The following is a 57,084-nucleotide window of genomic DNA, read 5'->3' on the forward strand; positions in this document are numbered from 1 at the left end:
CGGGCTACCAGCCGACGGCCACCTCCAGCCACTGCGGGTCGGAGTGGGAGATGAAGGAGGACTGGCCCGCGACGTCGTCGTAGGGGAAGCCGTAGGCGAGGTTGTTGATGTCGTTGTCGTGCCAGAACTTGGCGTAGTAGTTGGCGGGGGCGGCGAGGTAGTACTGGGTGGGGTCGGACTGCTGGGCCGCGGGCAGGGTGGCCACGTGGCGGTTGAGGGCGGCGCACTCGTCCGGGTTGCTCGCCAGGACGCCGGCGCAGCCGAAGATGTCGGAGGTCGGTGCGTTGACGCCGACCGAGTTGGCGTAGGCGGTGAAGTAGCCGGCGTTGACGCCGCCGGTCTGGAAGCTGGGGTCGCTGCCGGGGGCGATGATCCGGTACGGGGCCTGGGTCTGTGCCAGCACCTTGAACTCGGCCGGTACCGCGTTGATGAACCGCTGGAAGGTGACCGAACGGTCCTCGGCGAAGGTCTGCTGGTTCTCGCCGACCTGGACGTCGTAGCCGTCCTTGGCGTGCAGGCGCATCGCGAGCTTCAGGCCGAAGGCGTCCACCCGGGTGGTGTTGCCGTTGAAGACGTTGGCGCCCACTGTGAACTCGATGAAGTCGTAGTACAGGCTGGTCGGCGAGCCGAGGTAGAAGTACATCCGGCCGGCGGAGTTGGCCGGCATGTCGAGGTAGGGCTGGTCGGCGATGGAGTGGGTCTGGCCGTTGAAGCTCCAGTACACCTGGCTGTCGGGGTACTTGCCGTTGGTGCGGTTGAGGATCTTCACCTCGACGACGTTCTGGGCCGCCGGGATGGTGCTGGGTTGAGGGTCTGGGTGCCGCCGGTGCCGGTGGTGGTGGAGTAGATCGAGGTCCAGGTGGTGCCGTCGTTGGAGGTCTGGATCTGGAAGGCGGTGGCGCTGGGGGTCGCTGAAGGCGCTGGACCAGCGGGTTCCGGTGTTGCCGTCGAAGGCGGCGGAGGCGGGGAAGGTGGCGTTCTCGGTGGAGGACGCGGTGGCCGGCTGGTTCAGCGCCGCGTTGAGGGTCTGGGTGCCGCCGGTGCCGGTGGTGGTGGAGTAGATCGAGGTCCAGGTGGTGCCGTCGTTGGAGGTCTGGATCTGGAAGGCGGTCTGGGGGTCGCTGAAGGCGCTGGACCAGCGGGTTCCGGTGTTGCCGTCGAAGGCGGCGGAGGCGGGGAAGGTGGCGTTCTCGGTGGAGGACGCGGTGGCGGGCTTCCCCTGGGAGAGCAGCGTGCCTGCTGCCCGTGCGGGTGACTGGGACACGGTCAGGACGAGAGCGGCGAGTACGGCGACCATCAGAGCGATGAGAAGGTACGGCCTGCGCCTGGCATGGAGGTGGACAGGGATGCTGGTGGACATGGTCTCTCCTTGAACCGGGTGGTGGTCCTGTGGAGCCTGGGCCTCCCTGAGAGCGCTCTCTGAAGGGGGTGGTCGATGTCTACAGCCGTTGTTGTACGGGTGTCAATGTCCTTGTGCGCAAACGCTGTTGCGGAACCACGAAGCCCCTGGGACCCGGCACGGCCGGGTCCCAGGGGCTTCGGATGATCGGATCAGGCCCGGGCTGCGGTGATGGCGGCGCCGAGCGCCTCCTTGATGCGGGGGCCGAGGCGGGAGAAGCCCAGCTCCTTCATCGCGGCGCGGAGGAGCTCGTCCTCGGTACGGGCGGTGCCGTCGCCGTCGATCCAGCGCACGACCGAGACGAGCTCGTCGGCGGAGTAGGCAGTGACCGGACGGCCCGGGGTGAACGAGGGCTTGCGGGGCCGCTTCACAGCGGGCTCGACTGCGTCGGGCTCGGGAGTCGCGGCGGGCTCGACTGCTTCGGGCTCGGCTGCGACGGCCGTGGGCTCAGCCTCGGCTACGGGCTCGACCTCGGGCGCGGTCTCGGTCTCGGGCGCGGGTGCCTCCACGGCGGCGCCCTCGGCGGCGGGCGTCTCGGCCTCGGCGGCCACGGCCTCGGGAGCCTCCGCCTCGGCGGCGGGCGCCTCGGCAGGCTCGGCCACCTCGGCTTCGACCGGAGCGTCCTCGGCCTCGACTGCGGCGGCCACAGGCTCAGCCTCGACCTCGGCCACCGGCTCGGCCTCAGCTTCGACCACCGGCTCAGCCTCGACCTCGACCTCGACCTCAGTCTCCGCCTCGACGACGGCCTCGACCTCGGCGACCTCGACCTCAGCTTCGACCGCTTCGACCTCGGCGACCTCAGTCGTGTCCTCCGTCTCGACCTCTGTTGCGTCGTCCGTCGCCCGCGGGGCGGGCAGCAGGTCGGTGGCGGTCGCGGTGGTGGTCACCGTCGTGGTCACGACCTCGGCGTCCGCCGCTTCCGCTTCCGCCGCCTCGGCCTCAGCCGTCTCCGTGGCCGCAGGCCCGAAGTGCCGGTCGCAGGCGGCGGTGACCGCGTCGGCGTCGGCCTGCTGCTCCGTCAGTTCGGCGAGCAGCTCACCGTGGCCCCGCTCCTCGATGCTGTCGCGGAGCGCCCGCAGCGTGGGCAGCCGGTAGAGGGTGCCCTCGTCGGCGGCCAGCCGGTCGACCAGCTCGGCCAGTTCGGCGAAGGGGAGTGCGGCCAGGTCCGAGGAGTCCGGCAGCAGCTGGCCGAGCACGGCGAGGCCGGTACGGACGGTGTCCACCGACGGGGCGCTGTCCAGCACCGCGGCGTCCTCCGGCAGCGCCGGCAGGGTGTCCGGGGCGAGCGCCGCCCAGTCCGCGCGCTCCGCCGACGCGGCGTTGATCGCGGAGTGCAGGGTGGCCTTGCGGGTGCGCTTGGAGACGGCGAGCCTGCGGGCGGCCTTGGCCAGCGCGCGGCGGTCGCCCCAGGACAGCTTCACGCCCTGCGCCTTGCGGTCGGCGCCGCTCGCCGTCGCGGCGGAGAGCCGGTCCAGGTCGGCGGACCGGTACGCGGCGGGGGTCAGCGTGGCGAGCGTCTCGCGCACCCGGAGCAGCAGGGCGACGGCCTCGGCCACCGCCGCCACGGTGTCCAGCCCGCTCAGCGGGGTGGAGGAGTCGAGCAGTTCGGCGGCCTCGCGGACGGTCGCCAGGTCGCGTCCGCGCAGCTCGGCGAGGATGGTCGAGGCGGCGCGGGCGTCCTCGGGGGTGGCCACCGTACCGACCGCCGCGTACCAGGCGTGGGTCTCGGCGGTCAGGGTGAATCCGCCCTGGGCGGAGTACTTGAGCAGGTCGTCGCGGACGCCTGAGAGGACGTCCGACTGCTGCTCATCGTTCGGAGTGGCCGCGGGGGCCGTTGGTGTCTCGTCGGTGTTAGTCAGGTCGATCGTCGTCATGGTGAGGTCCGCTTCGTGGCAGGGAGGACTGCGGCGTCGGGGCAGAATCATGCGCAGCGGTGGTCCCGTGCTGCGTGAACGCACACGATACGGGTGCGCTTGCGAGCGGCGCACGCACCCTGCCAATCCCCGGCGGAACATGCCGCAGGGTTCGTCCATTCGCCAGCCCGCGGCTGCTGCCGGGCAGCACCGGACCGCTGCAGCTCATCACACTATTGCCCCAGAGGAGTTGGATGCACCTCAGGGTGTGCTGTGTCCCGCGCCAGGGCGCGTTGACGTGGTCGCTCGGATTTTCACGCCCCCGGCGCCTGGTGCAGTCGTCGGAGCTCCGTCTTGAGGATCTTGCCCGCTGCGGACAGCGGCAGTGCGGCGGTGAAGTGGATCTCGCGGACCCGTTGGTAGGGGGCGACCGCGGCGGCGACGTGCGCCATCAGCTCGTCGGCGAGTTCGGGGGAGGGGGCGTAGCCGGTCCGCAGCATCACATGGGCGACCGGGATCTCCCCGGCCGCCGGGTCGGGGGCGCCGACCACCGCTGCCACCGCGACAGCGGGGTGCCGGTGCAGCAGGTCCTCCAGCGGGGCCGGATAGACGTTGTAACCCTTGTGGATCAGCATGTCCTTTGCTCGGCCCACCAGGTACAGCCAGCCGTCCCGGTCGCTGCGGCCCAGGTCGCCGGTGCGCAGCCAGCCGTCGACGAACTGCTCGGCCGTCAGCTCGGGATGGTTGTGGTAGCCGTCGGCGATCTGCGGGCCGCGCGCCCAGACCTCGCCGACCTCGCCGGTGGGCAGCACCGCGCGGGTGACCGGGTCCCTGATCTCGATCACGGTGTCAAACACCGGTACCCCGACGCTGCCGATCGGAGCTGCGGCCGGCTGCTCCGGCGGGTGGCCGGTGAGCCCCATGGTGGCCTCGGTGAGCCCGTAGCCCTCGCTGATCTCGGCCTGCGGCAGCAGCCCGCGCAGCCGGGCCATGGTCTCCGAGTCCAGCGGGGCCGCGCCGGAGCTGACCTGGCGGACCGACGACAGGTCGGCCTTGTGGACGCCGGGGGCCGCGAGCAGCGCGTGGAACAGCGCGGGCGACCCGGCCAGGTGGGTGACCTGCCACCGCTCGGCCTCGGCGAGGTAGCGGGCCGGGTCGAAGCGGCCGGAGACCACCACGGTCGTCGCGTTGGCGGTGCACAGCAGTTGGGTGATCAGGCCCATCGCGTGGAACATCGGGGCGACCGACAGCAGCACGCTCCGGCCGATCGGTACGGTGCCGGGGCCGACCGCCTCGGCCACCTGCTCCAGGTACATCCCGCCGCTTCGGTCCAGGCGCGGCAGCGAGGCCCCGCGCCAGCAGCCCATCTGCAGGGCGTTGGCGACCGCGTGCCGGTGCAGGATCCGCACGGCCTTGGAGCGGCCTGTGGTGCCGCCGGTGAAGGAGAGATGGGCCAGGTCGTCGGGGCCGACCGGGGTCGCCGGGGCCGGCTGGGCGGTGAGCAGTTCGGCCAGTGGGATGTTGCCCTGCACGGTGCCCGGCGGACGGCCGGGGGCCGCGTGGCTGGCCGGGACCTCGACGGCGAACCGCAGGGCGCTGCCCGGAGCGCCGGCGCCGGCCAGGCCGCGGGCCTCGGCCAGGACGTGGGCGACGGCCGGGTGGGTGATCACCGCGACGGCGGAGACCTCGGCGAGCTGTTCGGCCAGCGGTGCGGCGGGCAGCAGCGGGCTGAGCGGGCTGACGACCGCTCCCGCGAGCAGCACCCCGAAGTAACAGAGGGTGAAGCGGAGCGAGTTGGGCTGGTGCACGGCCACCGTGTCGCCAGGGCTCACCCCGTGCTCCCGCAGCCCCTGGGCCAGGCGCAGCGCCTGGTCGTACAGCTCGGCGAAGGTCAGTGACTCCTCACCGTCCCGCAGCGCAACCCGGTCCGGGTGGCGCGGTGCGGTCCCGGCGAGGATGTCGCCGACGGTGCAGTGCGGATAGTCCAGGCTCTGCGGCATTCCCGGTGGCAGCAGCATCGTGGGCCGGCCCCTTTCCCGCGGTTCGCTGGTGGTCCAGCTGGTGGGGACGCCCGGTGCGGTGGCGTCCCGTCCGTGCAGTCTGGCAAGCGCACGACGGTCCGGGAAGGGAACGGACAGCTACGGCACAGCCTTCGGCCCGACCCGCCTCACCGGCGGCCCTCCCAGAGCTCGCGCTCGCGTGGCCTGGGGTCGTACCGCAGCTCGGGTTCCAGGTCGAAGTGCATGGTGGCGCGGCGGTCGCGGTCGTACACCGGCCAGCCGGGGTCGCCGGTGGCGGCGAAGGCGACCCAGGCGGCGTGCATGGTGTCGGCCAGCCGCTGCGGGGGATCGGTGCCGAGCAGCTCGGCCATGGACTTGTCCTGGAGGTTGTCGAAGACGAAGCCCAGCTCGCTGACGTGGCAGGCGCCGAGGCGGCCGTCGAAGGTGGGCGGCTGCCAGCCGAACTCGTAGAGGTGGACGGTGCCGCGGCCCTCCCCCCAGCGGCTCTCGGCCAGGCGGATGGCGGGGATGCGGAAGAACCAGTCGGTGGCGACGGCTGCCAGCAGTTCTCCGGGCGAGGCGTCGGGCCGCCGCTCGCGGTAGACGGCGAGGGCCCGGTCCGGGTCGTCCAGGCCGTACCCGGCGGCGGTCCTCCTGGCCAGCTCCTCGGGCACCAGGTCCAGCAGGCCGGAGGGAGTCAGGTAGAGGCGGAACTCGTCGCTGTTGGAGCCGATCAGCAGGTCGACCCCGGCGGCGGCCCCGTCGGTTCCGCCGGCCGCCAGCGCCTCCAGCGGCGGCGCGGGGAGCAGGTCCCCGTCCACGACGGGTTCCAGGGGCATCAGATTGAGTGCCGCCTCCCCCCACCGCTCCGGTTCGGGATCGGCCGAGATCTCTCCGCGCAGACCGCGTTGGACCGGGAGCAGCCGGTCCAACGGCACGGCGGCGAAGGCCTCGCGGGTGGCCGGGATGCCCAGCCGCCGGGCGAGGTGACGGCCGACCAGCTCGGCCGTGCCGGGGGAGAGGGTGTGCTGCGCGGCGCCGCTCTGCAGGATCGCCCGCCGGAACAGGCCCTGCGCCCTGGGTACGGCCAGCAGCGTGCCGATGCTCATCGCCCCGGCCGACTGGCCGAAGAGGGTGACCTGCCCGGGGTCCCCGCCGAAGTCGGCGATGTTGTCCCGGACCCACTCCAGCGCGGCGATCTGGTCCAGCAGGCCCAGGTTGGCCGGGGCCGGGTCGTCCGCACCGAGGTAGAGGAAACCCTCCACCCCCAGGCGGTAGTTGACGGTGACGCAGACCACGCCGTCGCGGGCGAAGCGGGAGCCGTCGTAGCCGGGGACGGAGCCCGAGCCGTTGGTGAACCCGCCGCCGTGCAGCCAGACCATGACCGGGCGCCCGCCGGGCTCCCGGTCGGCCGGAGCCCAGATGTTGAGGTTGAGGCAGTCCTCGCCGGGGATGTCGACCTCGGGGAGCAGGCTGTCCAGCGGCGCCGGGTACGGCGGCTTGGGTGCGGTCGGCCCGTAGCCGGTGGCGTCGCGCTCGCCCTGCCACGGCGCCGGCGGCTGCGGTGGCCGGAAGCGGTTGGCCCCGAACGGCGGTGCCGCGTACGGGATGCCCTTGAAGGCGACGCCGCCGCCCTCCGCCGGAACGCCGCGGACCGCTCCCCGCGCAGTCCGTACGACGGTCCGCTCACCATGCTGCGTCAAGGCGATCTCCGTTGCTGTCGAACCGGCATGATGGGTGGTCAGTCGCCGGCCACCCCGACCGTAGGGCCGTCCCGACGGGGTCCGCAACCCGCGCACCCGCGCACCCGCGGTGCCGTTCGGACGGCCGGAGGCCGCGAAACGCCGAGGGCCCCACCCGCTTCGCGCGGATGGGGCCCCGACCGTCGGACGTGTCGTCCGGTCAGTTCAGCCGGGTCACGGCTTGAACTGGACCTCCTGCGGGTCGTGGTCGCTGGTCTGGTTGGCGAACTCGGAGTTCACGTGGACCACCTGGTAGACGGGCTTGGAGACGCCCGAGGTCACCAGGATGTGGTCGAGGACCTCGGAGATGCCCTCGTAGTCGTAGGTGTACTGCTCGTTCACCGGCAGCGTGCTGATCAGGTCGGTGAGGATCGACTTGCCGGTGCCGTCGCCGGTGCCGGTGCGCAGCTGGGTCAGCGACGGGCTGAACTGGTAGTCGTTCAGGTCACCCAGGACGACGACGTCGGACTTCTTGTCGATGGCCAGGATCTGCTGGACGAAGTCGTGCAGGATCTGGGCCTGGGCGGTGCGCTGCAGCGCCGAGGTCTGCTGCGGGTACTGGTAGCGGCCGTCCGCGTTCTGGTCGCCGAGCTTGGCGTCGAAGTGGTTGGCGATGACGAAGACCGGCTTGCCCTTGAAGGAGAACTCGCCGACCAGCGGCTTGCGGCTGGAGGTCCAGGCGTAGCTGGAGGGGTCCACCCGGCCGGGGGAGAGGGTCAGCGCGGGCTCGCCGTGCAGCTTGTAGACCTGGGTGCCGGTGGTGGAGCGGTTCACCGAGGCGGCGCCGGTGTCGACGAAGCTCACCCGGTCGGCGTTGAAGAGGTAGACCACCCGGATGTTGCCGCCGGGCTGGCCGCCGTCCTGGTCGTTGACCGGGTCGATGCTGCGGTAGCTGTACTGCGGGCCGCCGGCGGCCACGATCGCGGTGGTGAGCTTGGCGATGGTCTGGTCGGCCGCGACGGTGCCGTCGTCGGTGGCGCCGGTGTTGTCCTGGATCTCCTCCAGGGCGATGATGTCGGGCTTGGCCAGGTTGGTGACCACGCCCTGGGCCAGCGCCGCGAACTTGCTGTCGGCGTTCTGCGGGGCCAGGTTCTCCACGTTGTAGGTGGCGATGGAGAGGTCCTTGGCGGAGCCCGCCTTGGCCGCGACCGGGGCGATGCCGCCCGACTTCACGGTGCCCAGGCTGGTGGCCGCGATCAGGTAGCCGCCGTAGGTGGAGTAGTCGATGGTGCCGATGGTCGCGCCGGTGAAGGTGTCACCCACGCTGACCTCGGGGTTGGTGCCGTTGTCGGCCACCACCTCGAGCCGGCCGGACGGGGTGGCGTTCTCCGCCGTCAGCTCGGTGCCGCCGCGGTAGGTGACCTTCTCGGTGGGCTTGGTGGTGACGTACTGCTCGCCGTAGGAGTCGGACGGGCCGACCACCCGGGCGTCGTCGACCTCGACCCGCATGCCCTCGATGGACTCGTAGTAGTCCAGCGCGGAGCGGGTGGGGGTGATCGGGGTGGACTCGATGTTGCCGCCGCCGAGGTCGGGGGCGTAGGTGCTGGGCACCGTGTCCGGGCCGAGCACGATGGCGGCGGGCAGCGCGTTGCCGGTGCTCAGGGTGATCACGGTGGGAGCGCTCAGCTCGGTCACCGAGAGGTTCGAGGTGTTGGCGGTGGTGGTGCCGCTGGCCAGCGTGTAGTAGTCGGAGACCTTGGCGGAGACCAGCACCGAGTCGCCCACCGCGACGGTGGGGGCGGAGCCGGTGTAGACGAACACGCCCTCGCTGGTGGCGGGGTTGCTGTCGGGGTTGGGGTCCTGGATCCAGAAGCCCTTGGTGCTGCCCGAGGCGCGCACGCCGGTGACGATGCCGGGGACGTTGCTGACGGTCTGTCCGTTCAGCGGCGAGATCCAGGTGGTGCCCTGGATGTCGTGGATCCGGACGGTGCCCGCCGTGGCCGTCGGGGAGGCGCTCGCCGACGCGGACGCGGAGGCGGAGGCCGACGCGGAGGCCGAGGCGGACGGACTGGCGCTCGCCGAACCGGAGTTGACCGGGCTCGGCGTTCCGGCACTGAAGTCGGTGCCGTTCTGGTCGGTGTCGGTGCTGTTCGCGTCGCGGGAGACCGAGGTGGTGTTGCTGGCGGCCGGGGCGTCCGCGGTGCCCTCGTGGACCACGGCGGTGCCGTAGCCGACCAGGTCGTGGACGGTCGTGTCGGCGGCGCAGTCGGCCGCGGTCTTGCAGGTCAGTGCGGTCTGGGAGTTGACCAGTGCCACGGTGCCGTTGGTGCCGCTCATGTTGATCGCGCCGGTCGCGTCCGGGGTCGGCAGGGCCTGGGTGCCCGCGGTGCCGGCGGCCTCCTGGACCAGGTACGAGCCGCCGGGGGCGATGCTGCCGGTCAGCGCGGTGACCTGCCAGGTCGTCGTCGCGCCGGGCGCGGCCGAGATGTACTGGACCGACCAGGTGCTCAGGTCCACGGCGGTGCTGCCGTTGTTGTGCAGTTCGATGAAGTCGTTCGTGAGTGTGGCACCGGAGTTGCCACCGCCACCGTAGACCTCGTTGACGACCACGTCGCCGGAGACGGTGGCGCTGGCGCTGGTGGGAACCAGAGCGAGGGCACAGACGGAGGCTGCGGCAGCGGTTGCAGCCAGCAGCGCGCGGGATCTGGACACGGTCCTCCTAGACCTGGGGCCGAGCATGCACGTGGAGCAGTGCCGGGGGAGTACTGACCCGAATTCAGGTCACATCATGGGCCGTTCCGGTTAACCCCGCATGACACTTCGGAATACTGCTGCCACAAAGTTTCGATCGATCATCGTCCCCGGTGGGAGGTGGTCTACGCGCATTGGCTACGGGCGTAGATTTTGACGCTGGTTCGGGAGGGTTTGTCCGGTTCAGCCGGTGACCTCCACCTCCCGTCGGTCCGTGGGCAGTTCCGTGGTGGGGGTCGGCGGTCGGGTGTGCCGTACGGCGGTGCCGGCCAGGGCACCCACCAGGGCCAGGCCGGCGGTCACCCACATCGCCGCGCTGAAGCCGTCGGTGAAGGTCCGCGCCGAGGCGTAGCTGCCGGAGGTGGTGAAGACGGCCGCGCACAGGGCGACGCCGAAGACGCCGCCGAGTTGGCGGAGCATGTTGAAGGCGCCGGAGGCCTGGCCGATCTCGGCCGGGGCCACGGCGGTGACAACGGCCTTCTGTGCGCAGGGCATTGCCATGGAGATGCCCAGGCCGCTGATCAACAGCGGTGCGACCAGCCGGTCGTAGGGGAGCGAGGGGGTGGCCTCCAGCGCCAGCCATGCGCCGCCCGTCGCCTGCAGCAGCATCCCGGCGACCAGCAGCGGACGTTCGCCGAGGCGGTCGGCCAGGCTGCCGGCGACCGGGCCGCAGACCATCAGCACCCCGGTCCAGGTCATCAGCCGCAGCCCCGCCGCCAGCGGCCCGTGGCCGAGGGCGGTCTGCAGGTACTGCGCCAGGAAGAACAGGGTGCCGTAGAGGCCCGCGGTCAGGCAGAAGTTGGACGTGTTGGCGGCCGCGAAGGTGCGGTTGCGGAAGAAGCGCATCGGCAGCATCGGGGCCGCGCTGCGCAGCTCCCAGCCGACGAAGCCGACGCTCAGGGCCGCTCCGGCGACCAGCGCGCCGAGGACCTCCGCGCTGCCCCAGCCAGCGTCGTTGCCCCGGACCAGGCCCCAGACCAGGCCCAGCGCTCCGCCGGTGGCGAGGGCGACGCCGGCGGTGTCGAAGCGCACGGTGGGCCCGGTGCTCTCGTCCAGGCGCAGCCGGACCAGCACCACGGCGACCAGGCCGATCGGGATGTTGATCCAGAAGATCCACTGCCAGGCCAGCCCCTGCGCGACCGCTCCGCCGACGAAGGGGCCGCTGCAGGTGGCCAGCCCGGTCAGCCCGCTGAAGAGGCCGAGGGCGCGCCCCCGCTGCCGGGGCGGGAAGGCGGCGCTGAGGTGGGTCATCGCCAGCGGCAGCACCAGTGCCGCGCCCGCGCCCTGGACCGCGCGGGCGGCGATCAGCGCACCGATGCCGGGCGCCAGCGCGCAGGCCGCGGAGGCGGTGGTGAACAGGCCGAGGCCGACGGCGAGCATCCGGCGGCGGCCGTAGCGGTCCCCGAGGGCGGCGCCGGTCAGCAGCAGGACGGCGAAGCTGAGGATGTAGGCGTTGACGGTCCACTGGAGGGTCTCCAGGGAGGCGCCGAGATCGCGGCGGATCGTGCTGAGCGCCGTGGCGACCACGGTGCCGTCCATGGCGATCATGAAGGAGGAGGTCGAGGCCAGGGCGAGGACCCAGCGCTGTTTCGGGGTGCTGACGACGGAGGACATGCTCACTGCTCCTCGGAGCGATAGCGGTCGGGACGGGTGGCGAATCACCCGGTACCGATCCGGGGGGTCGCCCCGATTCACCGATGAGTTCCGCTCACCGCCGGGATCAGTACTCGTCGGGGCCGAGGACGGCACACACTGGGACCGATTAGGGATGGCGATGGCGATGGTGGAGACCATGGAGCGCAGCGAGGACTTCGTCCGGCTCACCGATCCGTTCCGGCGGGAGCTGCTGGCGCACTGCTACCGGATGCTGGGGTCGGTGCACGACGCCGAGGACCTGCTGCAGGAGACCATGCTGCGGGCCTGGAACTCCTTCGGGCGGTTCGAGGGGCGCTCCTCGCTGCGCACCTGGCTGTACCGGATCGCCACCAACGCCTGTCTGCGCGCGCTGGAGGGCCGCAGCCGGCGGCCGCTGCCGTCCGGGCTGGGGACGTCCAACAGCGCGCTGGACGGGCCGCTGCGCCGGCCGCTCCCGGAGGTGCCCTGGCTGCAGCCGATCCCGGACGCACTGATCGGCTTCGGGCCCGGTGGCACCGACCCCGCCGACCCGGCGGCCGTGGTCGCCTCGCGGGCCGGGGTGCGGTTGGCGCTGGTCGCGGCGCTGCAGTACCTGCCGCCGCGGCAGCGGGCGGTGCTGATCCTGCGCGAGGTGCTGGACTGGCGGGCGGCCGAGGTGGCCGAGCTGCTCGGGGTCTCGGTGTTCGCCGTCAACAGCCTGCTGCAGCGGGCCAGGGCCCAGATCGACCAGGCCGCGCTGGCCGAGGAGCGGGTGCGCGAGCCGCGCGACCCGCGCCGCCGGGCCCTGCTGGACAGCTATGCCGCCGCGTTCGAGGCCGGGGACATGGTCGCGGTGAGCCGGCTGCTGGCGCGGGACGTGGTGCTGGAGATGCCGCCGCACCCGGACTGGTTCAGCGGGCGGGACGCGGCGGTGCGGTTCCTGTCCACCCGGGTCCTGATCACCTCGCAGCGGATCCGGGCGGTGCGGACCGCGGCCAACGGGCAGCCCGCGCTGGCGACCTACCGGCTGGATCCGGACGGCAGCCTGCACGCGCACTCCATCCAGGTGCTGACGCTGGATCAGGACGGCGGCGCGGTCACCCGGATCAACGCCTTCCAGGACCTGTCGCTGTTCCCGGTGTTCGGGCTGGAACGGGTCCGCCCCGCCGAGGAGCGGACCTCGGCGGGGCGGGGCGTTGCGGTGGACGGGCCGGCTACGGGTAGCTGACCAGGTCCGCCACGTTGGTGGAGGAGTTGGACGGGCCTCCGGTGCTGTTGACGATGTGGCTGATGGTGCCGACGCCGCCGAGCGACACGGTGACCATGTCGTGCAGCTTCACGCCGGAGACCTGCGGGACCTCGATGGCGTGGTCCGCCACGACCGAGGAGTTGACGTTGAAGTAGCAGTACACGCCCAGCCCCCAGGCCTCGTGGCTGGTGACCCCGGCGGCCACCTTGTAGGCGGCGTAGCCGTTGGTGCTGCCGTTCATCCAACTGGCCTGGTTCGGCGGGTCGTACGGGAGCTCGTTCTGCAGGAAGTAGGTGCGGCCCCCGTTCCCGTTCCAGAGCACCGCGTACTGCTGGTAGTGCTCGGCGGCCAGCCCGTACATGGTGACGTTGGCGCCGTTGACGACCAGGCCGTTCTGCGCGGTGTTGGAGGTCCAGCCGACCCCGCTGCCGTGGTCGGCGCGCCACAGCCAGAAGTCGTCGCCGATCACGTTGTTGCTGTTGACCTGCACGCTGACGGTCGCCTTGCCGACGGCCGCGCCGCCGATGCGGGCGAAGACGTCGGACAGCACGGTCGGGTCGGCGCTGTGGTCGGCGGTCGAACCGGTCGGGCCGACCTGCAGCAGCACCGGGGAGTTGGTGGTCCCGGCGTCGAACAGCAGCCCGCCGATGCGGATGCCGTTGACGTCGGCGGTGGACATCGCGGTGACGCCGTTGTCGGCCTCCAGCGTGGCCAGGCCGAGGCCGAGCACCACGGTGTCGGCCCGGGTCACCCTGATGGTGTCGGTGAGGTGGTAGACGCCCGGGGTGAACAGCAGGTTCTGACCGGCCGCCAGCGCCGCGTTGATGGTGGCCGCGGTGTCGGTCGGCTTGGCGATGTAGAACTGGCTGATCGGCAGCGAGGTGCCGGCCGTGTTGCCGGTGGCGGACCAGGTGCTGCCGCTGCTGTTGGTCCGGTCACTGGGGACGAAGACCTGGTAGTTGCCGGAGGAGTCGACGTAGAGGTACGGCTTCTCGGCGATGGTCGGGGTCTGCGCGACCGTGGTGTAGGGCGGGCTGGGGAAGCTGTTCGAGGGCGCGTTGGTGTCGCCGACGAAGACCATGTTCCAGTTGGAGCCGGTCCAGCTGCCCCAGGAGCTGTTGCGTGACAGCCACTGCTGCTGGCTGCCGGAGTTGATCTGCCCGTTGATCTGCGAGTCGCTCAGCGAACCGCCGCTGGACCAGCCGCCGTTGTCGTCCAGCACCATGTTGCCGGTGACGTGCACCCGGCGCATCGGCGAGGCCTGCGAGACGGCCCACTTGACCGTCCCGCTGGACGGGCTGTCGGTGAGGTTCTCGACGGAGCGCCAGAAGTTCTGGGTGGCGTTGCCGCCGTCCCACTGCGCGTCGGCGTTGACGCCGCCGCCGGTGATGGTGACCTGGTTGGGGTTCTGGCCGAGGCCCAGTACCTGGGTGTAGAAGCCCACCGGGACGTTGACGTTGTACGAGCCGGGCTTGAACAGCAGGGCGTAGCGCTGGGTGCCGAACTGGTTGGTCTGCTGGCTGTTGTAGACCGCGTCGATCTGGCTCTGGATGGTGGCGCTGGACTCCGACGGGTCGAAGGTCAGCACGTTGGAGCCGAAGTCCGGGGTGCCGGCCGGCGGTGTCGTCGTCCCGCCCCCGGCGGTGGTGGTGAGGTTGAACGACTGGGCGGCGGTGCCGTTGCAGGTGTACTGCTGCAGCTGGACGCTGTCGGCGGTGGAGGCCGACGGGGTGTCCAGGCACTTGCCGCTGTTGCGGTTGACGAAGTGGTAGCTGCCGCTGGCCTCGGCGACCGGCAGCCACTGCTGGTTGTTGCCGCCGCCGTAGGCCCACAGCTGGACCAGGGCGCTGTCGGCGGTGGAGACGTTGGTGACGTCCCACACCTGCGCGGCGCTGTTGGCGCTGCCGACCTGGTAGTAGCCGCCGCTGGTGGCGGTGAAGACCCACTGCTGGGCGGTGGTGCCGTTGCAGGTGTACTGCTGGACCGCGGTGCCGTTGGCGGTGGCCGCGGCGGCGGCGTCGACGCACTTGCCGCTGTTGACGTTGGTGACGGTGTAGGTCGTCCCGGAGCTGACGGTCGCCGAGGCGGCCGAGGCGGAGGGGACGAGCGCGACGGTCAGACCGCCGGCGACCAGCGCCGACGCGGCTATCGCCGCGCGCGCCTTCTGAGCTTTTCGCATGGGTGCCTTCCAAGGGGTCGTCGGGGTGACGACGGGTTGCGCGCGGGCGGGGTCAGCTCGGGATGGTCCACTGCTGGTTGGCGCTGTCGGCGCAGGTCCAGATCTGCAGCCGGGTGCCGTTGGCCGAGCTGGGCCCGGTGGCGTCGAGGCACTTGCCGGAGGCCGTGTTGACCAGTTCGCCGTTGCTCTGGTGCGTCCACTGCTGGGCGCCGGTGCCGTTGCAGTCGTACAGCTGGATCTGGGTGCCGTTGGCGGTGCCGGCCGCGGTGACGTCCATGCACTTGCCGAGCGCCTGCAGCGAGCCGTTGGCGGCGACGGTCCAGCTCTGCGCGCCGGTGCCGTTGCAGTCGTAGAGCTGGACCGCGGTGCCGTTGGCGGTGGCGGCGCCGGCGACGTCCACGCACTTGCCGCCGTAGCCGGTGATCGCGCCGGTCGGCGCGGTGGTGCCACCGCCGCCGCTGCTGCCGCCGGTCAGCCCGTTGAAGATGGAGGCGAACTGGTAGGTGCTCTGCGCGGTGCCGCTGCAGGTGTCGGAGTAGGTGCCGATCGCGGCGCAGGCCTTGTCACGGCCCAGCGACCAGTACGACAGCTCCTGGATGCCGTTGCTCGCGGCGAAGCTCTCCAGGCTGGAGGCGTTGGCGGTGCTGAACACCTCGTTGGTGGAGTCGTTGACCCCGAGCATCGGGGTGTTCCCCTCCATGGCCCAGAGCTGGGCCGAGGTCTTGCTGGTCCAGATCGCGCCGAGCTGGCTGTGCAGCCCGTTGGCGGCGCTGATCGCGGCCGCGCCCATGTCCTCGTTGGGCCCGTAGTCCATGGTCATGATGTTGACCAGGTTGACGTTGAGGTTGTGGCTCTTGGCGTTGTTCAGCAGGCTGAGCGAGTTGGACTCCAGGCCGGACGGGTCCACCGGCAGGGTGTAGTCCACCGACAGCGTCTTCCCCGAAGCGGCGTACGCGGTCTGCAGGTTGGCCAGCGCCTGGTTGCGGCGGTCGTTGGCGGCGGTGTCGTCCAGCGCCGCGCCCTCGACGTCCAGGTCGACCCGGGTCAGGTTGAGCGTGTCGATGACCGTCTTGTACGCGGCCTGCAGCGAGGCGACGGTGGTGCAGGCCTGGGCCAGCTCGGTCCCGGACGCTCCGCCGAAGGAGGCGATGACGTCGCCGCCGGAGGCCCGCAGCGTGTTGATGGCGCTGGTCCAGCTCGCGTCCGAGATCGAGGTGTCGCCGTTGTAGGTCGGGGTGCAGCCGCTGCCGGCGATGACGAAGGCCAGGGTGAAGTACTTCAGCCCGGTGGCGGACTCGGCGGAGGCCATCGCGGAGGGGGAGTTCCAGGTCTCCACGTAGGGCGCGGCGTAGTGCGCCGGGAAGCCCGGGCCCGGGTTGGCGGCCGCGTGCGCGGCGCCGCTGCCACTGAGCACCAGTCCGGCTGCGGCCAGCGGGACGACGAGTGCGGCGGTGACGGCTGATCGGGCTCTGGGCATGCTGAACCTGAGCATGGCGGTGTCCTCCTGGGGACGGTGGGGGTGCGCCCGGGGACGGTGGGGGTGTTGCCCCGGGCAGGCCGACGAGCGTTCAGGAAATGAACGCAGTGAGCGCTCTCTCGGCAACTGTGCTCAGGGCCTGATTGAACTCATGTCACATGGCCACGTCAATGGTCTGGGCCAATTTGAGTTGGTAATCCGGGCGTTGTTACATCCGTCTGCCCAGCTCACCCCGGGTGCTGTGAACTTCGATCGGGATCACGACCGTTGAATGGTCGTCAAGTGTTTCTGAGAGCGCTCTCATTTTCAGCGATCAACACTCAGCGGAAGGACAACAGTCACGGCGGTCACACTCTTCGGGTGTCGGGCGTCAGAGGGGTGAGTGCCCCACCACGAAGGAGAAGTCATGAACGTCACAGTCTTCGGTGCCACCGGCGGGGTCGGCGGACAGATCGTCCGGCAGGCCCTGGACGCCGGGCACCAGGTCACCGCCGTGGTGCGGGAGAAGGCCAGGCTGCCGCTGGTCGACCCCGGGCTGCGGATCGTCACCGCCGACGTCACCGACGGCTGGTCGCTGGTCCCGCACCTGACCGGGCGGGACGCGGTGCTCTCCGGCCTCGGGCCGCACGGCCGCAGGTCGCCCGGGATCGCCGGGGCCGCCACCGCGGCGATCGTCCAGGCCATGGGCGCCGCCGAGGTCCGTCGGATCGTGGTGATCAGCGCCGCCCCGCTCTTCCCGGTCCCGGAGCACGACGCGCTGCTGCTGCGCTACCTGGCCACCCCGATGATCCGGAGGGTGCTCAAGGGCGTCTACGCGGACCTGGCGGACATGGAGGCCACGCTGGCCGCCTCCGACCTGGAGTGGACCTCGTTCCGGCCGCCCCAGCTCAAGGACGCGCCGCTGACCGGCGGCTACCGCCGGACCGTCGGCGCCGCGGTGCCCAAGGGCTGGTCCATCTCCCGGGCCGACGTCGCCCACGCCATGCTCGCCGCGCTGGACGACCCGGCCACGGTCAAGCAGCCGGTGGGGATCGCCTACTGACCGCCCGACAGCAAATCGGTGGTGCGCGCCTGGAGCCACTGCTCCACCGCCGAGACGTGCAGCATCGCGGCGGAGGCGGCGAGCTGGCCGTCGTGGGCCTCCAGGGCGCGGAGGATGGCCTCGTGCTCCCGGTGCACCGACTCCAGCGCAGTGGCCAGGTGGGCGCCGCGGACGATGCGGACCCGCTGGGTGTGCGTGGACAGGGTGTCCAGCAGCAGCGACAGAACCGGGTTGCCGACGGTGTCCACGATCGCCCGGTGGAAGGCGATGTCCCAGGCGATGAAGGTCTCCACGCTGTCGGCCTTCATGCTGCTCTCCAGCACCACCCGCAGCGCCGCCAGGCCCTCGTCGGTGATCCGGTGTGCCGCCAGCGCCGTCGCCTGCGGCTCCAGCAGCCGCCGCACCTCCAGGAGTTGGGCCGCCGAGTCGCCGTGCGAGACGTCCGCGACGAAGGACAGCTCCTCCAGCAGCAGCTGCGGCTCCAGGCTGGAGACATAGGTGCCGTCGCCCTGCCTGCTGATCAGGATCCGCATCGCGGTGAGTGCCCTGACCGCCTCCCGCAGCGAGTTGCGGGAGATCCCGAGCTGGACCGCCAGGTCCTCCTCGCGCGGCAGCCGGGCGCCGGCCGGCAGCAGGCCGGTGACGATCATCTCCTTGATCCGGGCGATCGCCTCGTCGGTGACGGCCATGGCACTCCTCGGGTCGGTCGGTACTACTCCTGCTGCTCGCCGGCGGCGAAGCGGGAGATGATCAGCGCGAGGATGATGATCGCGCCGTTCAGGAACTGGTTCCACAGCGGGGGCACCCCGGCCAGGGTCATCACATTGACGACCAGCTGCAGGGTGAGCACCCCGGTCAGCGCGCCGAACAGGGTGCCGCGGCCGCCGTTCAGGCTGACCCCGCCGATCACCGTCGCCGCGAAGACCTGGAAGATCCAGCCGCTGCCCTGGTCCGCCGAGATCGAGCCGTAGTGGCCGGTGTAGAGAATACCGGCGAAAGCAGCCAGTACCCCGCCGATGACCAGCACCGACCACACCGCCCGGTCCACCCTGATACCCGCGGTGCGGGCCGCCTCGGTGTTGCCGCCGATGGCGTACAGCGCCCGGCCGTGCCTGAGCCAGCCCATGGCCAGGCCGCCGACCAGGAACAGCAGCGCGCAGACCCAGATCGAGGCCGGCGCCCCCAGCCAGGAGGCCCGGCCCAGGTAGGTGAAGGAGCTGGGCAGCTCCACGATGGACTGGCCCCGGGAGACCGCGATCTGCAGCCCGCGGAGCATGGTCAGGGCGCCCAGGGTGACGATGAAGCCGTTCAGCCGCAGCTTCAGGATCAGGAAGCCGTTCAGCCCGCCGATCAGCGCGCCCACCAGCAGGCAGAGCGGGATCGCGGTCCAGGTCGGCATCAGGGCCAGCCCCTGGAACCGGCCGCCGTGCTGGGGCAGCACCAGCCACACCGCGATCACCGGGGCGACGCCGATGGTGGACTCCAGCGACAGGTCCATCCGCCCCGAGATCAGGATCAGTGCCTCGGCCAGCACCAGCAGGCTCAGCTCGGTGGCCTGCTGGGCCACCCCGAGCAGATTGGCCGAGGTCAGGAAGGCCGGCGAGACGATGAAGCCGATCACGCACATCACCAGCAGCACCGGGATCAGCGACAGCTCCCGGTAGCGGGCGAAGGAGAAGCCGTCCCGGGCGGCCGCCGGTTCGGAGCCGGTGCCGGTCCCCGCGCCGGCCCCTGAGCCGGCTGCCGGTGCGGCCGGCGCGGCGGCGGCGGCCTCCGCCTTCGGGGCGAGCTCACTGCTGGACATCGTCGTTCTCCCTCTCGGTCTCGTTCCGGTGCCCGCTCTGGTGCGTACCGGCGGCCATCCCCTCCATGGCGGCCACCAGCTGTTCGTCGGTCCAGCCGGGGCCGAACTCGGCGACCACCCCGCCGTGGAACATGGCCACCACCCGGTCGCAGCCGCGCAGGTCGTCCAGCTCGTCGGAGACCACCAGCGCCGAACGGCCCTGGTCGGCCACCCGGCGGATCCTGGCCAGCAGGAACTCCTTGGACTTCACATCGACGCCGTTGGTGGGGCGGATCGCCACCAGCACCTGCGGGTCGGTGGCCAGTGCCCTGGCAACCACCACCTTCTGCTGGTTGCCCCCGGACAGGGCCGAGACCGGAGTGTCCGACCTCGGTGTCTTGATGTCCAGGTCCGTGACCATCCGCTGGGCGAACTCCCGGATCCGCGACGGCAGTACGGTGCCGTAGCGGCCCAGCTGGTCGCTGACCGTCAGGGTGGCGTTCTCCGCCACGCTGCGCTGCAGCACCAGTCCCTGGGCCCGGCGGTCCTCGGGCACCAGGCCGACCCCGGCGGCCAGCGCCGCCGGGACGTCGCCGCCGCGCACCGCCTCGCCGGCCACCTCGATCCGGCCGGACCTGGCCCGGTGCAGCCCGGCCAGGGTCTCGCCGAGCCGGACGTTGCCGCTGGCCGCGCCGCCGGCCAGGCCGAGCACCTCGCCGGCGTGCAGCGAGAGGGTGACGTCCTGGAAGGCACCGGGCAGGGTGAGGCCGGTGACCCGCAGCAGTTCGGCGCCCTTCCCGGTCCCGGTCGCGGCCCCGGCCGCGCCGGCGGGGGCGGCCGTCGGGGCCGGCTGCTCGCCGGTCATCGCCTCCACCAGGGCGTCGGGGCTGAGCCCGGCCACCCCGGTGGTGAGGATGTGCCGGGCGTCCCGGTAAACGGTGACCGTGGTGCACAGCTCGAACACCTCGGCCAGGTGGTGCGAGATGAACAGGAAGGCCACGCCCCGCTGCTGGAGCTCGCGGAGCTTGCCGAAGAGCCGGTCGATGCCCCGGGCGTCCAGCTTGGCCGTGGGCTCGTCCAGCACGATGAACCGGGCGCCGAAGGACAGCGCCCGGGCGATCTCCACGAACTGCCGCTGCTCCACCGTCAGTTCCCTGGCCCGCCGGGCCGGGTCGATGTCGACGCCGTACTCGGTGAGCAGGTCGGCGGCGCGGCGGCGCAGTTCGCGCCAGCGGATCGGGCGTGGCGCTGCGGCGCTCTGCCTGTTCAAGAAGAGGTTCTCGGCGACGCTGAGGTCCGGGAGGATGGTGGAGTGCTGGTAGACGCAGGCCACCCGGGCCCGCCAGGCGTCGGTGTCGCCGAGGGCCGGGGCGGGCTCGCCGTGGAAGCGCAGGCTGCCGCTGTCGGGGCGCTGCATCCCGGTGAGGACGGAGACCAGGGTCGACTTGCCGGCCCCGTTCCGCCCCACCAGGGCGTGCGACTCGCCCGGCCGGACCGTGATCCGGGCCTGGTGGAGCGCGACGGTGGCGCCGTAGCGCTTGGAGATCCCGGTGGCCTCCACGACGGGGGCCGGGAGCTCCGGTTCTGGCTCCAGGGCTGGTTCGGGCACTCGGTCCGGCACGGGGTTGCCGTCCTTTCGCTGGGGTGCTGCGGCGCTGGGTGCGCCGTGGACGAGGCGCCGGTCACTTGCCGATGGTGTTGCCCCACAGCGTCTTGTCGTCGACGTTGGCCTTGGTCACCAGCGGGGCCGGCAGCTGGTCCTCCAGCCCGTTGGGCAGCTGGATGATGGTGGAGTTGTGGTCGGTCGGGCCCGGCTTGAAGGTCTTGCCCTGGACCGCGGCCTCCGCGTAGTACAGCGCGTACTTGGCGTAGAGGTCGGCCGGCTGGGAGATGGTGGCGTCGATCTGGCCCTTGCGGATGGCGTCGAACTCGGCCGGGATGCCGTCGTTGGAGATGATGGTGATGTGCCCGGCGGTGCCGGCCGGCTTGAGCAGCCCCTTCTGCTGCAGCAGGGCCAGCGTGGGCTGCAGGAACACCCCGCCGGCCTGCATGTAGAGGCCGTTGATGTCGGGGTGCTGGGCGAGCAGGGTCTGCAGCTTGCTGGAGGCGACCGAGCCGTCCCAGTTGGTGACCAGCGGGTAGACGGTGATGCCGGGGAAGTTCTGCTTCATGCAGGAGGCGAAGGCCTCGGAGCGGTCCCGGCCGTTGATCGAGGTGAGGTCGCCCTCGAACTCGGCGACCTTGCCCTTGCCGGCCAGCTGCTTGCCCAGGAACTGGCAGGCGTTGGTGCCGTAGGCGCGGTTGTCGGCGCGCACCACCATGTAGACCTTGCCCTTGTCGGGCCGGGTGTCGACGCTCACCACCGGGATGTTCTTGGCGGCCAGGGCGTCCAGGGTGGAGGCGATGGCCCCGGTGTCCTGCGGCGCCATCACCACGGCCTTGGCCCCGGTGTTCTCAAAGACCTGGACGTTGGCCACCAGCTTGGTGATGTCGTTCTGCGAGTTGCTGATGGGCAGGGTGGCGTCACCGTCGGCGGCGACGAACTTGTTGATGTACTGGGCGTAGGAGTTCCAGAAGTCCGAGTCGGAGCGCGGCAGGTCGATGCCTATCGGCGACTTGGCCGCACCGCCCGAGGCGGAGCTGGTGGTGCTGCCCCGGTTGCAGGCGGTGGCGAGTGCGGCGACGGCGAGGACGGTGGCTGCTGCGGCTGCGGTGCGGGATCCTGCGAGCTTCATTGCTCACTCTTTTCTCTGCCTGTGCGATCGGTGTGCAGCGGCTGGGCGCAACGGAGAATACGAGGGTGGAAGCGGGGCCGACAAGGGGTGTCCTCCGATGAATTTTCCGGAAACTGGAGGGCGCCCGTCCGAAACTCCCCGGAGCTGCGCAAAAGCCGTTGGCGCTGACGGAAAATTGCTGACGGCGACCGGGGCCACCGGACCGCACTGAGACGTTTTCCGGCAAGTCCTCCGATGAATACTTGTGGGGACGGCGGGGGCTGGGTAGAGTTCCCGGCAGTTGCGGAACGAGCCGGGAGAACCCGCCTCCGCTGCTTCCTGATGGAACCTCAAGAATGGGCACACAGCGTGAAGTTGATGCGCATGGGACCGGTCGGTCAGGAGCGCCCGGCGCTCCTCGGCGCGGACGGGGTGCTGCGGGACCTCTCCGGCCTCACCCCCGACATCGACGGCGCGTTCCTGGCCGACGGCGGGGTCGAGCGGGTGCGCGCGGCGCTGGCCGCGGGATCGCTGCCGCCGCTGGACGGCACCGGGCTGCGCACCGGCGCGCCGCTGGCCCGGCCCGGGAAGGTGGTCTGCATCGGTCTCAACTACCGCGACCACGCCGAGGAGACCGGAGCGGCGATCCCGCCCAGGCCGGTGGTCTTCATGAAGGACCCCGGCACGGTGGTGGGCCCGTACGACCCGGTGCTGATCCCCAGGGGGTCGGTGAAGACCGACTGGGAGGTGGAGCTGGCGGTGGTGATCGGCCGCCGGGCCCGCTACCTGGACTCGCCCGCCGAGGCGCTGGAGGCCGTGGCCGGCTACGCCGTCAGCAACGACGTGTCCGAGCGCGAGTTCCAGCTGGAGTACTCCGGCCAGTGGGACCTCGGCAAGTCCTGCGAGAGCTTCAACCCGCTCGGCCCCTGGCTGGTCACCGCGGACGAGGTCGCCGACCCGCAGGACCTGGGGCTGGCGCTGTCGGTGAACGGCACCGAGCGGCAGCGGTCCGGCACCAAGAACATGATCTTCACGGTGGCGCACATCGTCCACTACCTGAGCCAGTACCTGGTGCTGGAGCCCGGGGACGTGATCAACACCGGCACCCCGGCCGGCGTCGCCCTCGGCCTGCCCGACCACCCCTACCTGCGGCCCGGCGACGTCATGGAGCTCTCCATCGACGGCCTCGGCAGCCAGCGGCAGACCCTCGTCCCGGCATGAGCCCGGGCACGAGCCCGCACAGCCCACGGATGAGCCCGAGCCCCGGTCCGAGCACGAGAGGCCCCAGCATGCCCGCAGCAGCGGCGCGCGTCATCGCCGTCGACACCTACGACATCCGCTTCCCCACCTCGCGGTCGTTGGACGGTTCGGACGCGATGAACCCCGACCCCGACTACTCCGCCGCCTACCTGGTGCTGCGCACCGACGCCGGCGACGGTCTCGAGGGCCACGGCTTCAGCTTCACCATCGGCCGCGGCAACGAGGTCCAGGTCGCCGCGATCGACGCGCTGCGCCCGCATGTGCTCGGACGCTCCGTCAGCGAGCTGTGCGCCGATCCCGGGACGCTGTCCCGCGCCCTGATCGGCGACAGCCAGCTGCGCTGGCTCGGCCCGGAGAAGGGGGTGATGCACATGGCGATCGGCGCCGTCGTCAACGCCGTCTGGGACCTCGCCGCCAAGGCGGCCGGCAAGCCGCTGTGGCAGTTCCTCGCCGACGCCGACCCGGCCTGGCTGGTCAGTCAGGTGGACTTCCGCTACATCGCCGACGCGCTCACCCCCGACGAGGCACTGGAGCTGCTGACCCGCGGCCGGGCCGGCCGGGCCGCCCGCGAGGCGGTGCTGCGCGCCGAGGGCTACCCCGCCTACACCACCTCGCCGGGCTGGCTCGGCTACTCCGACGAGAAGCTGACCCGGCTGGCCCAGCAGGCGCTGGCGGACGGCTTCACCCAGATCAAGCTGAAGGTCGGCGCCGACCTGGCCGACGACATCCGCCGCTGCCGCACCGCCAGGGCGGCCGTCGGCCCGGACATCAGGATGGCCGTCGACGCCAACCAGCGCTGGAACGTCGACGAGGCGATCCGGTGGACCCGGGCCCTGGGCGAGTTCGACCCGTACTGGATCGAGGAGCCCACCAGCCCGGACGACGTCCTCGGGCACGCCGCGATCCGGGCCGCGGTCGCCCCGGTGAAGGTGGCCACCGGCGAGCACGTGCAGAACCGGGTGGTGTTCAAGCAGCTGCTCCAGGCCGGGGCGATCGACGTGCTGCAACTGGACGCGGCCCGGGTCGGCGGGGTCAACGAGAACCTGGCGATCCTGCTGCTCGCGGCCAGGTTCGGCGTCCCGGTGTGCCCGCACGCCGGCGGGGTCGGGCTGTGCGAGCTGGTCCAGCACCTGTCCATGTTCGACTTCGTCGCGCTGACCGGCACCACCGAGGACCGGGTCATCGAGTACGTGGACCATCTGCACGAGCACTTCCTGGACCCGGTCGAGATCCGGCGCGGCCACTACCGGGCCCCCACCGGGCCCGGCTTCTCCGCCCAGATGCGCCCGGAGTCGATCCTCCAGTACAGCTATCCGGACGGTGCCTTCTGGGCCGCCGACCTCCGCGACCAACCTCAGGAGATCCCCGCATGAGCGAACTCACCGGACTGCGAGCCCTGGTCACCGGCGGGTCCTCCGGCATCGGCCTGGCGACGGCGCTGCTGCTCGCCGACCGCGGGGCGGCGGTCGCCGTCCTGGACCGGGGGATCGACGACCTGCCCAAGGAGCTCCAGGGCTTCCGCGCCGACGTCACCGACGACGCCCAGGTGCGGGCCGCCGTGGCGGCCGCAGCCGAGGCGCTGGGCGGGCTCGACCTGCTGGTCAACAACGCCGGCATCGGCGCGGCCGGCACCGTCGAGTCCAACCCCGACCAGGAGTGGCACCGGGTGCTGGACGTCAATGTGCTCGGCATGGTGCGCACCAGCCGCGCCGCTCTGCCCTACCTGCGCGCCTCGGCGCACGCCGCGGTGGTCAACACCTGCAGCATCGCCGCCACCGCCGGGCTGCCCCAGCGGGCGCTCTACAGCGCCAGCAAGGGCGCGGTGCTCTCGCTCACCCTGGCCATGGCGGCCGACCACGTCCGCGAGGGCATCCGGGTGAACTGCGTCAACCCCGGGACGGCGGACACCCCCTGGGTCGGCCGGCTGCTGGACGCCGCCGAGGACCCGGCCGCCGAGCGGGCCGCACTGATGGCCCGTCAGCCGCAGGGCCGGCTGGTCACCGCGGAGGAGGTGGCCGCCGCGATCGCCTACCTGCTGAGCCCGGCCGCCGGATCGGTCACCGGTACCGCGCTGGCGGTCGACGGTGGTATGCAGGGCCTGCGGCTCCGGCCGCTCGCCGAGAGCTGAGCGAGAACCACGAGAAGGCACAGGAGAGTACCGACGATGCGAACGCACCCGCTGGGCCGCAGCAAGACCGAGGTGACCGAACTGTCCTTCGGCGCGGCCGCGATCGCCGGGCTGTTCACCGAGGTCGGCGAGCAGGACGCGGCGGAGGCCGTGGCGGCGGCCTGGGACGGCGGCATCCGCTCCTTCGACACCGCACCGCACTACGGCCTCGGCCTGTCCGAGCGCAGGCTCGGCGCGGCCCTGCGGGACCGTCCGCGCGCCGAGTACACCGTGTCCACCAAGGTCGGCCGGCTGCTGGTGCCGACCCCCGGCGCCACCGGCCTGGACGACCAGGGCTTCGCCGTCCCGGCCACGCACCGCCGGGTCTGGGACTTCAGTGCCGACGGCGTCCGCCGCAGCCTGGAGCAGAGCCTGGTCCGGCTGGGCCTCGACCGGGTGGACACCGTCCTGCTGCACGACCCGGACGACCACGCCGAGCAGGCCCTCACCGAGGCCTACCCGGCCCTGGAGCAACTGCGCGCCGAGGGGGTGGTCGGCGCCATCGGCATCGGCATGAACCAGACCGCGCTGCCCACCAGGTTCGTCCGCGAGACCGACCTGGACGTGGTGCTGCTGGCCGGGCGGCTCTCGCTGCTGGACGGCAGCGGCCTGGACGAACTGCTGCCGGAGGCGGCCCGGCGCGGGGTCTCCGTGGTCGTCGGAGGAGTCTTCAACTCCGGTCTGCTGGCCGACCCCAGCCCCGGCGCCACCTACGACTACGCCGCGGCACCGGACGAACTGCTGGGCCGGGCCCTGCGGCTGCAGCAGGTGTGCGAGCGGTACGGCGTCCCGCTGCGCGCCGCCGCCGCCCGCTACCCGCTGCGCCACCCGGCCGTCGCCGGGGTGCTGCTCGGGCTGCGCGACGCCGCCCAGGTCGAGGACGCACTGGCGCAGTACCGGCGGGAGATCCCGGAGCAGCTCTGGGCGGACCTCGCCGCCGCGGAGGGGGTGCGCTGATGCGGGTGGCCCTGTTCATCACCTGTTTCAACGACACCCTCTACCCGGAGACCGGCAAGGCGGTGGTGCGGCTGCTGGAGCGGCTGGGCCACACCGTGGAGTTCCCGGCGGACCAGACCTGCTGCGGGCAGATGCACTTCAACACCGGCTACCGCCCCGAGGCGACCCCGCTGGCCCGCCGCTTCGCCGAGGTGTTCGCCGGCTACGACGCCGTGGTCAGCCCCTCGGCCTCCTGCACCGGCATGGTGCGGGACAGCCACGAACTGCTGACCGGCAGCCGGCCGCCGCAGGTGTACGAGCTCTCGGAGTTCCTGGTGGACGTGCTGGGGGTGACCGACGTGGGCGCGTACTTCCCGCACCGGGTGACCTACCACCCGACCTGCCACTCGCTGCGGATGCTGCGGGTGGGGGACCGGCCGCTGCGGCTGCTGCGCGCGGTCAAGGGCATCGACCTGGTGGAGCTCCCCGCCGCCGACTCCTGCTGCGGCTTCGGCGGCACCTTCGCCCTGAAGAACGCCGGGACCTCGGCGGCGATGCTCGCCGACAAGGCCGACTGCGTGCTGCGCACCGGCGCCGAAGTCCTGTCCGCCGCCGACAACTCCTGTCTGATGCACATCGGCGGCGGGCTCTCCCGGATCCGCTCGGGCGTGCGCACCCTGCACCTGGCCGAGATCCTCGCCGCGACCGAAGGGGACGCCCGATGACGACCGGCACCGGGGACGGCCTGGTCTGGCTGGACACCCCGGCCTTCCCCGAGGCGGCCAGGACCGCCCTCGCCGACACCCAGCTGCGCGGCAACCTGCGCCGGGCCACCGGCACCATCCGCGACAAGCGGCTGGCGGTGACCGGAGAGCTGGCCGACTGGGAGCAGCTGCGCGCGGCCGGGGCCGCGCTGAAGCGCCGGACCCTCCGTCATCTCGACTGCTACCTGGTCGAGTTGGAGGAGTCGGTGACCCGGGCCGGCGGCACGGTGCACTGGGCCGCCGACGCCGACCAGGCCAACCGGATCGTCACCGAGCTGGTGCGGGCCGCCGGCGCGGACGAGGTGGTCAAGGTCAAGTCGATGGCCACCCAGGAGATCGGCCTCAACGAGGCCCTGGCCGAGGCCGGGATCGCCGCCTACGAGACCGATCTGGCCGAGCTGATCGTGCAGTTGGGCGGGGACCGGCCCTCACACATCCTGGTGCCGGCGATCCACCGCAACCGCGGTGAGATCCAGGGGATCTTCCGGCGGGAGATGGCGGCCTGGGGCCGCCCGGCCCCGGAGGGCCTCACCGACGAGCCGCGGGCACTGGCGGAGGCGGCCAGGCTGCATCTGCGGGAGAAGTTCCTGCGGGCCCGGGTGGCGGTCTCCGGTGCCAACTTCGCCATCGCCGGGACCGGGACGGTCGGGGTGGTCGAGTCCGAGGGCAACGGGCGGATGTGCCTGACCCTGCCGCAGACCCTGATCACGGTGATGGGGATCGAGAAGGTGCTGCCCGCCTGGTCGGACCTGGAGGTGTTCCTGCAGCTGCTGCCGCGCAGCTCCACCGGCGAGCGGATGAACCCCTACACCTCCACCTGGACCGGGCGCACCCCCGGCGACGGTCCGCAGGACTTCCACCTGGTGCTGCTGGACAACGGCCGCACCGCGACCCTGGCCGACACCGTCGGCCGCCAGGCGCTGGCCTGCATCCGCTGCTCGGCCTGCCTGAACGTCTGCCCGGTCTACGAGCGCACCGGCGGCCATGCCTACGGCTCGGTCTACCCCGGGCCGATCGGCGCGGTGCTCACCCCGCAGCTGGCCGGGGTCGACAAGGCGCCCTCGCTGCCGTTCGCCTCCACGCTGTGCGGTGCCTGCTACGACGCCTGCCCGGTGAAGATCAACATCCCCGAGGTGCTGGCCCATCTGCGGGCCGAGGTGGTCGAGTCCAAGCGCCGCAGCCACCGGGCGCCGACCCCCGAGGCGCTGGTGATGCGGGCCGCAGCGGCTGCCCTGGCCACCCCGCGCCGGCTGTCCGCCGCCCAGCGCAGCGCCCGGCTGGGCAGCCATCTGCTGGCCCGGAAGGGACGCATCGGCCGGCTGCCGGGACCGCTGCGCGCCTGGTCCGACAGCCGGGACAGCCCGCAGCCGCCCGCCGAGACCTTCCACGCCTGGTGGCGGCGCACCCACCCGGGCGAGACCCGGTCAGGAGAGAGCAGATGAACGCCCGCGACACCGTCCTCGGCCGCATCCGTGCCGCCCTCGCGGATGTGCCCGCCGACGAGGCCCCGCAGGACGTCCCGGTGGCCCGCGACTACCTGGCCGACCACGCCGGCGCCGACCCGACCGGCCTGTTCGCTGACCGGGTGGCCGACTACCGCGCCGAGGTGGTCCGCACCGCACCCGCGGACGCGAAGCAGGCCGTCGCCGAGGCGCTGCGGCGCAGGGGCGTGCGCAGCCTGGTGGTGCCGCCCGGCTTCCCGGAGGAGTTCCTCCCGGACGACGGCCCCTGGCAGCGCCTCGGCGACGACCCGCAGCTGACCGTGGCCGAACTCGACGCGGCGGACGGGGTGTTGACCACCGCGGCGGTCGGCATCGCGGTGACCGGCACCATCGTGCTGGACACCGGCCCGGGCCAGGGCCGCCGGGCGCTCACCCTGCTGCCCGACTACCACCTGTGCGTGGTCCGCGAGGAGCAGATCGTCGGCGACGTGCCCGAGGCGCTGGCCGCGCTGGACCCGGCCCGTCCGCTGACCTTCGTCTCCGGGCCCTCGGCCACCAGTGACATCGAACTCGACCGGGTGGAGGGCGTGCACGGTCCGCGCACCCTGGTCGTCGTCCTCGTCGGAGCGGAGCCGGTGGTATGAGCACGGTGGACCCGAGTGGCGTCGTGGACGCCCACCACCACGTCTGGGACCTCTCGGTGCGTGACCAGGACTGGATCACCGGCCCCGAACTCGCCCCGCTGCGGCGGGACTTCACCCTGGACGAACTGGAGCCCCGGGCGCGGGCGGCCGGGGTCGGCGCCACTGTGCTGGTGCAGACGGTCACGGTGGCCGAGGAGACCCCGGAGTTCCTGGCCCTGGCGGCCGGCAGCGATCTGGTCGCCGGTGTCGTCGGCTGGACCGACCTGACCGCCGACGGGGTCGCCGACACCCTGGCCGCGCTGCGGGAGGGCCCCGGCGGTGCGTACCTGGTCGGCATCCGGCACCAGGTCCAGGGCGAGCCCGACCCGGACTGGCTGGTCCGCCCCGACGTGCTGCGAGGCCTGGCCGCCGTCGCCGACGCCGGTCTGGCCTACGACCTGCTGGTGCTGCCGGAGCAGCTGCCGGCGGCGGCCAGGGCCGCCGAACTGCTGCCCGGTCTCACCTTCGTCCTGGACCACCTGGGCAAACCGCCGATCGCGGCGGGGGAGCAGGAGCCGTGGGCGACCCGGCTGCGCGAGCTGGCGCTCCGCCCCAACACCTTCGCCAAGCTCTCCGGCCTGGTCACCGAGGCCGAATGGCACCGCTGGAGCACCGCCGACCTGCGTCCCTATGTCGGGACCGCGCTGGACGCCTTCGGTCCGGACCGGCTGATGGCCGGCTCGGACTGGCCGGTGTGCACGCTGGCGGCCGACTACGGGCGGGTCATGGACACCGCCCGCGACCTGGTCTCGGCGCTCGGCCAGGACGAGCAGCGGGCGGTCCTGGGCGGCACCGCCGTCCGCGCCTACCGGCTGCCGACAGCATGAGGGCCCCGCCGTCCGCACCCGTGGGTGCGGACGGCGGGGCCCTGCAGCATCAACGAGCCTGCTGGTCGAGCGGGTCGACTACAGCGGGCGGATGTTCTCCGCCTGCGGGCCCTTGGGGCCCTGCGTGACGTCGAACTCGACCTTCTGGCCCTCGAGGAGCTCGCGGAAGCCCTGGGCGTTGATGTTCGAGTAGTGGGCGAAGACGTCGGCGCCGCCGCCGTCCTGCTCGATGAAGCCGAAGCCCTTTTCGGCGTTGAACCACTTCACGGTTCCACTGGCCATGATCTGTCTCCTTCAGGGGCAGAGTTCGGGCGCCGCACTGTGCGGTGTCCGAGTCGCCGCGATGATCGCCCCGCTCCGGCTGCGACAAGACACAGAAGGCCGGAAAAACAAAAGTGCGCCCGCGGTCACTGTCAACCCGCCAGGCGCACACAACGTTCATGGGAACACCAAAACTGCAACGCCTTCAAAGCTAGCACACGCCGCGCCGACCTAGCCGTTCTTTCCGTCCGGGTCAGGCTGTGCAAGGCTGGCGGGTACGGACGCCACCCCCGTCCCCCCAGAATCCCTCCCCCCGACTGCGAGGCACGATGCGCGTCACCATCGCCGGTTGCTCCTTCTATCTGCAGGCGAGCGAGGTCGTCGCGCTGATGAAGGACATCAAGGCCGAGCCGGTCACCGGCGAGTCGGTCCGGATCGGACGGCGGAACTACCCGGTCAAGCAGGTCGGTGCGGTGATCACCAAGCAGGACCGCCGTGACTTCAGCGCCGCCGACGTCACCCGGGCGATGGAGAAGCTCGGCTTCACCTGCAGCCCGGCGCCCGCGCCGGAACCCGCGCCGGAACCCGCGCCGGTCGTCCAGCCCGAGACCGGTACCGAGCAGCTCTGGCAGTAGCCGCCGGCCGGGCTAGCCGAGCGCAGGCAGGTCCGGCAGCGCGTCCAGATAGACCCACACGCCCCCCTCGCGGATGAACCTGCTGTTCTCGTGCAGCACGCCCTCCTCCCCGTGCTCGGAGAAGTGGGCCCGGAACTCGACCGTGCCCGCGAGGTGGAAGGGGCCGCCCTCGCTGCTGCCCAGCACCTCCAGCCGGGTCCAGCGCTGACCCGGGTCCAGCGCCAGCCGCGCGGGCCGGGTGCTGGAGTGCCAGCTGCGCAGCAGGTACGCGGTGTCGCCGACGGCGAAGGCGCTGTAGCGGGAGCGCATCAGCAGTTCGGCGGTGGTGGGAGCGGGCACGGGGGCCCGGCCCGGTTCGGGCGCGACGGCGGTGTGGAACGGCCGGCAGCACTCCTGGTACGGCTTGCCGAAGCCGCAGGGGCACTCGGCGTCCCCGCCGAGCGGCAGAATCGTTGCTGCCGGGGCGGCTGCCCTGCGCGCGCCGGTCTTCGTCGCACCGGTCTTCGCCGTGCTGCTGCTGCGCGCCTTGCTGTTGCGGGCCTTGCTGCGTCGGGACATCCCTCGATTGTGCCCGCTCCGCGGCGCCCGTCGGGCCCGGGGCGGCAGCCGGTCACCCTCAGGTGTGGCCCTCGACGCCCTTCTGCGGGCTTTTCGAGGGTGCCGGCGCCTGCTCCGGCTGGTCCTTGAAGGAGATCAGCACCTGCTGTTCGGGCCGGCGTTCCTCCTGCCGCACCAGGGCGTCCAGCACCTCCCGGTCGGCCCGGGTCAGCGGCGGCTGGGTCAGCGAGCGCGGCCACAGCCGGCGGGCCCGCACCACATTGACCTCCGCCGCGTACATGGTGATCCGGGCCGCGAGGTAGAGCCAGGAGATGAGTCCGAGGACGGTGCCGAAGAAGCCGTAGACCTGGGTGGAGTGCCGTAGTTGATGGGCCACCAGGATGCCGCCGAAGGTCTGCAGCGCGGTCCAGAAGGGGCCGGCGATCAGGCAGCCCGGTAGCAGCTGGCGCAGCGTCACCTCCTCGGGGGTGAGGATGCGGAAGCAGGCCAGGTAGAGGCCGATGTTGACGGCCACCGAGCCGATCAGGCCGCCGACCCAGGCCAGTGCGCCGTGCGCGAGGAAGCCGACCAGGCCCGCCGTGGCGGTGCTGAGGGCCAGGCCGAGGCCGAGGGCCAGCAGCATCAGCAGCCCCCGGCCGATCCGGTCGAAGAAGCCGGGCCGCTCGGTGCCGGGGATGTTCCACACCTGCGCCATGGCGAACTGCAGGATCTGGGTCATCCCCAGCGAGCCGTAGAGCAGGCCCAGTGTGCCGATGGCGACGGCGGCCCCGGTGCCCTGCAGCGAGTGCACGTTGTCCTGCAACTGGTTGCCGATGATGGGGAAGTCGGCCAGCGCGGAGTGCAGCACGGCCCGCTGCGCCCCGGGGTTCCCGTGCAGCACGAAGCCCAGGCCGGTGGTCAGCAGCAGGAGCAGCGGGAACACCGCGGCGAAGGCGTAGTAGGTGATCAGCGCGGACAGCTGGCCGCCGCGGTCGTCGCCGAACTTCTTCACCACGCCGACCACGAACCCCGGTGTCCGCCGGGCCTGTTGGGCCCGGTCCACCGAGTGCAGACCCCGTTCGAAGATGTTCACGCCGTCGCTCCGACTGTCGTGCCGTGCGGTTGGTGCCTCACCCTCCGCCTGCCCTGATCCGCCCGGACGATACCGGCAGGCCGCGGGGCACCGGGCTAGCGGAACCGGGTGAGCTCGCGCTTCCCGGCCGCGCGCCGGGCGGCCGGGAGCCGCCGGTCGGCCTCGGCTACGGCGGCCCGCTGGCCCGCGTACAGCACGCCGTAGCCGAAGCCCTGCTCGCCGGCCCGGTGCGCGGCGGCGGCCAGTTCCGGCAGGGCGGCGCAGGCCAGCAGCGCGTCCTGACGCTCGCCCAGCAGCTCCTGGAGGTCCTTCATCCGCAGGGCCAGCCGCCCGGCGGACTTCCCCACCACCGAGCGGGCGCCCTCGGCCGCGTAGCGGGCCCGCTTGGCGGCCTTGCGCGCCTCGTGCAGGGCCTGGTCGTGCTGCGGACCTGCCGGGGTGGCCGACGCCTCGGCCAGGCGCAGGGCGACCCGGCGCTGCTCGCGGCGCGCGGTGCGGCGGAACTCCGCGACCGCGCCGCGGTGGGCCCGGCCGCGCAGCGGCGGCCGGGCGGCCAGCGCCTCCAGGCCGTCCAGCAGCACGAAGTAGCGCGGGCTGTCCAGGGTGGCGACCGCGCGCTTCCAGGAGCGCCGGTACTCGGCCGAGGCCCAGCCGTCGATCCGTTCGCGCACCGGCCCTGGGCACTCCGCCGCCGGCAGCCGCCCGATCTCCGCGCCGAGCCTGGCCCCCAGCACCTCCCGGTCCCTGGCCTCGCCGAGGACCGCGCCGAGCCAGCGCAGCTCCTCGGCCAGCGCCTGGCAGGGCTCGTCGGCCAGCAGCCGCCGGTGGGTGCGCAGGGTGCTGCGGATCCGGCGCACCGCGACCCGCATCCGGTGCACCGCGTCGGCCTCGTCCGCGCGGACGGCCGGGTCCAGGGCGATCAGCTGCTCCGTCTGCCCGCGCAGCAGCGCGGTGACGGCGGCGCCGATGCTCCGGGCCTCCCGCGGAGCCGGGACGACCGCCCCGGCACTCTCCAGGCCCAGCGCGCGGGCCAGTTTGGAGCCGCTGAGCGAGCGTCGCAGCCCGGCCCCGACGAGCCGCTGCTCCACCGCATCCAGCAGTGCGGTGCCGCCCTTGACCAGCTCGGCCTCGACCTCGGTCCAGGCGGTGGGCGCGGCGGGGCCGCCGCTGCGGTGGCCGTTGGCGCTGCCGTTCCGCTGGGCCGGTATCACCGGCCTCACGGGCTGCGCCGCCTGCGCCGCTTCGGCGGGGAGCTCTGGGAGCCCTGGGAGTCCTGAGAGCCGCTCCGGGGCGAGCAGCTGCGCCGAGACGGCGTCCTGGGCCACCTCGGCCAGCGAGCGGTGCTCGCTGTCCAGCAGCAGCCGGCGGAGCCGGTGGGTGCGCAGCCGCACGATCGGGACCAGCTTCTCACCGCGCGCGTACGCCCGGGTGCGCTGGGTGAGCGCGCGGGGCACCCGTCCCGGCGCGCCGGCGCTCAGCGGAAGCTGCACCTCGCGGCGCCGGTCCGGGCCGACCGGCAGCTTCAGGTGCCAGCCGGCGTCGTGCCCGCCGGTGCGGCGGCGCAGGGTGATGCCGTGTTCGAGCAGCCGGAGGTCGACGGTGTCGTAGTAGACCGCGTCCAGGTCCTCCACCCCCGGATCGGACACCTCGGCGACGCCGGGGAGCCCGTCCAGAGCGGGAAAAGCCGCGTCCGCCAGGCCGTCGAACTTGCGTTCCTTCTCCAGGTGACTGCTCTTCATGCCCCTTCCCTGCCCAACACCGGCGGTGCCATACCGCGCCCGGCGAGGTTTCAGCCGACTCCCGCTGGCGGAAAAGACCTGCATGAACAGACTCGCGGAACGCGTCGAGGTGCGGCGGGGCCTCCGTTACGGCCCCAGCGGGCAGATGCTCGACGTCTACCGGGCGGCCGCCCCGCCCGGTGAGCTGGTGCCGACCGTGCTGCTGTGGCACGGCCGCCCCGCCGACAACCGGGCGGTGATGGCCACCCTGGCCCGGGAGGTGGCCGGCCACGGCCTGGTCGTCCTGGTGCCCGACTGGCGCACCGACGCACCGGACGGCGGCTGGGGGCAGTTGCGCGAGTCCCTGGCCTACGCCCGCACCCGCGCGGTCCGGCACGGCGGCGACGCCCGGCGGATGGTGCTGGCCGGCTGGTCCCTCGGCGGCCGTGCCGCGCTGGCCACCGCGCTGCGGCCGTCCGCCGCCAGCTCCGACGGCTGGCGTCCGAGCGCCGTGGTCGGCCTGGGCAGCAACTACCGCTCCGAGGACGAGCTGATGTACCCCACCGTGATGGAGGACCTGGCCCTCTCCCGGGCCACCCCGGTCCCGGTCCGGCTGCACCACGGCACCGCCGACGCGGTCGTCGACGTCGCCCGCTCCCGCGAGTTCGCCGCCGCACTGCGCTCCCGGGGGTGGCCGGTCACCCTCACCGAGTCGGACTCGGACCACTCCGGGGTGGTGATGGCCGAGTACGACAAGGCCCTCGGCCGCTGCCGCGGCGCCACCGCGGACCACGCGCTGCGGGCCGGCGAGGTGACGGCCCGGCTGATCGCGGAGGCGGCCGGGGTGCGGGTGGCCTGACCGGGCGCACACCACCTACTCTGGCCCGATGGACGCGGTACGGGTGTGGCTGGGGTGGGCCGACGGCGGTACGGGCGGGGCGGCCGGGGGTGCCGCCGTGCTGGACCCGGTGGAACGGGCCAGGGCGGCGGCCTTCGTCCGCGCGGAGCTGCGGGAGCGGTACACCGCCGCCCATGTGATGCTGCGTCAGGTGCTCGGCGGCTGCCTGGACCAGGACCCGGCCGAGGTGCGCTTCGCCCGTCAGGACTGCCCCTGCTGCGGCGGCCCGCACGGCCGTCCGGTGCTGGCGGGGGAGCGGCCGCCGCTGGAGTTCTCGCTGTCCCACGCCGGCGCCCTGGTCGCGGTCGCCGTGGCCGGGGCCGGGGTGCCGATCGGCGTGGACGTCGAGGCGCTGCCCAGGCCCGGCACGGTCGCCGAGGTGGGTTCCAAGCTGCACCCGGCCGAGCGCGCGGAGATCGACGCCGCGGACGACCCGGTGGCGGCCTTCGCCCGGATCTGGACCCGCAAGGAGGCCTACCTCAAGGGCCTTGGCACCGGCCTCGGCCGCGCCCTGGACCTCGACTACGTCGGCACCGGGCAGCCGGGCCCGGAGGGCTGGGCGTTGGCCGACCTGGCCGCACCCGACGGCCACGCCGTCGCGGTCGCGGTGCGGCAGTCGGAGCCGGTTGTGGCAGGGTTGGCCTGGTTCGGGCAGAAGAACCGGAACGACTCGAAGGCCTGAAGCGACCGGAACGACCAGGACTGAGGACCAGCGCCGCCATGACCGACCCCCGACCGTACGTCCTGCTCAGCGCCGCCATGTCGGTGGACGGCCGGATCGACGACTCCTCGCCGGAACGGCTGCTGCTGTCCTCGCCGGAGGACTTCGACCGGGTGGACGAGCTGCGCGCGCAGAGCGACGCCGTCCTCATCGGCGCCGGGACGCTGCGCAGCGACGACCCCCGGCTGCTGGTCAACGCGCCGGCGCGGCAGGCCCGGCGCAAGGCCGAGGGGCGGCCCGAGCAGCCGCTGCGGGTGGTGCTGACCGGCAGCGGCGACCTCGACCCGGCCCGGCGCTTCTGGCACCACGGCGACGCCAGGGTCGCCTACGCCCCGGACGCCGCCACCGGGGCGCTCGCGGCCCGGCTGGGGGCGCTGGCCGAGGTGGTGGGCACCGGCGCCCGACTGGACCCGGGCGCGGTGCTGGACGACCTGGGCGCCCGCGGCGTGCGCCGGCTGATGGTCGAGGGCGGGGGAGCGGTGCACACCCTGTTCCTGACGGCGGGTCTGGTCGACGAGATCCAGTTGGCCGTCGCCCCCTTCTTCGTCGGCGACGCCGACGCCCCCGCGTTCGTCCGCCCCGGGCTGTTCCCGCAGGACGCCGCGCACCGGATGACCCTGGCCGGGACCAGCGCCCTCGGCGACACCGCGCTGCTCCGCTACCTGGTCGCCCGGCCGCCGCTGACCCCGGCCGACCGCAGGCTGCTGGCCGAGGCCGTCGCCGAGTCCCGGCTCTGCCCGCCCTCGGACACCGCCTACTCGGTCGGCGCCCTGGTCGTCGCCGAGGACGGCACCGAACTGGCCCGCGGCCACTCCCGCGAGGGCGGCGACCCCAAGGTGCACGCGGAGGAGGCGGCCCTGGCCAAGATCCCCGCCGACGACCCGCGGCTGCCCGGCGCCACCCTCTACACCACCCTGGAGCCGTGCAGCGTCCGGGCCTCCCGTCCCACCCCGTGCGCCCAGCTGGTGCTCGCCTCCGGGATCCGCCGGGTGGTGCTGGCCTGGCGCGAGCCGGCCCTGTTCGTCGCCGACTGCCAGGGCGTGGAACTGCTGGAGCAGGCCGGGGTCACCGTGCTGGAGTGCCCCGAACTCGCCGCCGAGGCCCGCGCGGTCAACGCCCACCTGGGCTGAGCGGCTCAGTCCGTCCGCTCGTCGAGGTCCGCCCCGTCGGCGGCGGGGTCCTGCTGCTGCTCCGGCCACACCCCGACATGGTCCGGCTCCAGCGAGACGCCGACCCGGTGCTCCATGCCCAGGGCCTCCAGGAACTGCCGGGGCAGCTGGATCCGGCCGGCCCGGTCCAGCATCGCGTACTCGCGCTCCTCCAGGGACTCCTCGCCGTGCTCGTCGGTGGCCAGCCGGCGCAGCACCTCGGAGCTGGCCCGGCCGTCGCGGACGGCGACGGTGCGGCGGACCTCGCCGGCCACCATCAGGTCGTGCGTGACGATCACCACGGTCGCCCCCAACTCCCGGTTGACGGTGCGGAAGGCCTCGAAGATCTGGGCACCGGTCTCCGAGTCCAGCTCCCCGGTGGGCTCGTCGGCGAGCACCACTGAGGGCTCGTTGGCCAGGGCGACGGCGATGGCCACCCGCTGCTGCTCGCCGCCGGACATCTGCTGCGGACGCCGGTCGCCGCAGTGCCCCACGCCGAGCAGATCGAGCAGCTCACCGGCCCGCTCGCCGCGCTGCCGCTTCAGCGCCCGGCCCCTCCCTCCGCTCAACTGCATGGGCAGCGCCACGTTCTGGCGGCCCGTCAGGAAGGGCATCAGATTGCGGGCGGTCTGCTGCCAGACGAAGCCGACCACCTCGCGGCGGTAGGCCAGCCGCTCCTTGGCGCCCATCGCCATCAGGTCGCGGCCGGCGACGGTGGCCTTCCCCGCGGTGGGCACGTCCAGCCCGGCCAGGATCTGCAGCAGCGTGGACTTGCCGCTGCCGGAGGCGCCGACCAGGGCCATCAGATCGCCCTTGGCGACGGTCAGGTCCAGCCCCTGCAGGGCCTGGACCTCGACCCCGTCCGAGGAGAAGATCCGGACCAGCCGGTCGCAGGCGATCACCGCGTCGTGCCCGTAGGCGGGCTGCTGCCGGGCGGCGGCGACCCGGCCGCGCAGCTCGTCCAGGCTGGGTACGGTCTCCGGCCCGCCGTCCCCGGGACGGCCGCCGGTCTGGCCTTGCGCGGTGGTGCTCACCGTTGGTCCCCCACTCTCAACTCGACGCCGATCTGGCGCCTGCCGATCACAGCTGCCTCCACCACGACCACGCCGACAGCCAGCGCCAGCAGGGCGAGACCGGGGCCCAGCACCGGCAGCGCGGTGGCCCGCAGGCCGGCGTCGACGTCCGCTCCGACCAGGGCCGCGAGGTCCACCGAGGGGCCCAGCAGCGGCACCGCGGCCAGCCCCAGCCCGGTGCCCGCCAGCACCGCCGCGACCACCTGCGGCAGCGCCTCCACCAGGATCAGCCGATATCCCTGACGGGGCGTCATGCCCATGGTCCGCAACCGTACCAGCAGCGCTGCGCGCCCCGGGGCGGCCTGGAGCAGGGACAACAGCACCGCCAGCACCGCGAGCAGGGCGCCGGCCGCGATGGTGGCCAGGTAGAGCGTGGCCGCCCCGTCGGACTGCCGGTCGCCGTGCAGCGCGGCGAGCGCCTCGCTGTGCAGGTCGACGGTGGTCACCGTGGAACCGGAGCTGCGCGCCACGGCGGCCCGCAGCGCCGGGCCGTCCACCGGACCGGTGACGTAGAGCGTCAGCACGTCGTCGGCGTGGGCCGAGACCTGCGTCCGGGCGGCCAGTGCCTGGGCGGAGGCGACCACGAACGGCGCCTTGCCCATCAGTACCGAGTCCAGGACCCCGGCGACCACGATCTGGAAGGAGCCGGAGTCGTCCTGCACCGTCATCGGCGCACGGCCCATGGTCCCCGCCACGTCGGCGGAGACCAGTACCGGGATCGGCCCGTTGCCGCTCCAGTGCAGCAGCCCGGCCGGGAAGGAGCCGCCCACCCGGTCGGAGACGGCCCGGTAGCCGTCCGGGTCGACCCCGTAGAAGTCGACCTCCGCGCCCACGGTGGGGAACGCCACCCGGGTCTGCGCCACCGGCAGCACGCTGCGCACGCCGGGTGCGCTGCGGACCGCGGCGACCACGGCGGCCGGGATCGGCGAGCCGGTGGCGGTCACCCGGGCGTCCGCGCCCACCTGGGCCAGCGCCGCCCGGTCGCGGGCGTCACTGACACCACTGAGCACCTCGGTGCCGAAGACGGCCACGGTCAGCGCCAGCAGCAGGGCCAGCAGCGGCAGCACCGAGGCGGTCGAGGAGGCCCGCCCGGCCCTGGCCAGGCCGAGGAAGCCGACGGCGCCGCCGCGCCGCTGCGAGGGGCGGGCGGCCAGCCGCAGCGGCCACGGGTAGATCCGCATCAGCAGGAACGCCCCGGCCAGCCCCATCAGCGGCGGTGCGCAGGTCAGCAGCAGGTCGACGCCGCCGCCAGACGCCAGCCCCTGGCGCCGCACCGCGACCACGGCGACCACCGCCACCAGCACCACGGCCAGTTCGGCGACGGTGCGCCGGCGGCTGGGCCTGGCCGTGGTCACGTCCTCGGGACGGTCGGCGGCCCGGAGCCTGCGGTGCCGCAGCAGCCCGCGCAGCGGGATCGCGGCGGTGGCCACCGCCCAGACCGCTAGGCCGGCGGTGAGCGCGGGCAGGGTCCGGCCGGTGGGCAGGAGCAGCAGCGCCAGGCCGATGCCGACGGCGGCGCCGGGGACGGTGCAGCACAGCGCCTCGCCCAGCAGCCGTCGGCCCAGCGCCGGCATGCTGCCGCCGCGTGCCCGCAGCAGCCGCAGTTCGGCGTCCCGCCGGTCCGCCGCGAGCCCGGCCGCCATCAGCAGCACCGCGCCGGCGACCCCGGCCGCGCCGGCGATGCCGACGGTGAGCACCGGGGTGATCGCGTTCGCCTCGGTGGTGAACTGGCTGAGGGCGTCGGGCAGGCCGGAGGTGAACTGCTCGCCCTGCGGGAACCCGTCACCGGGCACCCGGGCCGCCGCCTGCCCGCCTCCGGTCAGCAGGTCCGACAGCCTGCTCTGCAGCCCCGGGATGTCGTGCGCGTGCAGGGCGCCCTGCTGCGGCAGGAACCACCAGTACGCCTCCAGCCCGCCGATGGCCGGGAAGTACGGGACGGTGCCGGCCGCCACCAGCGCCTCGGCGTGCCAGGTGCTGCCGGGGTTGGGGTCGCCCTTCGGCGGCAGCGTGATGGTGGAGGAGGGGGCGACCAGCCGCGGCTCCGCGCTCCAGTAGTCCTGGTCCTGGTACCGGAGCTGCTGGGTGACCGGCTGGTAGACGCCGACCACGTGCAGCAGCACCGGGGCGCCCTGCTGCGGCGCCAGGTGCAGCACCTGGCCGAGCCGGATGTGGACGGTGGTCGCGGTCGCGGCGCTGATCGCGATCTCCAGCTCGCCGGGGGCGGCGGAACCGGCGTCGGGCGCCTGCGGCATCCGGCCCTGGAGCAGCTTCAGCCGGGAGGCGTCGCCGTCCTGCCAGTCCAGGGTCATCAGCGGCGGGATGCCCTCGGGCCGGGCCAGCCCGGGGTCCATCAGGAAGTCCCTGATCCCGGTGGTGTGGACGCCGGTGCTGCCGCCGGTGGTCTCGGCCGGCACCTCGGTGAGGATGTCCGCGAGCTTGGAGCGGACCGTCGCCAGGTTCGACGGCGACACCGCGGACGCGTCGCCGAGTTGGGGCAGGGTGCCGTCGTTGCTGAAGCCGGCCACCGCTTCCAGCGCCGATCCCGACACCCCGGCCTTGGCCAGCTCGCTGCGCAGCGCGCCGTCCTGGTAGCGGTCGTACCAGCGCGGGAAGCCGGCCGCGATGAAGGTGGTGGCCAGCACCAGCACGGTCAGGGCCAGCGCCGCCCCCGCGGCCGACCGCAGCCTGGTACGGGTCCACGGCGCCACGGCCGGCGGCCGGTTCCCCCGGCGACACAGGCCCAGCAGGCCAAGCAGACCCAGCGGCCCTCCCCGGCGCGGTTCCTGACGCTCGCTCACCTGATCCCCGCTCATGATTCCTCCGGCTGCCGCAGCTGCCGCGCCGGGTCGCCGCCGCGCAGCCCCGCCGCCACCGCGGTCAGCAGCGGCACCGCGGCGACCGCCACCAGCAGCAGCACCAGCCGATCGCCGGGTATCCGCACCAGTACCTGGGGCACCGGCCGGTGCGCCAGCGGGGTGATCACCAGCAGCGGTGTCACCAGCCGGGTCAGCGCGAGGCCCAGGCCGGCGCCCACCCCGACGCCGACCAGGACCGGCAGCGCCAGCTCCGCGGCGGTGCCGCGGACCAGCTGCCACCGTCGGGCGCCCAGCGCCTGAAGCACCGCCACCTCGCCCGTCCGCCGCCGTACCGCGCCGGTGGCGTCGGCGCTGAAGCCCACCGCGGCCAGGGCGACCGCCAGCGCGACCGCGGCCAGCAGCGCGGCCTGCGGTCCGGTGCCCAGCGGGTCGGTCAGGGCGGCCCCGGAGACCTGGTCCCGGACGTACACCGCCTCCACCCCCTGCAGGTTGCGCAGCGCCGTGCCGACCCGGTCGGCGGCGCCGGGGGCGACGGACAGCCACCACTCGGCCGCCGGCAGCGGAGTGGCCTGGTCGGCCAGCGCCCGGCGGTTGTAGGAGGCCAGGTCCACCAGCAGGGCCCCGCCGTACTCGCTGGGGTCGGTGCTGCCGTACCCCGAACCCTGGACCAGCGCCGAGCCGTTGATCCCCTGCTCGGCCGCGCTCCCGGTGCCGGGCAGCGCCTTGACCGAGCCGGTGATGACCACCTGCACCGTGCCGGACCCCGAGGGGAGGGCCAGCTGCGAGCCGATCCGGGTGCCGGTGGCGGTCAGGAACCGCTGGTCGGCGACGGCCGGCAGGGCCCCGGTCGCGGTGCCGGCGGTGCCCGGGCCCAGGGTCAGCGTCCCGGAGGGGGTGTCGCTGCCCGGGTCGGCGTGGAAGGTGCCGCTGTCGATGCGCGCGGTCAGCAGCGCGCCGCCGCCGGAGGCCATGCCGAGCACCTTCCCGTCGACGTAGCTGGTGGGACCACCGGACAGGCTGTAGACCATGTTGTTCTCACCGGCGTCGAAGGACGCCTTCCAGGCGGCACCCGGCGGCAGGGTCGCCGCGGCGCCCCCCTGCCCGTGCACCGCGTGCACGGTGAAGGTCTGGGTGACCGCCCGGCCCAGGGAGACCGGGGTGGTGACGGTCATTCCGCTCAGCCAGAGCGGGTAGGCGGGGGCGCCGCCGCCGGTGGCGGCGTCCAGGTCGAAGGCGACCGGATGGGTGGCCCCGTCGGCGGCGACCGCGGCGGCGGCGAGGGTGTAGGGGAGGCCGTAGCGGTCGGTGACCTGGATCGCCACCTGGTCGGTAGCGGCGCTCATCTGCGGTTCGGCCGACGCCGCCGCGGACAGCCCGGCGCTGATGTCCAGCACGATGCTGTCCGGGCGGCCCGGGACCTGGATGCCCTCGGCGGCCGCGGACAGCGGCGGGTCCGCCAGCGAGGACAGCAGTTGCCGGGCGCTGCGGTCGGCCAGGTCGGCGCGCAGCGGGTACCGGTCCGCCTCCTGCCGGGTGTCCAGGGCGATCAGCTCGGCGCTGCGGCCGGCGGTCGCCGACACCGAGCTGCGGCCGACCGGGACCGCGCCGGTCACCCCGGGCAGCGCGGCGTACTGCCCGCCCTGGCCGAACGGCGGGGTGCTGTTGGCGGCCACCCGGATCTGGCCGCCGGTGTCGAACGCGGCCTGGTCGGTCTGCGACTGCTGCCAGGTGGCGATCTGGCCCAGCGAGAGGGTGCCGATGGCGGCGGCCAGCGACAGCACCAGCACCGGTCCGGCGCCCTGCTGCGGCCGCCGGGCCAGCTGCCAGCCCACCATGGCGGCCGGCAGCGAGCGTCCGCGCGGGATCAGCCGTTCGGCGGCCTTGGCCGCCATCGGTATCAGACGCAGCGTCAGCACCGTTCCGGCGCACAGCGCCAGGGTCGGCGCGGCGACCAGCACCGGGTCGATGCCCAGCTTGCCGCCGCTGTCCGCGGTGAGTACCCCGCTGCCGTCGCTCTGGGCGGCGTAGTGGTTCAACTGCCAGTAGGCGCCCACCGCCAGGCAGACCAGGGCCAGGTCGGAACCGCCGCGCAGCAGTCCGGGCAGCGCCGCCCGGCGGGCCCGTCCGCGCCGGTGCTCGGACCAGCTCCTGGCCCGTACCAGGGTCGGTCCGAGCACCACCAGCGCGCTGGCGAAGGCCGCGGCCAGCGCGACCCACCAGGCGCTGTCCGGCAACGGACCGTCCAGCCGCACGCCGGAGCGGGCCAGCGGGCCGTAGCCGCCGAGCAGCCGGATCAGCGGGGCGGCCAGCAGCGGCGCGAACGCGGCCGCGGGCAGCACCAGCAGCACCGCCTCGGCGGCGGCCAGCAGGGTCAGCCGGCGCGGGGCGGCGCCACGGGCCCGCAGCAGCGCGTTCTCCGACTCCCGCTCCTCGGCCAGCAGCCTGGCCGCCAGCAGCAGCGTCATCATCGCCAGCAGGCACAGCTGCAGTACCGCCACCAGCAGCGTGGCCCGGGCCACCAGCAGCGAGTTCTGCAGCTGGTCCAGCAGCGAGGGCAGCACGCAGGTGGCGGAGAAGGGCCCGGAGCCGCTGCCGACGGACTGGTTGCCGATGCCGTTCACCACCGTGCGCAGGCTCTGCGCCAGCGCGGGCAGGCGGCCGCTGTCCAGGCCGCCGAAGTCGGCGACGACCTGCCAGGACTCCTGGTACTGCGGGACGGTGCCGTTGCCGAAGTCGGCGTCGTCGACCAGCAGCGGGCCGTAGGAGCTGGTGCTGCTCCCGGAGCTGCGCGAGGCGCCCTTGCCGGCCAGCGGGTCGAGCTGCCAGTAGCGGTCGGCGCTGCTGCGCGGGGCGTAGACGCCGGTGATCCGCAGCTGCACCTGCCTGCCGCTGAGCCGGTCCTTGACGGTGACCACGGGGGTGCGGCCGCCGGTCGCCCCGAAGCGCTGGGCCGCGGCCTGCGGCACCGCGACCGGGACCGGCGCGCCCGGCACCGCCGTCCCCGGCCAGGCGCCGCTGACCAGGCGCAGCCGGGAGCGGTCCGGCGAACCCAGCGAGGCGGTGTCGGGGTCGGCCCCCTTCGCCGCGCCGGGCAGGGCGTAGGGGTCGGACAGCGCCAGCGTCGTCGTGCTGGTCGGCAGTCCGGGGAAGGCCTCGGCGGCGAGCTGCCGGACCGCGGCGTCGTTCTTCGCCCGGTCCGTCTGGCCCGCGGTGCGGGTCAGCAGCAGCGGGGTGCCGGCGGCGTCGGTGGTGGCCAGGGTGCGCCGCACGCCGGCGTCGCCGACCGAGGAGGTGAAGCCGGCCAGTGCGGCCAGCACCGTGGTGGTGAGCAGCACGGTGAGCAGCGCCGCAGCGATCAGCAGGCGGTGTGCCCGCACCCGCAGCAGGACGAAGCCACCCACCTGAGCCCCCGTGTCTCGATCCGATCACCCCCGGTTCGCGGGCGATCCTGTCACGCAGGCCAGTGGTGGCGGAAGGGCCGCGGGTAAATCTTGACCGACCCGGTAGTGGACGGGAGTTGGCTCAGCGTGTACAGGTCAGCGGGTGCACGGGGTCAGCGGGTGCACAGGGTCAGGGGGTGTTCACCATCGACGCCGCCGCGTACTCCAGGTAGTCCCAGAGCTGCTGCCGGTGCTCCTCGGCCAGCCCCAACTCGTCCACCGCCGCCCGCATGTGGCGCAGCCAGGCGTCGTGGGCGGCGCGGTCGACGGTGAACGGGGCGTGCCGCATCCGCAGCCGCGGGTGGCCCCGCTGGTCGCTGTAGGTGCGCGGGCCGCCCCAGTACTGCATCAGGAACAGTGCGAGCCGCTCCTCGGCCGGGCCGAGGTCCTGCTCCGGGTACATCGGCCGGAGCAGCGGGTCCTCGGCGACGCCCTGGTAGAACGTGTGCACCAGGCGCCGGAACACCGGCTCGCCGCCGACCTGCTCGAAGAACGTCCGGGTGTCGAGGGTGCCTCGCTTGATCTGGTCCACGGCCCCATGGTCTCAGATGTTCGAGTCCCGGACGGCCGGGCCGGTCATCGTCCATACTCACCGGATGATCACATCGCGCGAGCTGCTGCAGGCCCATCTGGACGCCTTCAACGCCCGGGACCTGGACGCCCTGATGGCCGGGTTCGCCGACGACGCGGTCTGGCGGACCGGCACCGACACGGTCACCGGGCGGGCCGCGCTCACCGAGCTGTTCGGCTGGGCGATGGCCAACATCCTGCCGGAACTGACCCTGCGCACCCTGGTGGTCGAGGGTGGCCTCGCGGCCTGCGAGCTCACCGAGACGCTCACCCACGAGGGCCGGACCAGCGCCGTCCCGATAGCGGGCTTCTTCCGCTTCCGGGACGGCCTGATCGTCTCGGCCGCCGTCTACCGCGAGGGCAGTGCCGACCTGGCCTGAACGTCTCCTCGGATCGCTCAGGCGCCGTACGGCCGTCAGGCGTGGTGCACCGTGATGGTGGTCCAGGCGCCGACGTGGATCCGGTCGCCGTCCTTCAACGGGACCGGGGTGTGCGCCGGGATCGAGTCCGGGGCGCCGTTGAGGGTGGTGCCGTTGGTGGAGTCCTGGTCGATGACCACCCAGCCGCCGTCCGGCTGCTCCTGCAGCAGCGCGTGCTGGTGCGAGGCCCCCGGGTCCTCGGGGGCGGTGGACAGGTCGATCTCGGGCACGGTGCCGCGCTGGTTGCTGCGCCGGCCGATCCGCAGCTGGCCGCGCCCGGTCATGGGCACCCGCCGCTCCTGCGAGTACGGCGGGTAGTACAGCCCGGCGGCGTCCGGGCCGCTGCGCGCCATCATGTCGTTGAAGTAGTCGCGGTCGGCGGCGACGGTGGCCACCCAGGTGACCCGGCCGACCGGCTGGGACGGCTGGGACTGCTGCTGCTGTTCCTGCGGCGGCGGCAGGAAGTAGTCGGTGCCGAAACCGCCGCTGGTGTCGCCGGTGGAGTACTGGACCCCGCCGTAGGTGCCCGGCTGGGGCTGCGGGGGCTGCTGCTGTTGCGGCTGGACGGGCCGGCCCGGCTGGGCGTAGCCGCCGGGCTGCTGTCCGTAGCCCTGCTGCTGCCCGTACTGCGGCTGCGGCGGCTGGGGCTGGCCGTACGGCTGCTGCTGCTGGAAGTGCGGCGGCACCGGGGACGGCTGTTGCTGCTGCGGGGGCTGCTGCTGGGCCCGCCGCGAGGGAGTGGCCAGGTCGTAGTCGTAGCCGCACTCCTCGCAGTAGCGGCCGGTCTGCGGGGTGCTGCAGATCGGGCACATCTCCAGACCCGCGGTCTGCGGCGGCTGCTGCTGCGCCGGGTCCGGGACGCCCCACTGCTGCGGCTGCTGCTGTTGCTGCGGCTGGGCGGTCTGCGTGGGCATGGGCCAGCCGCAGTAGTCGCAGTAGTCGGCGGCTGGCGAGTCATGGCCCTGCGGGCAGATCGGCATGGGGAGCCCCCCTCTGGCTCGTGGGTGCAGCGCCCGGCCGGGCGGCCTGCTTCTTCAGGACGCGTGCTGCTCTGATCAGGGCGTCTTCTTGACCCGGACCGTCTTGGTGGACCGGGTCTCCAGTGTCATCGAGTCGGCCTCGCTGACGTTCTTACGGAATCGAACGGTACCTTCCTTCGGGTCCACCACGTCCACCACCTTCGCCAACAGGCGGAAGGTGTCCTCATTGCCCGATTCGTGCGCCAGCTGGACCGCCTTGCCGAGCTTGGACGTCGCGTTGTCCACATCCCCGCGCCGGTGGGCCTCCATGCCCTCCTGGATCGCCTTCGCCAGATCGGCCTGGCCGGTGTAGTGCGCCACCTGCGGGCTGATCTTGGTGGAGGCGGCGATGTCGTCCGTCCACACCGCCTTGACCAGGCCCTGCGACAGCACCTCGGTGGTCCCGTCCGGCTGCGGCACCACCAGGCTGATCCGCCCGGCCAGCATCTCGCTGCCCACGGCCGCCGACGGGACCTCGATGCAGACGTGGTAGTCGCGGCTCTCGTCGCCCCAGGAGCCGGTGGGGTAGTCCCCGGCCCTCGGGCCGGACTCCTTGCGCCGCCCGGACAGGTCCTCGACGGTCGGCGCGACCTGCTTCACGAACTTCACCGCGGCGTTGGCCGGCGTCCACACCCGCAGGGCCACGTCCGCCACCTCCTTGCCCATGGCGTTCTCCATCATGGCCCGGAAGTCGTCGGCGAGACCCGCGGGGTCGGCGACGATGTCCACGGTGCCGAGCAGCGCCGAGGAGATCCGGCGCAGCTCCTGGATCTCCCAGTCGGTGCCGACGCCGCGGCAGTCCGCGGTGAAGTGGCCCTGCACCCGGTCCAGGGTGCGCTGCAGGTCGTTGGGGTTCTCGTGCTCGTTGCGGCCGTCGGTGAGCAGGATGCCGTGCCGGATCGATATGTCCCGGCGGGAGTGGAACAGCTGCTCGGCCTTGCTCAGCCAGGTGCCGATGGCGGTCCCGCCGCTGGGGGTGAGCCGGCGCAGCGACTGCTTGGCCTCCTCCCGGCTGCCGGCGTGCGCCACGGCGAGCTGGCCGCCGCCCGGGTAGACCTCCTTGGCCTCGTGGGTCCCGGCCACCACGGCGAAGGCGACCCCGTCCCTGACCGCGTCGATCGCGGCGGCGGTGGCCTCGCGGGCGGCGCGGATCTTGTCGGACGGGTAGTCCATGGAGCCGGAGCAGTCCACCATGATCACCACGGCGGCGTCCGGGCCGTCGGCGAAGTTGACCGGCTGGGCGCTGACGCTGCCGCTGGTCCCGCCGCCGGTCGCGGTGACCGTGACGATCGCGTTCACCTCGCGGGCGCCCTCGGCCAGGTACTCGTTCTGGAAGATGTCGACGGCGAACTGCGGCAGGTTGGACTTGGCGAGCCTGGCCATGGGGTCAGATCTCCCGCTTCTCTCCCGCGCCCAGGACGGGCAGCGAGAGCTCGGTGGGTGTGTAGGGGGTGGACAGGGGGGAGGCGAGGCAGGGCAGCACGGCGACTGTGATGTTGTCGTGCCCGCCGCGCTCGCAGGCGAACCTGACGAGTTCCTGCGCCGCCTCCAGCGGCCGGGTCCTGGCGTCGGCGGGGACCACGGCGCCGAGGTCGGCGGCCGACTCCCAGTAGTTCCACAGGCCGTCGGTGCAGATCAGCACGACTCCGGCGGAGGGGGGCGCGAAGACCGTGGTGTGCGGCTCGACCTCGACGGCGTCCGCCCCCAGCCAGCCGGTGATCGCATGGGCCCGGGCGTCGGCGTAGGCCTCGGCCTCCTCCATCAGCCCGGCCTCGACCATCCGGGCGGCCCAGGAGTCGTCCACGGTCAGCCGTTCGGAGCCGGCCCGCTCGTCCGGGAACCAGTAGGCCCGGCTGTCGCCGACCCAGCCCACGGTGACCTCGCCGTCGGCCGCGATGGCGCTGACGATGGTGCAGGCGGGGGAGTTGCGGCTGGGCTCCAGCGGGCCCTCGTTGGCCAGCTCCTCGACCCGCTGCGCCGCGGCCATGATCGCGGCGTGCATCGCCGGCTTGGGGTCCGCGCCCGACTCCAGCGCCTCCAGCAGGTACTCGCTCGCCGTGTCGGCGGCGGCCTGTGACGCCTCGTCAGGACGGGTCGCCGAGGAGACCCCGTCGCACACCACCGCGACCACGGCGGGGGAGCCGCCGGGACGGGAGGTGGCGGCGACGGCGAAGGCGTCCTCGTTGCGGTGGTGCCGGTGGCCGCGGTCGCTGACCCCGGTGACCCCGGCCAGCGCGCGCTCCTGATGGTCCCTCGGACGCGGCTGCGCCCGCCCGCAGGCCTCGCAGTACCCGTCCGCGTCGATGCGCTGTGCTCCGCACCCGACGCACACCGGGCCGCCGCCGGGGGCGATCACCACCACCGGGTTGGGCTCGGTCGGGGCGTGGTCCAGCTCCGACTCCGGCTCCTCCTCGCTGACCAGCAGCTGCGCGGGCGCGGCCAGCAGGAAGTCCCCGGTGGCTCCCGGCACATGCCCCTCCTGCGGAGCCTCCGCCCCGCCCCGCCCCAGCCCGGCCCGAGGATCCACCCCCACCACCGGCGGCCCTACCGGCCGCGGCGGCACAGCCCCGACTTCGCCGAGAGCCCCAGCCGGAGCCGGAGTACCTGCCTCGCCGCGGCTCCCGGCAGCGGCTGCCCCGGCCGCGCCTGGTGTGAACCCGCCGTGAGCGGCCTGCCCCGCAGGGGCCGCCGCCCCGGGGGACCCACCCTGGCTCACGCCGACTGCTCCCGCCTCCACCGCAGTTCCGGCTCCGCCGGGCCCGCCCGCCGCAGGCGCGCCCCCGCCGTAGGCGGCCTGCCCGGCGGGGGCTCCGGGACCGGAGGGCACGTCGGGGCCCGCGCCGGCAGGCACAACGCCGTGGGCGTGAGCAGCCCCCGCAGGGGCCGTCGCCCCGGAGGGCGGGCTTGCCGCGACCGTCAGGTCGCGCCCGCACTGCTCGCAGAAGCGGTCGCTCTCGCCCACCGGCTGCGCGCAGTTGGGACAGGAAAGGGTCAACTGGTCCATGCGCGCTTACACCCACGTCCTGGGCCGGGTGCGGTTGGCCCGCTCCACCCACTCGATCCGCTTCTCGGGCTGCTCCGCGAGACGCGCCAGTACCCGGTACGACTGCTCCAGCGCGAACCGCAGTTCCCGCTCCTCAGCCGGATGGCCCAGCAGCAGGATCGGTCCTGCACCCGCCGGACCGTCAGGACGCCCGGCCAGCACCCAGCCCAGGGCCTTGCCCAGCACCTCGACGGAGAGCTCCTCGCGGCGCCGTGCGTCCAGGCCGAGCCCGGTGAGCTGGACCGAACAGGCGTCCAGGTCGCCCTTGAGCGGTTCGGCCGCAGACCGCTCCCGCAGCCGCGCCCGCACCGCCGCGACCCGGGCCGCCACGTAGTGGTTGGAGGTCTCCGGGACCGACTCCAGCGCGTCCACCGCGCCCACCCGGTCGCCGGCCGCGAGCCGCACCCGGGCCAACCCGAAGGCCGCGCTGACGTAGGCGCGGTCGGTGGTCCACACCAGCCGGTAGAACTCGGCCGCGTCCTCGCGCGAGCCCAGCACCTCGGCGCAGATGGCCAGCGCCAGCTTGGGCGCGGCCTCGCCGGGGAACGCGTCGTAGACGGCGTCGAAGGAGTCGGCCGCGGCCCGCGCCGCCGCCAGCGGCTCCGGGCCTCCGGCCGTGCCCGCGGCGACCAGCGCGGCGAGGCCGCGGTACCAGACCACCCGCCAGTCGTCCGGGTGGTCCGCCGACAGAGCGTTCAACGCCGCGTCCACGGCCGCGAGATCGCCGATCTCGATCAGCGCGCGCAGCTCCCGCAGCCGCAGCTCGACCGAGCTCAGCGGCGCTGAGCGGAGCGCCGCGATGACGTCGGCGGGCGCGGTCGCCATCAGCGCGGCCAGGAAGCCGGCGTTGGGGTCGGCCACGTCGATCCGCGGCACCGGCAGCGCCAGCGCGGCCGGGCGCGGGTCCAGCGCCAGCACCTGCGGGGCCGCGTCGCCGCCCGGCTGGAACGGCAGCGCCGGGACCACCCCGGGGATCGTCGCCGGATGGCCCCCGCTCCCGTTGCCGCTCCCGTTGCCGGCGCCGTTGGCGCCGACGGCCGGCGCCGGTGCCGCGCCCGGAGCGGTCTGCACCGGCAGCGGTGCGCGGGGCGCCGGGACCGCGGCCTTGCGTCCGCGGCGCCGGCCGACCCGGTCCCGGCCGGGTGCGTCGAAGCCGGCCGGACCGACCAACTCGGTGTCCACGACCCGCAGTTCCGCGCCGAAGAGGGTGGAGAGGGCGGGCCGGGGCCGGTTGTCCTGGAGCGCCAGGATCTCCCGCAGCACCCCGGTGAGTTGCTCCGCCATCTCCTGCGCCGAGGAGAAGCGCTTGTCCGGGTCCGGGTCGGTGGCCCGGACCAGCAGCCGGTAGAAGGACTCGTAGCGGTCGAAGACCTCGACGTCCTCCGGGCCCGGGAGGGTGTCCCGGTAGACCGTGGAGAAGCCCTGGAAGTCGAAGGTCAGCACGGCCAGCGAACGGGCCACGGTGTAGAGGTCGGAGGCCGGCGAGACGCCGTCGGTGGCGATCTCGGGGGCCTGGTAGCCGACGGTGCCGTAGATCGCGCCGTCGTCGTCCTGGCGGCGCACCGCGCCCATGTCGATGATCTTCAGCTGGTCCTCGGACTGGATCACGTTGTCCAGCTTGAAGTCGCAGTAGATCAGGCCCCGGCTGTGCAGGTAGCCGAGCGCCGGCAGCGCCTCCAGGGCGTAGGCGATGGCCTGTTCGACCGGCAGCGGGACCCGCCGGCCGTCCGCGCCGCGCCGCTCGTCGGCGATGTCCTTGAGCGACTTGCCGCCGACGTACTCCATCACGATGTAGCCGTCGGTGCTGCCCTTGGCCAGGTCGGGGTGCTCGACGAAGTTGATGATGCGGACGATGTTGGGGTGGTCGACCTCGGCCAGGTAGCGGCGTTCGGCGATGGCGACCGCCAGCGCCTCCTCGTCACCGGTGTCCAGCAGGCCTTTGAGGACCACCCACTTGTCGTTGACCCGGCGGTCGATGCCCAGGTAGATCCAGCCCAGGCCGCCGTGGGCGATGCAGCCGACCACCTCGTACTGGCCGCCGACCAGGTCCCCGGCGAAGAGCTTGGGACTGAACGAGTACTCGGTGCCGCACTTGGTGCAGAACCCCTCCGGGCGGCCCGCGTTGCCGTTGCGCGAACGGCCCACCGGGGCCTCGCACTTGCTGCAGTAGCGCTTGCGCTCGGGGACCTCGGGGTGCTCCTGGACCATGCTGCGCGGATCGGGGCGGGGCACCGGAGGCACCGTCACCAGCCCGGCGCCGAGCGCGCCCCGGCTGGACTGCGAGGTGCTGCTGCGGGTGCTGCGCACCGACACCGAGGAGCGGGTGGAACCGCTGCGGACCGACCGGGAGCGGCCGGAGAGCGAGCGCGAGGAACCGCGCGAGGTGCTGCTGCCGGAGCGGACCGACTGGGAGGAGGCCTGCTGCGGGACGCCGCTCGCGGCGGCCACCGGCGCGGGCGCCAGCCCGCACTCGGTGCAGTAGCCGTCGGCGTCGATCACTCCGTTGCCGGTGCACTCCGGCCGGGTGCAGGGTGAGCCGGGGCCCGCCGCCTGTGCCGGAGCGGCCGCCGCCGAGCCGGTGCCGGACCCGGTGCCGGACCCCGCGGCCGCGGCGGCCTGAGCGGGGACCGCCGCCGGCGCCAGCCCGCACTCGGTGCAGTAGCCGTCGGCGTCGATCACTCCGCCGCCGGTGCACTCCGGCCGTGTGCACGGTGTGCCCGTCATGGACGTCATCCCCGCCATCCCCCCATCGATCGACTGTTCGCCATCATGGTCAACCCCTGTACGGGCGCCCGTCCACCGGACTGCCCCCGCCGCCGTTAAGATCGCCGTCAAAACCGTTGCCGGGTGGTCGCAGCGCCTGCTGGTACCGCTGGACCGCGTACTCGGCGGCCCTCAGGTCGCAGGGTGCGCTCCACAGCATCCGCCGGGCCTGGTCGTAACGCTCGATCAGTTCCGGATCCTCCGCGACGCCCCGCCGCGCGGCCATCGCCTTGTACGCGTCCAGCCGTCCGCGCAGCTCGGCGCGGATCGCCAGCGGTGCGGTGACCGCGGTCAGCGACTCCCTGGCCCGCTCCAACTCGCGCTGGGCGGCGCCCTCCAGGGTGTCCAGCAGCGGGCCGAGCCGGTGCCACTGGCCGTGCCGGCGCAGCTGGTCGGCCTGGGCCAGCCGCTCCCGCATCGCGCTGGCGGGACCGGGCACGGCCGGGACCTCGGTCGAGGCGATCTTGGCCAGCACCTCGCCGCGCGCCCGCCTGGCCTCGGCCAGTGTGGCGTCCGCCCGGGCCAGTGTCTCGCCGACGCCTTCGAGCCGCTCGTCGGCGTCGTCCCGCAGCCGCAGCAGGTCCTCCAGCTCCAGCCGGAGGTCGTCCACGGTGCGGGCGGCGCGGTCGTAGCGGCCGGTGTCCACGCTGCCGGGGACGGTGCCGCGGGAGGTCTCGGAGCCGCCCGCGGCCGGGTGCGCGGTCCAGAAGGCGAGCGGGTCGGTGACCACCTCGCCGCGCAGCGCGGCCAGTTCCTTGGTCATCTCCTCCAGAGCGTCCCCGGCCGGGTGCTCGCCGGGGTGCACGCCCACCGAGCGGGCCAGCGCCCGCACCCGGCCCAACTCGGCGGTGAGCAGGTCTATCCGGGCCGGCAGCGCGGACCAGACCGCGTCGGCGGCCGAGGCGATCTCGATGATCCGCCCGTACCAGCCGTTCATCCGGTCGACCAGCTCGGTCAGGCTCACCTGCTCGCTCATCCGGGCGCTGCCGGTGATCCCGGTGACGGTGTGGCCGCCCTGCGGCAGCTTCCCGGCCGAGACGGTGACGCCCCGTCCGCGCAGCAGTTCGGTCAGCTCGTACAGCTCGGCCTGACCGGGCCTGGCCCGCCGGGAGCGCACCGCCCGGGCGGCGGCCAGCGCCTCCGAGTAGGTGTCGAACATGGACCAGAGCAGCCCGAGGCCCGGCTCGGCCTGCACCCAGCGGTCCCGGGTGCGGCCGTTCAGCTCGGCGCCCTCCAGCAGGCGGCGGCCCGGGTGGTCCTGGAGCGCCAGCAGCGACGCCTCCACGGCGTCCCGCTCGGCCCCGAGCCTGGTCAGGGTGCGGTCCACCTCCTCCCGGGTCATCACCGGACCGTTCGGTCCTGTCAGCGCCATCCGTCCGCCATTCGTTCTTCGGTCCCCGTCGTCCCTTGAATTGTCGACCCTCGGGTACTCGTCCTCTGCACTCTCGTCACCTGGGCGGCCGGCTCAACCCGCGAAGTGCGGAACCGGCGCCCCCGGTGAAGCTCCCAGCGGCTTCAACCACTTGCTGTACTCGGCGGTCCACTGGTTCGCCAGGAAGTCCTGCATCGCGGCGTTGACCCTGCGGACCAGATCAGTGGAGCCCAGCTTCATGGCCACCCCGTAGACCTCGTGGTCCAACAGTCCGCCGACCAGATGAATGGTCGGGTCCTGGGCCACCTGGCCGGCGCCCAGGGCGTTGTCGGTGATGGTCGCGTCCACGTTGCCGAGCTGCATCTGCACCAGGCAGTCCAGCTGGTTGGCGACGGTGAACACCTTGGCGCCGTGCAGGTTGGCCTTCAGCAGGTCGAGACCGGTGGAGCCGGTCGCCGCGCAGACCTGCCTGCCCTTGACGGTGTCGTCCAGACCGGTGATCGGCGAGGACTTGGGCGCGACCACCTCCTGCCCGGCGTCGAAGTAGGGCACCGAGAAGGAGACCTGCTTCAGCCGGTCGCAGGTGATCGTCATGGTCCGCACCACCACGTCCACCTGGCCGCTCTGCAGCGCGGTGATCCGGTTGGCGGTCGGCACGGCCAGGAACTCCACCGCGTTGGCGTCGCCCAGGATCGACTTGGCCAGGGCGTGCACCAGGTCGATGTCGAAGCCCTGCAGGTTCCCGGTGGCCGGGTCCCGGAAGCCCCACAGGTCGCTGTTGGTGTCGATGCCGGCGATCAGCTTCCCGCGCTTCCTGATCCGCTGCACGTTCGGCCCGCTGTCGTCCGTGCTGGGCGTCAGGCTGGTGCCGGTGTCGCAGGACGCCGCGGCGGGGGCCAGCGCCGGAGCCCCGGCGCTGATCCGCACCGCCTGCGGCCGCGGTTCGGCCGCCGAACTGCCGGGCAGGGCGACGGTGCCCAGCAGCAGCGCACCCGCCGCCAGCACCGCCGCGCGGGTCCGGCTGCCCGTGCCCATGGCCATCAGTCGCTTCCTCATGATCTGTCGCCCCCTCACCGGTACTCCGCCGCCCGGCGGTTGATGCCCAGCAGCGCCCCGGCGGCGGCCAGCGCCGCCAGTACGCCGGCGCCCTCGGCCAGCAGCGTGGTCGCCCCGCGCCCGTCGGCGGCCAGCTTCGCGAAGTTGGCCTGCTCATGGCTGATGGCGGCGGCCAGGCTGGAGTTCAGGCTGGTGAACGCCGCATCGGTGGTCTGTGTGGAGGCGGTCCCCGGCAAGCCGATGGTGTCCTGGACCGCGGTCGCGTACTCGCCGTTGTTGTTGGCGGTGCCGGCCGCGTCGTGCCGCTTGTCCCAGGTGCCGAACGCCGCCAGGGCCGCCTGCACCTGCTGCTGCGCCGCGGCGTCGCCACTGGTCATCTGCACGGCCTGGTCCAGGTAGCCGCCCTGGCCGGCCAGCTCGGTGCTGACGGTCTGCCAGAGGGTCTGGTAGTCGGTGGTGGACCCGCGGGCCACCAGGTTGAGGTTCTCAGCGCCGCGGCACTGCAGCGCGGTGATCTGCGCCTCGTTCAGCACCTGCAGTGGCGCCGCGCCCCGGGTGTTGCTGGCCCGCAGATCGGAGGCGGCCAGGCTCTGCGCGGTGCCCAGCCAGATCAGCGCGGCGGCGGTGAACGCGCTGGCCGCCAGCAGACCGACGTTGAACACCCGGTTGGTGCCCCGGAACAGCCGGACCTGCGCCCAGACCAGCGCCGCCAGCAGCACCGCCCCGAGGCCGATCGCGGCCCAGGGCAGCGCCTGCGCGTCCGCGTAGTCGTGGTGCAGCCGCGCCGTCTCGGTGGTGTAGAGCTGCTTCGCCTCGGGGAGCATCGTGTTCTGCAGCTGGCCCGAGGCGAACCGCAGGTAGGCGCCGCCCAGCGGCAGCCCCTGCCGGTCGTCGGCCCTGGCCGTCTCCACCAGGCCGGTGTAGACCGGGAGCTGGGCGTTGAGCTGGCGGATCTGGACCTGTCCCGGGTCGTCGGTGGCGGTGCTCCCGGCGGCCTTGGCCAGCAGCGTGGAGGCCATCGCGATGTCGCTGTTGTACTGCTTCTGCACCGCCGCGGTCTCATTGCCGGCCTGCAGGAAGCCGGTGGCCGCGGTGGTGTCCGCGTCCGCCAGCGAGTGGAAGATCTGCGCGGCGTCGTCGCTCAGCGGCTGGCTGTGGTCCACCACGCTGGTGGCGGCGTTGGAGCTCTGCACGACCTGGGTCACCGTCAGCACGCCGAACACCACGGCCAGTACGGCCAGCAGCGTCCCCATGGTCCACAGCCGGCGCAGCGGGGAGCCGCCGGGACGGCGGCCGCCACGGCCGGGCGCGGGACTCTCGTCGGCGGGGCGCACGAGGGCGGGCGGTGACGGCGGCGCCGTGGCCACCGCCCCTCCGCCCTGCCCGTAACCCTGACCCGGCGTCGTCATCAGGCGCGCCCCCTTCCCCCGTCGCTCCCCTGCTGCGGTCCTTTGGGAGCAGTATGGCCAACCCCTGCGGCATCCACACGGGACTTGCGTCGATCTTGAGGTTTCGTCGCCCAGCTGTGACGCGGGCGGGACAGGAGCGACTACCAGCTGGGCCGGATCGGTCCCCGCGGTGCCAGTCGGGCCAGATCCGTCACCAGGGTGTGGAACCGCTCCGGCCCCAGCTCCTCGATCCACGGGGCCACCGTCTCCGCCGCCGCCTCGTCCGCGGCCCTGGTGCAGGCCCAGCCCCGCTCGGTGAGGACGACCAGGCGGGCCCGGGCGTCGGTGGGGTGGGGGCGGCGCTCGACGTAGCCCTTGCGGACCAGTTCGTCGACCAGCTGGCTGGCGGCCTGCTTGGTGAAGCCCAGGTACTCGGCCAGTTCGCCGATGGTCGCGCCGTCGGGGGCGAGCCGGACGAAGGCGTAGCCGTGTGCCGGGCGTACGTCGCCGAAGCCCCGTGCGGTACCGCCGGCCTGGACGCCGGCGACCAGTTCGCCGCTGAGGGCGAGCAGCAGTGCGGGCAGGGCGCGGACGTCGGCGGCGCGGGAGTCGTTCATGCGCCAAGTCTGCCATGGAAGGACAAGTGGCTTGACTATCGATGGGCAAGCAGCTTGACTATCCACAGAAGGACAAGCCGCTTGACCATCTTCGGGGAGCCATCATGCCTGTCATCCGCAGTGCCGACGCCACCGTCCACGAGATGCACGGATCCCGCTTCGTCGCCCACGCCAACACCGGCACCGGCAGCAAGGAGATCTGCGCCTGGCGGGTGGAGATCCCGGCCGGAACCACCGGCGTCCCGCACACCGTCAGCCGTGAGGAGGTCATCCACGTCCTCACCGGCGCCCTGCGCTTCACCGTCGACGGAGAGGCGGCCGACCTGGTCCCCGGCGACACCGTGATCGTCCCGGCCGGAGCCCGTTTCGGGGTGGACAACCCCGGCGGCGAGCCCGCCACCATGTGGACCGTCACCAGCGTCGGTCTGACCGCCACGCTCGCCGACGGCAGCACCGTCACCCCGCCCTGGGCCAACTGACGCGGCGGTGAAGGGGCAGAACGACGGCCGGCGGCCCGGCGGAGGACACCCGCCGGGCCGCCGGCCGTCCGCGCGCGGCCCCCTCAGACCAGGCGCGCGGCCCCCTCGGAGGCGGACGGCCGCCGCAGCGCGTAGCCGGCGCGCAGCCGTTCCTGCGCGCCGGGCGCGCCGCCCAGGCCGGCCGCCGCGAGGTGGT

General features: G+C 73.3%; 45 protein-coding genes (1 of these 45 cut by a window edge). 16 read left to right on the forward strand and 29 right to left on the reverse strand.

Going from position 1 to position 57,084, the window contains the following annotated elements; all coding sequences use genetic code 11:
* Window positions 1-4: 4 nt before the first annotated feature.
* From IF29_RS0105715 to IF29_RS0105740, 6 genes are all read right to left on the reverse strand, one after another.
* Complete coding sequence (locus IF29_RS0105715) at window positions 5-1,297, reverse strand: beta-1,3-glucanase family protein (protein ID WP_408640788.1); 1,293 nt, start codon at window positions 1,295-1,297, stop codon at window positions 5-7.
* 254 nt (window positions 1,298-1,551) lie between these two features.
* Window positions 1,552-3,273, reverse strand: coding sequence for a hypothetical protein (locus tag IF29_RS0105720; RefSeq protein ID WP_030250464.1), 1,722 nt, complete (start codon window positions 3,271-3,273; stop codon window positions 1,552-1,554).
* A gap of 293 nt (window positions 3,274-3,566) precedes the next feature.
* Window positions 3,567-5,270, reverse strand: a complete 1,704-nt coding sequence (locus IF29_RS0105725) for a class I adenylate-forming enzyme family protein (RefSeq protein WP_037594416.1) — start codon at window positions 5,268-5,270, stop codon at window positions 3,567-3,569.
* Between the two features lie 149 nt (window positions 5,271-5,419).
* Entirely contained in the window at window positions 5,420-6,955 is a 1,536-nt protein-coding gene (locus IF29_RS0105730) for a carboxylesterase/lipase family protein (protein WP_030250469.1), read from the reverse strand.
* 213 nt (window positions 6,956-7,168) lie between these two features.
* Window positions 7,169-9,646, reverse strand: coding sequence for a lamin tail domain-containing protein (locus tag IF29_RS0105735; RefSeq protein ID WP_084713604.1), 2,478 nt, complete (start codon window positions 9,644-9,646; stop codon window positions 7,169-7,171).
* A 222-nt stretch (window positions 9,647-9,868) separates the two neighbouring features.
* Window positions 9,869-11,299, reverse strand: a complete 1,431-nt coding sequence (locus IF29_RS0105740; RefSeq protein WP_030250474.1) for a DHA2 family efflux MFS transporter permease subunit — start codon at window positions 11,297-11,299, stop codon at window positions 9,869-9,871.
* Window positions 11,300-11,459: 160 nt separating this feature from the next.
* Between IF29_RS0105740 and IF29_RS0105745 the strand changes: the two genes are divergently transcribed.
* Entirely contained in the window at window positions 11,460-12,527 is a 1,068-nt protein-coding gene (locus IF29_RS0105745; protein ID WP_198037308.1) for a sigma-70 family RNA polymerase sigma factor, read from the forward strand.
* Here IF29_RS0105745 and IF29_RS0105750 read toward each other — a convergent pair.
* A complete protein-coding gene (locus tag IF29_RS0105750; protein ID WP_030250480.1) occupies window positions 12,514-14,727 on the reverse strand; it encodes an RICIN domain-containing protein in 2,214 nt (737 codons plus the stop codon). The two genes, IF29_RS0105745 and IF29_RS0105750, sit on opposite strands and share 14 nt — an antisense overlap.
* 52 nt (window positions 14,728-14,779) lie before the next feature.
* Complete coding sequence (locus IF29_RS0105755; RefSeq protein ID WP_030250482.1) at window positions 14,780-16,204, reverse strand: chitinase; 1,425 nt, start codon at window positions 16,202-16,204, stop codon at window positions 14,780-14,782.
* A 406-nt stretch (window positions 16,205-16,610) separates the two neighbouring features.
* Between IF29_RS0105755 and IF29_RS0105760 the strand changes: the two genes are divergently transcribed.
* Window positions 16,611-17,246, forward strand: a complete 636-nt coding sequence (locus IF29_RS0105760) for an NAD(P)-dependent oxidoreductase (protein ID WP_030250485.1) — start codon at window positions 16,611-16,613, stop codon at window positions 17,244-17,246.
* Here the strand turns inward: IF29_RS0105760 and IF29_RS0105765 are convergent.
* From IF29_RS0105765 to IF29_RS0105780, 4 genes are all read right to left on the reverse strand, one after another.
* Window positions 17,240-17,935 (reverse strand): FadR/GntR family transcriptional regulator, encoded by a 696-nt coding sequence (locus IF29_RS0105765; RefSeq protein ID WP_030250488.1) that lies wholly within the window; start codon window positions 17,933-17,935, stop codon window positions 17,240-17,242. The two genes, IF29_RS0105760 and IF29_RS0105765, sit on opposite strands and share 7 nt — an antisense overlap.
* Before the next feature lie 23 nt (window positions 17,936-17,958).
* Window positions 17,959-19,050: an ABC transporter permease gene (locus tag IF29_RS0105770; RefSeq protein ID WP_084713606.1), complete on the reverse strand. Its 1,092-nt coding sequence runs from the start codon at window positions 19,048-19,050 to the stop codon at window positions 17,959-17,961.
* Window positions 19,037-20,650: a sugar ABC transporter ATP-binding protein gene (locus IF29_RS0105775; RefSeq protein ID WP_051724941.1), complete on the reverse strand. Its 1,614-nt coding sequence runs from the start codon at window positions 20,648-20,650 to the stop codon at window positions 19,037-19,039. The genes IF29_RS0105770 and IF29_RS0105775 overlap by 14 nt, the downstream gene beginning before the upstream one ends.
* Before the next feature lie 61 nt (window positions 20,651-20,711).
* A complete protein-coding gene (locus tag IF29_RS0105780; RefSeq protein WP_030250495.1) occupies window positions 20,712-21,764 on the reverse strand; it encodes a sugar ABC transporter substrate-binding protein in 1,053 nt (350 codons plus the stop codon).
* Between the two features lie 348 nt (window positions 21,765-22,112).
* Here IF29_RS0105780 and IF29_RS0105785 point away from each other — a divergent pair, with 348 nt between their 5' ends.
* The 8 genes from IF29_RS0105785 to IF29_RS0105820 are packed head-to-tail and all read left to right on the forward strand — an operon-like array spanning window position 22,113 to window position 29,822.
* Window positions 22,113-22,964, forward strand: a complete 852-nt coding sequence (locus IF29_RS0105785) for a fumarylacetoacetate hydrolase family protein (protein WP_030250498.1) — start codon at window positions 22,113-22,115, stop codon at window positions 22,962-22,964.
* A 29-nt stretch (window positions 22,965-22,993) separates the two neighbouring features.
* A complete protein-coding gene (locus IF29_RS0105790; RefSeq protein ID WP_030250499.1) occupies window positions 22,994-24,376 on the forward strand; it encodes an L-fuconate dehydratase in 1,383 nt (460 codons plus the stop codon).
* Window positions 24,373-25,131: an SDR family NAD(P)-dependent oxidoreductase gene (locus IF29_RS0105795; protein WP_030250502.1), complete on the forward strand. Its 759-nt coding sequence runs from the start codon at window positions 24,373-24,375 to the stop codon at window positions 25,129-25,131. The genes IF29_RS0105790 and IF29_RS0105795 overlap by 4 nt, the downstream gene beginning before the upstream one ends.
* 36 nt (window positions 25,132-25,167) lie before the next feature.
* Entirely contained in the window at window positions 25,168-26,127 is a 960-nt protein-coding gene (locus IF29_RS0105800; RefSeq protein ID WP_030250504.1) for an aldo/keto reductase, read from the forward strand.
* Window positions 26,127-26,831 carry a (Fe-S)-binding protein gene (locus tag IF29_RS0105805; protein WP_030250506.1) on the forward strand — a complete coding sequence of 235 codons (705 nt, stop codon included), beginning with the start codon at window positions 26,127-26,129 and terminating at the stop codon, window positions 26,829-26,831. Before IF29_RS0105800 ends, IF29_RS0105805 begins: the two co-directional genes overlap by 1 nt.
* The gene (locus tag IF29_RS0105810) at window positions 26,828-28,312 is read left to right on the forward strand and encodes a lactate utilization protein B (RefSeq protein ID WP_030250507.1); all 1,485 of its coding nucleotides are present in this window, start codon (window positions 26,828-26,830) and stop codon (window positions 28,310-28,312) included. The genes IF29_RS0105805 and IF29_RS0105810 overlap by 4 nt, the downstream gene beginning before the upstream one ends.
* Window positions 28,309-28,956 (forward strand): LutC/YkgG family protein, encoded by a 648-nt coding sequence (locus IF29_RS0105815; protein WP_030250509.1) that lies wholly within the window; start codon window positions 28,309-28,311, stop codon window positions 28,954-28,956. The genes IF29_RS0105810 and IF29_RS0105815 overlap by 4 nt, the downstream gene beginning before the upstream one ends.
* Window positions 28,953-29,822, forward strand: a complete 870-nt coding sequence (locus IF29_RS0105820) for an amidohydrolase family protein (protein WP_030250511.1) — start codon at window positions 28,953-28,955, stop codon at window positions 29,820-29,822. The genes IF29_RS0105815 and IF29_RS0105820 overlap by 4 nt, the downstream gene beginning before the upstream one ends.
* A gap of 78 nt (window positions 29,823-29,900) precedes the next feature.
* Here IF29_RS0105820 and IF29_RS0105825 read toward each other — a convergent pair whose 3' ends face one another.
* Window positions 29,901-30,104 (reverse strand): cold-shock protein, encoded by a 204-nt coding sequence (locus tag IF29_RS0105825; RefSeq protein WP_030250513.1) that lies wholly within the window; start codon window positions 30,102-30,104, stop codon window positions 29,901-29,903.
* Between the two features lie 308 nt (window positions 30,105-30,412).
* Here IF29_RS0105825 and IF29_RS0105830 point away from each other — a divergent pair, with 308 nt between their 5' ends.
* Entirely contained in the window at window positions 30,413-30,718 is a 306-nt protein-coding gene (locus tag IF29_RS0105830; protein ID WP_030250515.1) for an SCO5918 family protein, read from the forward strand.
* 12 nt (window positions 30,719-30,730) lie between these two features.
* Here the strand turns inward: IF29_RS0105830 and IF29_RS0105835 are convergent, their stop codons facing one another.
* From IF29_RS0105835 to IF29_RS41610, 3 genes are all read right to left on the reverse strand, one after another.
* The gene (locus IF29_RS0105835; RefSeq protein WP_198037310.1) at window positions 30,731-31,276 is read right to left on the reverse strand and encodes a YchJ family protein; all 546 of its coding nucleotides are present in this window, start codon (window positions 31,274-31,276) and stop codon (window positions 30,731-30,733) included.
* Between the two features lie 58 nt (window positions 31,277-31,334).
* Complete coding sequence (locus IF29_RS45855; RefSeq protein ID WP_030250518.1) at window positions 31,335-32,348, reverse strand: YihY/virulence factor BrkB family protein; 1,014 nt, start codon at window positions 32,346-32,348, stop codon at window positions 31,335-31,337.
* A 95-nt stretch (window positions 32,349-32,443) separates the two neighbouring features.
* On the reverse strand, window positions 32,444-34,087 hold the full coding sequence (locus tag IF29_RS41610) for a CYTH and CHAD domain-containing protein (protein ID WP_037594417.1): 1,644 nt from the start codon (window positions 34,085-34,087) through the stop codon (window positions 32,444-32,446).
* 82 nt (window positions 34,088-34,169) lie between these two features.
* On the opposite strand from IF29_RS41610, the gene IF29_RS0105850 reads away from it, so the two are divergent.
* From IF29_RS0105850 to IF29_RS0105860, 3 genes are read left to right on the forward strand one after another with little or no spacing between them, the layout of a single operon-like run.
* Complete coding sequence (locus IF29_RS0105850) at window positions 34,170-34,925, forward strand: alpha/beta hydrolase family protein (RefSeq protein ID WP_030250521.1); 756 nt, start codon at window positions 34,170-34,172, stop codon at window positions 34,923-34,925.
* 28 nt (window positions 34,926-34,953) lie between these two features.
* Window positions 34,954-35,646 carry a 4'-phosphopantetheinyl transferase family protein gene (locus tag IF29_RS0105855; RefSeq protein ID WP_084713612.1) on the forward strand — a complete coding sequence of 231 codons (693 nt, stop codon included), beginning with the start codon at window positions 34,954-34,956 and terminating at the stop codon, window positions 35,644-35,646.
* A gap of 38 nt (window positions 35,647-35,684) precedes the next feature.
* Complete coding sequence (locus IF29_RS0105860) at window positions 35,685-36,815, forward strand: dihydrofolate reductase family protein (RefSeq protein WP_030250525.1); 1,131 nt, start codon at window positions 35,685-35,687, stop codon at window positions 36,813-36,815.
* 5 nt (window positions 36,816-36,820) lie between these two features.
* Here IF29_RS0105860 and IF29_RS0105865 read toward each other — a convergent pair whose 3' ends face one another.
* From IF29_RS0105865 to IF29_RS0105880, 4 genes are all read right to left on the reverse strand, one after another.
* The gene (locus tag IF29_RS0105865; RefSeq protein ID WP_380520591.1) at window positions 36,821-37,867 is read right to left on the reverse strand and encodes an ABC transporter ATP-binding protein; all 1,047 of its coding nucleotides are present in this window, start codon (window positions 37,865-37,867) and stop codon (window positions 36,821-36,823) included.
* Window positions 37,864-40,719, reverse strand: a complete 2,856-nt coding sequence (locus tag IF29_RS0105870; protein ID WP_157623623.1) for an FtsX-like permease family protein — start codon at window positions 40,717-40,719, stop codon at window positions 37,864-37,866. Before IF29_RS0105870 ends, IF29_RS0105865 begins: the two co-directional genes overlap by 4 nt.
* Entirely contained in the window at window positions 40,716-44,123 is a 3,408-nt protein-coding gene (locus tag IF29_RS0105875) for an FtsX-like permease family protein (RefSeq protein WP_030250530.1), read from the reverse strand. Before IF29_RS0105875 ends, IF29_RS0105870 begins: the two co-directional genes overlap by 4 nt.
* A 169-nt stretch (window positions 44,124-44,292) precedes the next feature.
* A complete protein-coding gene (locus IF29_RS0105880; protein ID WP_030250532.1) occupies window positions 44,293-44,694 on the reverse strand; it encodes a globin in 402 nt (133 codons plus the stop codon).
* A gap of 64 nt (window positions 44,695-44,758) precedes the next feature.
* Here IF29_RS0105880 and IF29_RS0105885 point away from each other — a divergent pair, with 64 nt between their 5' ends.
* Window positions 44,759-45,112: a nuclear transport factor 2 family protein gene (locus IF29_RS0105885; RefSeq protein ID WP_030250533.1), complete on the forward strand. Its 354-nt coding sequence runs from the start codon at window positions 44,759-44,761 to the stop codon at window positions 45,110-45,112.
* A 35-nt stretch (window positions 45,113-45,147) separates the two neighbouring features.
* On the opposite strand, the gene IF29_RS48450 is transcribed toward IF29_RS0105885, so the two are convergent.
* The 8 genes from IF29_RS48450 to IF29_RS0105925 all read right to left on the reverse strand — a co-directional run bounded on the left by IF29_RS48450 (window position 45,148) and on the right by IF29_RS0105925 (window position 56,409).
* On the reverse strand, window positions 45,148-46,131 hold the full coding sequence (locus IF29_RS48450; protein ID WP_030250535.1) for an FHA domain-containing protein: 984 nt from the start codon (window positions 46,129-46,131) through the stop codon (window positions 45,148-45,150).
* A gap of 75 nt (window positions 46,132-46,206) precedes the next feature.
* Complete coding sequence (locus IF29_RS0105895; RefSeq protein WP_030250537.1) at window positions 46,207-47,553, reverse strand: vWA domain-containing protein; 1,347 nt, start codon at window positions 47,551-47,553, stop codon at window positions 46,207-46,209.
* A gap of 4 nt (window positions 47,554-47,557) precedes the next feature.
* Complete coding sequence (locus IF29_RS0105900) at window positions 47,558-48,640, reverse strand: PP2C family protein-serine/threonine phosphatase (RefSeq protein WP_063757438.1); 1,083 nt, start codon at window positions 48,638-48,640, stop codon at window positions 47,558-47,560.
* A gap of 540 nt (window positions 48,641-49,180) precedes the next feature.
* The gene (locus IF29_RS0105905) at window positions 49,181-51,946 is read right to left on the reverse strand and encodes a serine/threonine-protein kinase (RefSeq protein WP_084713616.1); all 2,766 of its coding nucleotides are present in this window, start codon (window positions 51,944-51,946) and stop codon (window positions 49,181-49,183) included.
* Window positions 51,947-51,986: 40 nt separating this feature from the next.
* Window positions 51,987-53,318, reverse strand: coding sequence for a hypothetical protein (locus tag IF29_RS0105910; RefSeq protein WP_232242037.1), 1,332 nt, complete (start codon window positions 53,316-53,318; stop codon window positions 51,987-51,989).
* 123 nt (window positions 53,319-53,441) lie between these two features.
* On the reverse strand, window positions 53,442-54,404 hold the full coding sequence (locus tag IF29_RS0105915) for a glutamate ABC transporter substrate-binding protein (RefSeq protein WP_084713618.1): 963 nt from the start codon (window positions 54,402-54,404) through the stop codon (window positions 53,442-53,444).
* Window positions 54,405-54,418: 14 nt separating this feature from the next.
* Window positions 54,419-55,813, reverse strand: coding sequence for a hypothetical protein (locus IF29_RS0105920; protein ID WP_232242038.1), 1,395 nt, complete (start codon window positions 55,811-55,813; stop codon window positions 54,419-54,421).
* Window positions 55,814-55,953: 140 nt separating this feature from the next.
* A complete protein-coding gene (locus IF29_RS0105925) occupies window positions 55,954-56,409 on the reverse strand; it encodes a MarR family winged helix-turn-helix transcriptional regulator (protein WP_030250549.1) in 456 nt (151 codons plus the stop codon).
* 104 nt (window positions 56,410-56,513) lie between these two features.
* Here IF29_RS0105925 and IF29_RS0105930 point away from each other — a divergent pair, with 104 nt between their 5' ends.
* Window positions 56,514-56,888, forward strand: a complete 375-nt coding sequence (locus tag IF29_RS0105930; RefSeq protein WP_030250552.1) for a cupin domain-containing protein — start codon at window positions 56,514-56,516, stop codon at window positions 56,886-56,888.
* 83 nt (window positions 56,889-56,971) lie between these two features.
* Here the strand turns inward: IF29_RS0105930 and IF29_RS0105935 are convergent, their stop codons facing one another.
* Window positions 56,972-57,084 carry the 3' end of an N-acetylglucosamine kinase gene (locus tag IF29_RS0105935; RefSeq protein WP_380520838.1) on the reverse strand. It continues 916 nt past the right edge of the window, so only the last 113 of its 1,029 coding nucleotides appear in the window; the start codon falls outside the window, past its right edge; the stop codon is at window positions 56,972-56,974.

This window comes from Streptacidiphilus jeojiense, from assembly GCF_000719095.1.
Classification (GTDB): domain Bacteria; phylum Actinomycetota; class Actinomycetes; order Streptomycetales; family Streptomycetaceae; genus Streptacidiphilus; species Streptacidiphilus jeojiensis.

Bases quoted from the DNA above. Each gene is read 5' to 3' on its own strand.
- IF29_RS0105715 (WP_408640788.1), bottom strand. From the start codon at position 1,297: ATGGTCGCCGTACTCGCCGCTCTCGTCCTGACCGTGTCCCAGTCACCC.
- IF29_RS0105720 (WP_030250464.1), bottom strand. From the start codon at position 3,273: ATGACGACGATCGACCTGACTAACACCGACGAGACACCAACGGCCCCC.
- IF29_RS0105725 (WP_037594416.1), bottom strand. From the start codon at position 5,270: ATGCTGCTGCCACCGGGAATGCCGCAGAGCCTGGACTATCCGCACTGC.
- IF29_RS0105740 (WP_030250474.1), bottom strand. From the start codon at position 11,299: ATGTCCTCCGTCGTCAGCACCCCGAAACAGCGCTGGGTCCTCGCCCTG.
- IF29_RS0105745 (WP_198037308.1), top strand. From the start codon at position 11,460: ATGGCGATGGTGGAGACCATGGAGCGCAGCGAGGACTTCGTCCGGCTC.
- IF29_RS0105750 (WP_030250480.1), bottom strand. From the start codon at position 14,727: ATGCGAAAAGCTCAGAAGGCGCGCGCGGCGATAGCCGCGTCGGCGCTG.
- IF29_RS0105755 (WP_030250482.1), bottom strand. From the start codon at position 16,204: ATGCCCAGAGCCCGATCAGCCGTCACCGCCGCACTCGTCGTCCCGCTG.
- IF29_RS0105760 (WP_030250485.1), top strand. From the start codon at position 16,611: ATGAACGTCACAGTCTTCGGTGCCACCGGCGGGGTCGGCGGACAGATC.
- IF29_RS0105765 (WP_030250488.1), bottom strand. From the start codon at position 17,935: ATGGCCGTCACCGACGAGGCGATCGCCCGGATCAAGGAGATGATCGTC.
- IF29_RS0105770 (WP_084713606.1), bottom strand. From the start codon at position 19,050: ATGTCCAGCAGTGAGCTCGCCCCGAAGGCGGAGGCCGCCGCCGCCGCG.
- IF29_RS0105780 (WP_030250495.1), bottom strand. From the start codon at position 21,764: ATGAAGCTCGCAGGATCCCGCACCGCAGCCGCAGCAGCCACCGTCCTC.
- IF29_RS0105790 (WP_030250499.1), top strand. From the start codon at position 22,994: ATGAGCCCGAGCCCCGGTCCGAGCACGAGAGGCCCCAGCATGCCCGCA.
- IF29_RS0105795 (WP_030250502.1), top strand. From the start codon at position 24,373: ATGAGCGAACTCACCGGACTGCGAGCCCTGGTCACCGGCGGGTCCTCC.
- IF29_RS0105800 (WP_030250504.1), top strand. From the start codon at position 25,168: ATGCGAACGCACCCGCTGGGCCGCAGCAAGACCGAGGTGACCGAACTG.
- IF29_RS0105805 (WP_030250506.1), top strand. From the start codon at position 26,127: ATGCGGGTGGCCCTGTTCATCACCTGTTTCAACGACACCCTCTACCCG.
- IF29_RS0105810 (WP_030250507.1), top strand. From the start codon at position 26,828: ATGACGACCGGCACCGGGGACGGCCTGGTCTGGCTGGACACCCCGGCC.
- IF29_RS0105815 (WP_030250509.1), top strand. From the start codon at position 28,309: ATGAACGCCCGCGACACCGTCCTCGGCCGCATCCGTGCCGCCCTCGCG.
- IF29_RS0105820 (WP_030250511.1), top strand. From the start codon at position 28,953: ATGAGCACGGTGGACCCGAGTGGCGTCGTGGACGCCCACCACCACGTC.
- IF29_RS0105825 (WP_030250513.1), bottom strand. From the start codon at position 30,104: ATGGCCAGTGGAACCGTGAAGTGGTTCAACGCCGAAAAGGGCTTCGGC.
- IF29_RS0105830 (WP_030250515.1), top strand. From the start codon at position 30,413: ATGCGCGTCACCATCGCCGGTTGCTCCTTCTATCTGCAGGCGAGCGAG.
- IF29_RS0105835 (WP_198037310.1), bottom strand. From the start codon at position 31,276: ATGTCCCGACGCAGCAAGGCCCGCAACAGCAAGGCGCGCAGCAGCAGC.
- IF29_RS41610 (WP_037594417.1), bottom strand. From the start codon at position 34,087: ATGAAGAGCAGTCACCTGGAGAAGGAACGCAAGTTCGACGGCCTGGCG.
- IF29_RS0105850 (WP_030250521.1), top strand. From the start codon at position 34,170: ATGAACAGACTCGCGGAACGCGTCGAGGTGCGGCGGGGCCTCCGTTAC.
- IF29_RS0105855 (WP_084713612.1), top strand. From the start codon at position 34,954: ATGGACGCGGTACGGGTGTGGCTGGGGTGGGCCGACGGCGGTACGGGC.
- IF29_RS0105860 (WP_030250525.1), top strand. From the start codon at position 35,685: ATGACCGACCCCCGACCGTACGTCCTGCTCAGCGCCGCCATGTCGGTG.
- IF29_RS0105870 (WP_157623623.1), bottom strand. From the start codon at position 40,719: ATGAGCGGGGATCAGGTGAGCGAGCGTCAGGAACCGCGCCGGGGAGGG.
- IF29_RS0105885 (WP_030250533.1), top strand. From the start codon at position 44,759: ATGATCACATCGCGCGAGCTGCTGCAGGCCCATCTGGACGCCTTCAAC.
- IF29_RS48450 (WP_030250535.1), bottom strand. From the start codon at position 46,131: ATGCCGATCTGCCCGCAGGGCCATGACTCGCCAGCCGCCGACTACTGC.
- IF29_RS0105895 (WP_030250537.1), bottom strand. From the start codon at position 47,553: ATGGCCAGGCTCGCCAAGTCCAACCTGCCGCAGTTCGCCGTCGACATC.
- IF29_RS0105905 (WP_084713616.1), bottom strand. From the start codon at position 51,946: ATGACGTCCATGACGGGCACACCGTGCACACGGCCGGAGTGCACCGGC.
- IF29_RS0105910 (WP_232242037.1), bottom strand. From the start codon at position 53,318: ATGACCCGGGAGGAGGTGGACCGCACCCTGACCAGGCTCGGGGCCGAG.
- IF29_RS0105915 (WP_084713618.1), bottom strand. From the start codon at position 54,404: ATGAGGAAGCGACTGATGGCCATGGGCACGGGCAGCCGGACCCGCGCG.
- IF29_RS0105920 (WP_232242038.1), bottom strand. From the start codon at position 55,813: ATGACGACGCCGGGTCAGGGTTACGGGCAGGGCGGAGGGGCGGTGGCC.
- IF29_RS0105925 (WP_030250549.1), bottom strand. From the start codon at position 56,409: ATGAACGACTCCCGCGCCGCCGACGTCCGCGCCCTGCCCGCACTGCTG.
- IF29_RS0105930 (WP_030250552.1), top strand. From the start codon at position 56,514: ATGCCTGTCATCCGCAGTGCCGACGCCACCGTCCACGAGATGCACGGA.